This is a genomic window from Halobacillus sp. GSS1, from assembly GCF_017307035.1.
GTDB classification, from domain to species: domain Bacteria; phylum Bacillota; class Bacilli; order Bacillales; family Halobacillaceae; genus Halobacillus; species Halobacillus litoralis.
In genome coordinates, this window is record NZ_JAFLHE010000012.1 from 1 (window position 1) to 57,671 (window position 57,671).

The 57,671-nt window shown below is 44.6% G+C and carries 55 protein-coding genes (1 of these 55 running past the window's edge); 2 read left to right on the top strand and 53 right to left on the bottom strand.

The window, feature by feature from the left end; genetic code table 11:
- Nucleotides 1-47: 47 nt before the first annotated feature.
- The 17 genes from J0K78_RS16440 to J0K78_RS16520 form a co-directional block, all read right to left on the bottom strand.
- Complete coding sequence (locus tag J0K78_RS16440) at nucleotides 48-866, bottom strand: hypothetical protein (protein ID WP_206948005.1); 819 nt, start codon at nucleotides 864-866, stop codon at nucleotides 48-50.
- Between the two features lie 109 nt (nucleotides 867-975).
- Nucleotides 976-2,643 (bottom strand): glycerol-3-phosphate dehydrogenase/oxidase, encoded by a 1,668-nt coding sequence (locus J0K78_RS16445; RefSeq protein WP_206948006.1) that lies wholly within the window; start codon nucleotides 2,641-2,643, stop codon nucleotides 976-978.
- Between the two features lie 233 nt (nucleotides 2,644-2,876).
- Complete coding sequence (gene glpK / locus J0K78_RS16450) at nucleotides 2,877-4,376, bottom strand: glycerol kinase GlpK (RefSeq protein ID WP_206948007.1); 1,500 nt, start codon at nucleotides 4,374-4,376, stop codon at nucleotides 2,877-2,879.
- Complete coding sequence (locus J0K78_RS16455) at nucleotides 4,373-5,191, bottom strand: MIP/aquaporin family protein (RefSeq protein ID WP_206948008.1); 819 nt, start codon at nucleotides 5,189-5,191, stop codon at nucleotides 4,373-4,375. The genes glpK and J0K78_RS16455 overlap by 4 nt, the downstream gene beginning before the upstream one ends.
- Before the next feature lie 103 nt (nucleotides 5,192-5,294).
- Nucleotides 5,295-5,855 carry a glycerol-3-phosphate responsive antiterminator gene (locus tag J0K78_RS16460; protein WP_206948009.1) on the bottom strand — a complete coding sequence of 187 codons (561 nt, stop codon included), beginning with the start codon at nucleotides 5,853-5,855 and terminating at the stop codon, nucleotides 5,295-5,297.
- Entirely contained in the window at nucleotides 5,852-6,373 is a 522-nt protein-coding gene (locus J0K78_RS16465; protein ID WP_206948010.1) for an acyltransferase, read from the bottom strand. Before J0K78_RS16465 ends, J0K78_RS16460 begins: the two co-directional genes overlap by 4 nt.
- Nucleotides 6,374-6,377: 4 nt before the next feature.
- A complete protein-coding gene (gene ppaX, locus J0K78_RS16470) occupies nucleotides 6,378-7,016 on the bottom strand; it encodes a pyrophosphatase PpaX (protein WP_206948011.1) in 639 nt (212 codons plus the stop codon).
- The gene (locus J0K78_RS16475; RefSeq protein ID WP_206948012.1) at nucleotides 6,991-7,947 is read right to left on the bottom strand and encodes a nucleoside recognition domain-containing protein; all 957 of its coding nucleotides are present in this window, start codon (nucleotides 7,945-7,947) and stop codon (nucleotides 6,991-6,993) included. Before J0K78_RS16475 ends, ppaX begins: the two co-directional genes overlap by 26 nt.
- A 13-nt stretch (nucleotides 7,948-7,960) precedes the next feature.
- The gene (lgt, locus tag J0K78_RS16480; protein ID WP_160911493.1) at nucleotides 7,961-8,794 is read right to left on the bottom strand and encodes a prolipoprotein diacylglyceryl transferase; all 834 of its coding nucleotides are present in this window, start codon (nucleotides 8,792-8,794) and stop codon (nucleotides 7,961-7,963) included.
- 15 nt (nucleotides 8,795-8,809) lie between these two features.
- Nucleotides 8,810-9,742, bottom strand: a complete 933-nt coding sequence (gene hprK / locus J0K78_RS16485; RefSeq protein ID WP_160911491.1) for an HPr(Ser) kinase/phosphatase — start codon at nucleotides 9,740-9,742, stop codon at nucleotides 8,810-8,812.
- Nucleotides 9,743-10,438: 696 nt separating this feature from the next.
- Nucleotides 10,439-10,792: a phage holin family protein gene (locus J0K78_RS16490; protein WP_206948013.1), complete on the bottom strand. Its 354-nt coding sequence runs from the start codon at nucleotides 10,790-10,792 to the stop codon at nucleotides 10,439-10,441.
- Nucleotides 10,793-10,827: 35 nt separating this feature from the next.
- The gene (locus J0K78_RS16495) at nucleotides 10,828-11,862 is read right to left on the bottom strand and encodes a DUF4097 family beta strand repeat-containing protein (RefSeq protein ID WP_206948014.1); all 1,035 of its coding nucleotides are present in this window, start codon (nucleotides 11,860-11,862) and stop codon (nucleotides 10,828-10,830) included.
- Nucleotides 11,863-11,963: 101 nt separating this feature from the next.
- Nucleotides 11,964-12,620 carry a bacillithiol biosynthesis deacetylase BshB2 gene (bshB2, locus tag J0K78_RS16500; protein ID WP_206948015.1) on the bottom strand — a complete coding sequence of 219 codons (657 nt, stop codon included), beginning with the start codon at nucleotides 12,618-12,620 and terminating at the stop codon, nucleotides 11,964-11,966.
- A complete protein-coding gene (locus J0K78_RS16505) occupies nucleotides 12,613-12,984 on the bottom strand; it encodes a YojF family protein (protein ID WP_160911483.1) in 372 nt (123 codons plus the stop codon). Before J0K78_RS16505 ends, bshB2 begins: the two co-directional genes overlap by 8 nt.
- A 66-nt stretch (nucleotides 12,985-13,050) precedes the next feature.
- Nucleotides 13,051-15,927: an excinuclease ABC subunit UvrA gene (uvrA, locus tag J0K78_RS16510; protein WP_206948016.1), complete on the bottom strand. Its 2,877-nt coding sequence runs from the start codon at nucleotides 15,925-15,927 to the stop codon at nucleotides 13,051-13,053.
- 7 nt (nucleotides 15,928-15,934) lie between these two features.
- Nucleotides 15,935-17,914: an excinuclease ABC subunit UvrB gene (gene uvrB, locus J0K78_RS16515; protein ID WP_206948017.1), complete on the bottom strand. Its 1,980-nt coding sequence runs from the start codon at nucleotides 17,912-17,914 to the stop codon at nucleotides 15,935-15,937.
- Nucleotides 17,915-18,139: 225 nt separating this feature from the next.
- A complete protein-coding gene (locus J0K78_RS16520; RefSeq protein ID WP_206948018.1) occupies nucleotides 18,140-19,729 on the bottom strand; it encodes a peptide chain release factor 3 in 1,590 nt (529 codons plus the stop codon).
- Between the two features lie 316 nt (nucleotides 19,730-20,045).
- Between J0K78_RS16520 and J0K78_RS16525 the strand changes: the two genes are divergently transcribed.
- On the top strand, nucleotides 20,046-23,249 hold the full coding sequence (locus tag J0K78_RS16525) for a DEAD/DEAH box helicase (protein WP_206948019.1): 3,204 nt from the start codon (nucleotides 20,046-20,048) through the stop codon (nucleotides 23,247-23,249).
- Nucleotides 23,250-23,397: 148 nt separating this feature from the next.
- Here the strand turns inward: J0K78_RS16525 and J0K78_RS16530 are convergent, their stop codons facing one another.
- Together J0K78_RS16530 and J0K78_RS16535 are read right to left on the bottom strand one after the other, a co-directional pair.
- A complete protein-coding gene (locus tag J0K78_RS16530) occupies nucleotides 23,398-24,285 on the bottom strand; it encodes a COX15/CtaA family protein (RefSeq protein ID WP_206948020.1) in 888 nt (295 codons plus the stop codon).
- 103 nt (nucleotides 24,286-24,388) lie between these two features.
- Entirely contained in the window at nucleotides 24,389-24,949 is a 561-nt protein-coding gene (locus tag J0K78_RS16535) for a metal-dependent hydrolase (RefSeq protein WP_206948021.1), read from the bottom strand.
- A 76-nt stretch (nucleotides 24,950-25,025) separates the two neighbouring features.
- Between J0K78_RS16535 and J0K78_RS16540 the strand changes: the two genes are divergently transcribed.
- A complete protein-coding gene (locus J0K78_RS16540; RefSeq protein WP_206948022.1) occupies nucleotides 25,026-25,676 on the top strand; it encodes a haloacid dehalogenase type II in 651 nt (216 codons plus the stop codon).
- Between the two features lie 30 nt (nucleotides 25,677-25,706).
- Here J0K78_RS16540 and J0K78_RS16545 read toward each other — a convergent pair whose 3' ends face one another.
- The 34 genes from J0K78_RS16545 to J0K78_RS16710 all read right to left on the bottom strand — a co-directional run.
- The gene (locus J0K78_RS16545; RefSeq protein WP_206948023.1) at nucleotides 25,707-27,779 is read right to left on the bottom strand and encodes a sensor domain-containing diguanylate cyclase; all 2,073 of its coding nucleotides are present in this window, start codon (nucleotides 27,777-27,779) and stop codon (nucleotides 25,707-25,709) included.
- Between the two features lie 154 nt (nucleotides 27,780-27,933).
- A complete protein-coding gene (locus tag J0K78_RS16550; RefSeq protein WP_146816949.1) occupies nucleotides 27,934-28,773 on the bottom strand; it encodes an ABC transporter ATP-binding protein in 840 nt (279 codons plus the stop codon).
- A 211-nt stretch (nucleotides 28,774-28,984) separates the two neighbouring features.
- A complete protein-coding gene (locus J0K78_RS16555; protein ID WP_206948024.1) occupies nucleotides 28,985-29,641 on the bottom strand; it encodes a hypothetical protein in 657 nt (218 codons plus the stop codon).
- 79 nt (nucleotides 29,642-29,720) lie between these two features.
- Nucleotides 29,721-30,908, bottom strand: coding sequence for a PDZ domain-containing protein (locus J0K78_RS16560; RefSeq protein WP_206948025.1), 1,188 nt, complete (start codon nucleotides 30,906-30,908; stop codon nucleotides 29,721-29,723).
- A 109-nt stretch (nucleotides 30,909-31,017) separates the two neighbouring features.
- On the bottom strand, nucleotides 31,018-32,517 hold the full coding sequence (locus J0K78_RS16565; protein WP_242517929.1) for a S41 family peptidase: 1,500 nt from the start codon (nucleotides 32,515-32,517) through the stop codon (nucleotides 31,018-31,020).
- Nucleotides 32,518-32,899: 382 nt separating this feature from the next.
- Nucleotides 32,900-33,586, bottom strand: coding sequence for a cell division ATP-binding protein FtsE (ftsE, locus tag J0K78_RS16570; protein ID WP_206948026.1), 687 nt, complete (start codon nucleotides 33,584-33,586; stop codon nucleotides 32,900-32,902).
- Nucleotides 33,587-33,827: 241 nt separating this feature from the next.
- Nucleotides 33,828-34,238 carry a c-type cytochrome gene (locus J0K78_RS16575; protein WP_206948027.1) on the bottom strand — a complete coding sequence of 137 codons (411 nt, stop codon included), beginning with the start codon at nucleotides 34,236-34,238 and terminating at the stop codon, nucleotides 33,828-33,830.
- Between the two features lie 51 nt (nucleotides 34,239-34,289).
- Nucleotides 34,290-35,129 carry a YitT family protein gene (locus tag J0K78_RS16580; RefSeq protein WP_370551165.1) on the bottom strand — a complete coding sequence of 280 codons (840 nt, stop codon included), beginning with the start codon at nucleotides 35,127-35,129 and terminating at the stop codon, nucleotides 34,290-34,292.
- Nucleotides 35,130-35,356: 227 nt separating this feature from the next.
- Complete coding sequence (galU, locus tag J0K78_RS16585; protein ID WP_206948028.1) at nucleotides 35,357-36,238, bottom strand: UTP--glucose-1-phosphate uridylyltransferase GalU; 882 nt, start codon at nucleotides 36,236-36,238, stop codon at nucleotides 35,357-35,359.
- A gap of 100 nt (nucleotides 36,239-36,338) precedes the next feature.
- Nucleotides 36,339-37,443, bottom strand: a protein-coding gene (gene prfB / locus J0K78_RS16590) for a peptide chain release factor 2 (protein ID WP_206948029.1) whose coding sequence is annotated in 2 segments (ribosomal slippage) — nucleotides 36,339-37,370 and nucleotides 37,372-37,443 — 1,104 coding nt in all. Because the reading frame shifts where the segments join, the coding sequence is not laid out codon by codon here.
- A 68-nt stretch (nucleotides 37,444-37,511) separates the two neighbouring features.
- Nucleotides 37,512-40,025 carry a preprotein translocase subunit SecA gene (gene secA / locus J0K78_RS16595; RefSeq protein WP_206948030.1) on the bottom strand — a complete coding sequence of 838 codons (2,514 nt, stop codon included), beginning with the start codon at nucleotides 40,023-40,025 and terminating at the stop codon, nucleotides 37,512-37,514.
- A 121-nt stretch (nucleotides 40,026-40,146) separates the two neighbouring features.
- Complete coding sequence (locus J0K78_RS16600; protein ID WP_206948031.1) at nucleotides 40,147-40,329, bottom strand: hypothetical protein; 183 nt, start codon at nucleotides 40,327-40,329, stop codon at nucleotides 40,147-40,149.
- A gap of 192 nt (nucleotides 40,330-40,521) precedes the next feature.
- Nucleotides 40,522-41,082, bottom strand: coding sequence for a ribosome hibernation-promoting factor, HPF/YfiA family (hpf, locus tag J0K78_RS16605; RefSeq protein ID WP_146816972.1), 561 nt, complete (start codon nucleotides 41,080-41,082; stop codon nucleotides 40,522-40,524).
- 208 nt (nucleotides 41,083-41,290) lie between these two features.
- The gene (locus tag J0K78_RS16610) at nucleotides 41,291-42,697 is read right to left on the bottom strand and encodes a cell wall-binding repeat-containing protein (RefSeq protein WP_206948032.1); all 1,407 of its coding nucleotides are present in this window, start codon (nucleotides 42,695-42,697) and stop codon (nucleotides 41,291-41,293) included.
- Nucleotides 42,698-42,833: 136 nt separating this feature from the next.
- On the bottom strand, nucleotides 42,834-43,217 hold the full coding sequence (locus tag J0K78_RS16615) for a DUF8042 domain-containing protein (protein ID WP_206948033.1): 384 nt from the start codon (nucleotides 43,215-43,217) through the stop codon (nucleotides 42,834-42,836).
- A gap of 13 nt (nucleotides 43,218-43,230) precedes the next feature.
- Entirely contained in the window at nucleotides 43,231-43,581 is a 351-nt protein-coding gene (fliT, locus tag J0K78_RS16620; protein WP_206948034.1) for a flagellar protein FliT, read from the bottom strand.
- On the bottom strand, nucleotides 43,581-43,970 hold the full coding sequence (fliS, locus tag J0K78_RS16625; protein WP_206948035.1) for a flagellar export chaperone FliS: 390 nt from the start codon (nucleotides 43,968-43,970) through the stop codon (nucleotides 43,581-43,583). The genes fliT and fliS overlap by 1 nt, the downstream gene beginning before the upstream one ends.
- Before the next feature lie 23 nt (nucleotides 43,971-43,993).
- The gene (locus tag J0K78_RS16630; RefSeq protein ID WP_206948036.1) at nucleotides 43,994-45,535 is read right to left on the bottom strand and encodes a flagellar hook-associated protein 2; all 1,542 of its coding nucleotides are present in this window, start codon (nucleotides 45,533-45,535) and stop codon (nucleotides 43,994-43,996) included.
- 12 nt (nucleotides 45,536-45,547) lie between these two features.
- Nucleotides 45,548-45,898, bottom strand: a complete 351-nt coding sequence (gene flaG, locus J0K78_RS16635) for a flagellar protein FlaG (RefSeq protein WP_206948118.1) — start codon at nucleotides 45,896-45,898, stop codon at nucleotides 45,548-45,550.
- Nucleotides 45,899-46,097: 199 nt separating this feature from the next.
- The gene (locus J0K78_RS16640; protein WP_075035335.1) at nucleotides 46,098-46,232 is read right to left on the bottom strand and encodes a flagellin; all 135 of its coding nucleotides are present in this window, start codon (nucleotides 46,230-46,232) and stop codon (nucleotides 46,098-46,100) included.
- Nucleotides 46,233-46,535: 303 nt separating this feature from the next.
- Nucleotides 46,536-47,852, bottom strand: a complete 1,317-nt coding sequence (locus J0K78_RS20190; protein WP_206948037.1) for a flagellin N-terminal helical domain-containing protein — start codon at nucleotides 47,850-47,852, stop codon at nucleotides 46,536-46,538.
- A 125-nt stretch (nucleotides 47,853-47,977) separates the two neighbouring features.
- The gene (gene csrA / locus J0K78_RS16650) at nucleotides 47,978-48,205 is read right to left on the bottom strand and encodes a carbon storage regulator CsrA (RefSeq protein WP_206948038.1); all 228 of its coding nucleotides are present in this window, start codon (nucleotides 48,203-48,205) and stop codon (nucleotides 47,978-47,980) included.
- Entirely contained in the window at nucleotides 48,192-48,635 is a 444-nt protein-coding gene (gene fliW, locus J0K78_RS16655) for a flagellar assembly protein FliW (protein ID WP_242517930.1), read from the bottom strand. The genes csrA and fliW overlap by 14 nt, the downstream gene beginning before the upstream one ends.
- 5 nt (nucleotides 48,636-48,640) lie before the next feature.
- Nucleotides 48,641-49,192, bottom strand: a complete 552-nt coding sequence (locus J0K78_RS16660; RefSeq protein WP_206948042.1) for a DUF6470 family protein — start codon at nucleotides 49,190-49,192, stop codon at nucleotides 48,641-48,643.
- Between the two features lie 77 nt (nucleotides 49,193-49,269).
- Nucleotides 49,270-50,151: a flagellar hook-associated protein FlgL gene (gene flgL / locus J0K78_RS16665; RefSeq protein ID WP_206948043.1), complete on the bottom strand. Its 882-nt coding sequence runs from the start codon at nucleotides 50,149-50,151 to the stop codon at nucleotides 49,270-49,272.
- Nucleotides 50,152-50,162: 11 nt separating this feature from the next.
- Nucleotides 50,163-51,704 (bottom strand): flagellar hook-associated protein FlgK, encoded by a 1,542-nt coding sequence (flgK, locus tag J0K78_RS16670; RefSeq protein ID WP_206948045.1) that lies wholly within the window; start codon nucleotides 51,702-51,704, stop codon nucleotides 50,163-50,165.
- 18 nt (nucleotides 51,705-51,722) lie between these two features.
- Entirely contained in the window at nucleotides 51,723-52,214 is a 492-nt protein-coding gene (locus J0K78_RS16675; RefSeq protein ID WP_206948053.1) for a flagellar protein FlgN, read from the bottom strand.
- 18 nt (nucleotides 52,215-52,232) lie between these two features.
- Nucleotides 52,233-52,565 (bottom strand): flagellar biosynthesis anti-sigma factor FlgM, encoded by a 333-nt coding sequence (gene flgM / locus J0K78_RS16680; protein ID WP_242517931.1) that lies wholly within the window; start codon nucleotides 52,563-52,565, stop codon nucleotides 52,233-52,235.
- Between the two features lie 14 nt (nucleotides 52,566-52,579).
- On the bottom strand, nucleotides 52,580-52,993 hold the full coding sequence (locus tag J0K78_RS16685; protein ID WP_206948060.1) for a TIGR03826 family flagellar region protein: 414 nt from the start codon (nucleotides 52,991-52,993) through the stop codon (nucleotides 52,580-52,582).
- 76 nt (nucleotides 52,994-53,069) lie between these two features.
- Complete coding sequence (locus J0K78_RS16690) at nucleotides 53,070-53,630, bottom strand: ComF family protein (protein WP_242517932.1); 561 nt, start codon at nucleotides 53,628-53,630, stop codon at nucleotides 53,070-53,072.
- Nucleotides 53,631-53,731: 101 nt separating this feature from the next.
- Entirely contained in the window at nucleotides 53,732-55,147 is a 1,416-nt protein-coding gene (locus J0K78_RS16695; protein WP_206948063.1) for an ATP-dependent helicase ComFA, read from the bottom strand.
- A gap of 59 nt (nucleotides 55,148-55,206) precedes the next feature.
- Nucleotides 55,207-56,052 carry a DegV family protein gene (locus J0K78_RS16700; RefSeq protein WP_206948065.1) on the bottom strand — a complete coding sequence of 282 codons (846 nt, stop codon included), beginning with the start codon at nucleotides 56,050-56,052 and terminating at the stop codon, nucleotides 55,207-55,209.
- 314 nt (nucleotides 56,053-56,366) lie between these two features.
- Nucleotides 56,367-57,044 carry a response regulator gene (locus J0K78_RS16705; RefSeq protein ID WP_160911420.1) on the bottom strand — a complete coding sequence of 226 codons (678 nt, stop codon included), beginning with the start codon at nucleotides 57,042-57,044 and terminating at the stop codon, nucleotides 56,367-56,369.
- Between the two features lie 169 nt (nucleotides 57,045-57,213).
- Nucleotides 57,214-57,671: the 3' end of a sensor histidine kinase gene (locus J0K78_RS16710; RefSeq protein ID WP_206948066.1), read on the bottom strand. The gene runs 682 nt beyond the window's last position; only the last 458 of its 1,140 coding nucleotides appear in the window; its start codon lies beyond the right edge, outside the window; its stop codon occupies nucleotides 57,214-57,216.

The window sequence follows — 57,671 nt, forward strand, 5'->3', positions numbered from 1 at the left end:
AACTGAGTCTTCAAGAAACCTGCCATATTCTTTAATAAGGCAGATGACTATCTTTCTTTAGATTGGAGGAGGAACAGGAAGGCGAGGAGAGAAGCTGGGATGTTGTCTCGGATGTTCCATTCGACCAAGTAACCAGGCATTTTTTCGAAACGCTCGGCCGCTTCGCGGGGGATGGCCCCTCTTTTAATGACAGCCCATATCCTTCCTTCATGATCCTTGATTTTATAATGTCCAATGAAGTCATCGCCTTCTGCACTCCAGCGGCATTGGTCCAGTTCTATATAACGAGTGATACGCTGGCCTGTCCCTTTATTTTTTGTTTGTTTCGTATAAGCGACATACACTCCGTCTTTGCGTTGGATATATCCTCTCCACTGAAAACCACCCTTCTTTTCTATCTGGTAGAGCAATTGACCACGCTGATTTTTAAATGTGTACACAGCTGGTCTTAACTGATCATAGGAAAACAAGGCTGTAAACATCGCCAAAATTTTATGTTTCCACTGGATTTTTTCTTGGATTTCTCCGTAACTTTCACCTTCCATATCAAATAATCTAGCTTGGAAGGATTTGAGTGCTTTTTGCCCCATATACATACGCGCGGGTACTCTTTTTAATAAGTCCTGTGTACGATCCGATTCAAAATCCAATACGGTTTTGGATTTTTGAAGATCGGCATAACCGCCTTTTAAAAGCGCAGCTCCCGTGATCGCAAAAATCGCTGCATAAACCACAGAAATAATAAAACTACTCGGATTAACGGTGACCATCCCAAGGATAAAAACAATGGATATGATTGAAAGAAAGGTTCCGGTCCATAGTTGCCTTCTCGCATCTTGGTAAATCATGTTCTGAACAAGCGACATCTTAGATCCTCCTAAAAAAGAAGCTTTACTATAAGTACGGATGAGAACGAAGGAAGTTACAAAAATATGTAAAAAAAAGACTTCCCCGTGAAGGAGAAGTCTTTATGATTTATACGTATTCAATTGGTGTGACAGCTTCTTCTAGTAATTGATCAAGCTCTTCCGTGTATTCTTGCTTTTGCTGCTCACTGTAATTCAAGGCTTTCGCCATATAATTGATGACGGATGTTTTATGATCACGTACCCACTGAATGTTAAAGAACAAGGCTGCCGTTCTGCGAATAAAGAAATCCACAGGCTTGTATGTCATTTCTTCTTCCAATGCATACACGAGCTGGGCAAAGACCACTGGGTCCACCCCTTCTTGTGCTGCTTCTTCTTTACGGTCCTTGAAGTTGTTAAAGACTTTGTCAACATTTGAACCATAGAGCTGGATCAATTTTTCTGCGTCTGCTTTCGTCAATCCTAGGGATTCACCGATTTGAACGCGCTCTTCTTTATATTTCTTGAACCCTTTGGAACCTCCGACATCGCCACCAGAGATCGGCATGTTTTTCGTTTCGGAGTCTGAATAACGAATGCCGTGCTCTTCCATCAACTGATCACGAACAAGATCGACGGCCGTTTGTGCCATTTTACGATATCCTGTAAGTTTTCCACCCGCCATGGAAATCAATCCAGAGTCTGAAACGAAGATTTCGTCTTTGCGAGAAATCTCAGACGGATCTTTTCCTTCTTCGTGGACCAGTGGACGCAGTCCTGCCCAGCTTGATTCTACATCGTCTGCTGTGACATCAACCGTTGGGAACATCGTCTTCATGGCATCAAGAATATAATCACGATCATCTTCCGTCATTGTGGGATGAGCAATTTCCTGATCATAAGTCGTATCCGTCGTACCGACATAAGTCTTGCCGTCACGTGGAATAGCGAATATCATACGACCGTCCGGACTGTCGAAATAGATTGCCTGTCTTAAAGGAAAGACCGATTGATCGAAAACGAGGTGGACGCCTTTCGTGAGCTGCAGGGTTTTCCCTTTTTTAGAGCCATCGATTTCACGCAATTCATCGACCCATGGCCCACCTGCATTGATGATTTTTTTCGCTTTGACATGATACTGCTCGCCTGAAACGGTATCTTCTACTTTTGCTCCAACCATAGATCCATTGTCATCGTAAATGAAGTCTACGACCCTTGCGTAATTCGTAGAACATGCACCGAACTCTACGGCTTTTTTCATCACTTCAAGTGTGAGACGCGCGTCATCTGTTTTATATTCCACATAGTACCCTGCGCCTTTCAAACCTTCTTTTTTCACAAGTGGTTCACGTTCAAGGGCTTCTTCTGCGCTCATCATCGTTCGACGCTCCGATTTTTTCACGCCTGCAAGGTAGTCATATACGCGAAGTCCGACATTTGTAGAAAAAGGTCCAAAGTTTCCGCCTTCATGGAATGGGAGCATCATCCATTCAGGTGTCGTCACATGGGGACCATTTTCATAAACGATCTCTCTTTCTTTCCCTACTTCAGCGACCATTTTCACTTCGAACTGTTTCAAGTATCTTAAACCGCCGTGCACCAATTTTGTGGAACGACTGGACGTACCTGCTGCATAATCCTGCATTTCGACAACCGCTGTTTTCATGCCACGGCTCGCAGCATCGAGAGCGATTCCAGAACCCGTGATTCCTCCACCTATAACGAGGACATCCCATTCTTCCTGAGTTAAACGGTTAAACTGATCTTGTCTTTCGTAACTAGAAAATGATTGCATACTATCTCTCCTTCTTCCGTTGTCTTCAAATTCATGGTCTGATACGGGTATTCCCTTTTTCAGCAAAGAATATGTGTCGGATTGCTCATTGAGTGCCCATTCAAAACATAAAAAAAAGAGACCACGAAAACAATTATGCGGATTGCATAAAGCTTCGTGGTCTCTCCGTATCTCCGACCGTTGTCATTAACTTATAGCTTCATTATATCAGAGAGGGAGAAGTTTTCAAGGAATTATTCTTCTTGTTTGAAGACCCTTGTTGCTTCCACAGCTTTTTGCCAGCCTTTGTATAGTTTCTTACTTTTCTCTTCATTCATACTCGGCTCGAACTCTCTTTCGACTTTCCATTGGTTGGCAATATCTTTGCGGTCCTCCCAGAATCCTACAGCAAGACCGGCAAGGTAAGCCGCACCAAGAGCTGTCGTTTCATTGACCTCCGGACGCTCGACCGTCACATCAAGCAGATCACTTTGGAACTGCATTAACAAGTTATTTTTAACTGCCCCTCCGTCAACACGAAGTTTTTTCACTTCAATGCCTGAATCTTCGACCATCGCATCCACGACATCCTTCGTCTGATACGCAAGAGATTCAAGCGTAGCTCGTACAAAGTGTGCTTTCGTCGTGCCACGCGTAATACCAAAGACAGCCCCTCGTGCTTCGCTATCCCAATAAGGCGTACCAAGACCAACAAAGGCAGGAACAACGTAAACGCCGTCCGTGGATTTCACCTGACCGGCAATCTCTTCACTCTGCGGGGAGGATTCTACCATTTTCAAGCCGTCACGAAGCCATTGAATGGCTGAACCGGACACGAAAATGCTTCCTTCCAGCGCGTATTCTACTTTTCCATCTAGCCCCCAGGCAATCGTTGTTAACAGACCATTTTCGGATTTGACTGCTTCTTCTCCAGTATTCAACAACATGAAGCCACCAGTTCCGTAGGTGTTCTTGCCCATCCCTTTTTCGAAACATGCTTGTCCGAACAGAGCCGCCTGTTGATCTCCGGCAATCCCGGCAATTGGGACTTCTTTTCCATAAAAATGATAATCTACAGTATTCGCATAGACCTCTGAGGAAGGTTTCACTTCCGGCAGCATGCTCTTCGGTACACCTAAGATGTCAAGGAGTTCATCATCCCATTTCAAGTCGTGGATGTTGTACATCAATGTACGCGAAGCATTGGAATAGTCTGTCACATGCGTTTTCTGTCCAGAAAGCTTGTAAACAAGCCACGTATCAATCGTTCCAAACATTAGGTCACCGTTTTCGGCTTTTTCTCTCGCTCCGTCAACATTGTCTAAAATCCATTTCACCTTCGTTCCGGCAAAATATGGATCAAGCAGGAGACCTGTTTTGTCCCGGAATGTTTCTTCCAATCCTTGTTTTTTCAACTCATTACATATGCTTTGCGTTTGACGAGACTGCCAGACAATCGCTTTATAAATCGGTTTGCCCGTGTTTTTGTCCCAAACGACTGTAGTTTCACGTTGGTTTGTAATACCTATACCGGCAACCTGACTCGCTTCGATATCGGATTTTCTTAGAACATCCGCAATACAAGCTAGGACAGAGGTCCAAATTTCGTTTGCATCATGCTCTACCCAGCCTGGCTTTGGAAAATGCTGTTCGAATTCTTTTTGAGCGGTTTCTACGATCTGTCCTTCGTGATTGAACAAAATCGCTCTTGAACTTGTTGTACCCTGATCGATTGATAAAATGTACTGTTTCATGATTCCACTCCTTTTTCAGATTGATGCACTTTTTTCAGCTCCACACGCATGGAGGAAAGCAAAATAAGTAAAATGATAATGGTGCCAACCCAGAACCAGCCGTTCGCATTTGCTTGGAATATGGCCTGGTAAAACAATCCACCATATACACCACCGATGATTGGACCAAGAACAGGGATCCAGGAATATCCCCAATCCGATCCTCCTTTTCCTGGAATCGGTAAGATAGCATGAGCCAGTCGAGGACCCAAATCACGGGCTGGGTTGATTGCATACCCTGTTGTCGCACCGAGAGACATCCCGATGGCTACAATCAGCAAACCAACAATAAGAGGATTTAACCCCTGTGTGAAATCATTGGCTCCAATAAACAAGATGCCCATCACTAATACGAATGTTCCAATGATCTCACTGACAAGGTTTGAAATCGGGCTGCGAATGGCAGGGTCTGTACAAAAAATCGACTTGATCGCCAACTGATCTTCTGTATCCTTCCAGTGAGGAAGGTAGTGAAAGAAGACAATGACAGCTCCCATAAATGCACCCGCCATCTGGGCGGTAATATACATCGGGACTTTGCTCCAAGGGAAATCTCCGACCGTTGCCAGTCCAAGTGTAACGGCAGGGTTGATGTGAGCCCCTGTTACTCTCCCTACAGCGTAAACACCCATGGCTACAGCAAGTCCCCAGGCGATGGTAATCAGCACCCAGTTTCCTTCTGCTTTTGTTGCTTTTAAATTTGCACCTGCGATGACGCCTCCCCCGAAAATGATGAGGATCATGGTGCCTATCAGCTCACCCATGAATTCAGTCATGCTGTGATCTCCTTTCTGTGTACCACGATTGACGTACAAAAAACCACACAACATTAGTATGCTCTAATTATTGTGTGGATCGTCAGCCTCTTCACGAAAGGTGTTATGTATTCTCGCTGTTAAAACGCCATAATTCAGAACGTGAAGTAGAGACTGCAGAAGCACCCGAAGCAAGCGCTTGATCCACTTCTTCCTTAGAACGAATCAAGCCTCCTGCAATGACAGGAATGCCGATATGCTCCTTGATCTCTTTTATCATTCCCGGTAAGACCCCCGGTAAAACTTCAACAAAATCGGGAGACGTTTTACGGATGATCTTCACATTATGTTCAATCGCCTGGCTGTCTATTAAAAACAACCGCTGCACAGAAACAAGATGATACTTTTTTGCCTGCTGAATGACATGAGCTCTCGTAGAAATGACACCATCCGGCTTCACTTCCTGCCCTATGTATTCCATGCCATAATCATCCGCTTTCAAACCTTGAATCAAGTCTACATGCACAAAAACTTTTTTACCAGCTTTCTGCCCGATTTTGACAAGTTTTCGTAAAAGACCCAATCGGCTTTCCAAAAGGATGATATAATCTGTTTCACTCTCCAACAAAGCTTCAAATTCTTTTATTTTCTTTACTGCAGGCAGAACCGATTGTGTCAACGTCATTCTTCTCCCCCGTTCTGTGTCCGTTCTTCCATCTGTTCTTTCGTATAGATGAGCTGCATCGGGTTCCCTCCGACGAAAGCACCTGCGGGCACATCTTTATGCACCAGCGTACCGGCAGAAACAACAGCGCGGTCGCCTATGGTGACACCAGGAAGGATCGTCGTATTCGCTCCAATCAAAACTTCATCGCCGATCACAACATTACCGAGGCGGTACTCTTCAATCAAATATTCATGAGCAAGAATCGTTGTGTTGTAACCAATGACCGAATTCCGCCCGACCATAATTTTTTCAGGAAACATAATATCGACCATGACCATCAAGGCAAAAGCCGTTTGATCCCCGACCTTCATATGGAGAAAAGTCCGGTACAACCAATTTTTCATAGAAAGAAAAGGGGTGTACCGGGCCATTTGTATAATGATGAAGTTTTTGACCACTTTGAAAAACGGGACCGTCTTATAAATATGCCAAAGTGAATTGGCTCCTTTGACTGGGTAGCGTTCCGTTTTCCTCATACAGTCATCCTCCTGTGATTTTTAATAGATCGCGCATATTATCAAGCATGTAATCAGGGTTCAAATCATCGAGTACTTTTCTACCTTTAACCGTCCAGGCGACCCCGGCCGTTTTCGTTCCGGCATTCTGCCCTGCTTCGATATCATGCGTGTTGTCTCCAACCATCATCGCTTCCGATGCCTGCGAATCCAATTGGTTCAAAGCCTTCACAATCGGCTCCGGGTGAGGTTTCGCATTCGTCACATCATCCAGTGTAACGACCGTTTCGAATAATCCGTCCAAATTTGTCAGTTCAAGTCCCATATGAACGGTATTCCTCATTTTCGTTGTTACAATACCTAATTTGTAACCTTGTTCCTTCAGCGTCTCAATCGTTTCCACGACGCCCTCGTAGGCTTTCACGTAACGATTATGGTTTTCAATGTTATGTTTGCGATAGGTCTCGACCATTTCTTCCACTTTGTCAGGGTTCACTTTGTGCAGGCTCTCCCGTAAAGGTGGGCCGATAAAGTCGAGAATTTCTTCACGTTCATAAGAGCGATCAGAATATTGTTCAATCGTATGGGTAAAGGAAGCGATGATCAATTCGTTGGTATCGATCAATGTTCCATCTAAATCAAAGAGAATGGTACGTATGCTCATTGGATGGGTCCTTTCTTTTCTGTTGTAGTCTGTTCCAAACGAAGCCGACGGCAGCGGTTAACACAATCGCCGTCAATAGACGGATCAAAAGCAGCGGCCATACAGGAATACCGAGCGGAATGAAGATCAGTGTATCCTCAACGACCGCGTGACAGGAAACAAGAAAGAGAATGGCTAAGTACATATCTTTTCTGGAAACGCCGTCCTCTTCCACAGCCTGAATCATCAAGCCGGCACCGTAAGCGAGCCCGATCGTCAGCCCTGCAACCAGTGTCATCGATGTGTTGCGTTCCATCCCAAGAAATCTAGTCGCAGGGGCGACCCAGCCTGAAAAGCGGTCAAGCCACCCTCTTTCCCGTAGATACTGCATGAAAACCATTAAAGGAATGACAATCAACGCCAGCTGCACAATTCCCATGAAGGCGGTCTGTACGCCTTGGAAAATAATCTCTGACCATCCATTCGGATCGACTGTCTTCTCGGGAGCAAATCCATATTTCGCCGTTTCTCCTCCGCCTTTCCAAAAAACATTGATGATGGCAGCGGAAACCAAAGCGAGACTTAACCGGACGCCAGCTACAAACCACCAGCTTACGCCTACTCTTTTAGCCACCGTCGATTCAATCAATAAGTTATGGGAAAAGGAAAGCATCACGGCAAGAATGAACACTTCTTTTACCGTAAACTCAAAAGAGATGATGGCCGCAATGCCCGCATAAAGATTTAGAAAGTTACCTAAAACAAGAGGAACAGCAGCTTCACCGGATAGTCCAAGCCACCCCATTAAAGGTTCCAATTTTTCCATAACCCAAGGGAGAACCGGCGTATACTGAAGGATTGTGACAATTAACGTTACGGGAAAAATGACTTTTCCGAGCGTCCACGTCAACTCCAATCCCTTTTTACTTCCACGTTTTAGAATCCCTTTCATGCTACCTGCTCCCTTATTTTACTTTCTTTCCGTTATAATATTTATTCGCCATGCCATTCTTTCTCCGGTAAATGATCGCAATAACCGCTCCAATGACAAGCACGATGGAGATAAATTGCGCTGTACGAATCTCACCGAATAGATAAAGGCTGTCTGTTCTCATGCCCTCAACAAAGAAACGTCCAACAGAATACCAGATGACATAACTTAAGAACACTTCTCCACGACGTGGATTAAATTTGTGACGCAACACTAACAGTAAAACAAATCCGATGATGTTCCACACAGATTCATATAAGAATGTCGGATGATAGACTGTACCATCGATGCACATTTGCTGGTTGATGAACCCGGGCAAATACTGCATAAAGTTATTATAAAATGATTCGGATACCGGGCCGCCGTGGGCTTCCTGGTTCATAAAGTTTCCCCAGCGTCCAATCGCCTGTCCGAGAATAATACTCGGCGCAGCAATATCCGCCATCATCCAGAAGGACAATCCTTTAATTTTCGTATAAATATAGGCGGTCAGCACGGAACCAATCAGTGCCCCGTGAATGGCAATTCCGCCTTCCCACACGGCAAAAACTTTCCACCATGGTCCACCAACGTAACGATCCCATTCGAAAATGACATAATAAATCCTGGCACACACGATGGCTGCCGGAATTGCAAATACAACGATATCGACCATATAGTCTTTTTTCAAACCGAGACGTTCTGTCTCACGTGTAGCAATCCAAAGCCCCAGAAAAGCTCCTGTGGCAATAATCAAGCCATACCAGTAAATCGAAAGCGGACCTAATTGGAGGAAGACCGGGTTTAACGGTTCAGGTGTACATGTCATCAGCGGTTCCCTCCTTTATTCTTGCGTTTGGTCTTGATCGATGACTTTTGTCAGACGCTCTGAAAATTCTTCAGCAGCATTGACGCCCATGCGTTTCAAACGGAAGTTCATCGCAGCAACTTCAATAATGACGGCAAGGTTACGACCAGGACGAACAGGAATCGTTGCTTTCGGAACTTGAACATCCATGATCTTCATCGTTTCTTCTTCCAAACCAAGACGGTCGTATTGTTTGTTCTTTTCCCACAATTCAAGGTTGATGACGAGTGTGATCCGTTTATAGCTTCGAACAGCTCCTGCACCGAACAAAGTCATCACATTGATAATGCCCAGTCCACGAATTTCCAAAAGGTGCTCAATCAGTGGAGGGCTGTTTCCGATTAATGTATCATAATCCTCTTGTCGAATCTCCACACTATCATCAGCCACAAGACGATGCCCGCGCTTCACCAGCTCAAGAGCTGTCTCACTTTTACCGACACCACTTTGACCGGTGATCAACACACCAATCCCGTAAATGTCGACAAGCACCCCATGGATGGCCGTAAACGGAGCAAACTTGGATTCCAAATAATTCGTCAGGCGACTAATCACTCTCGTCGTTTTATATGGTGACAACATGAGTGGAACGCCCGCCTCATTGGCTGCTTCACTAAGTTCATCAGGAATATCCATTCCCCGGGTAATAACAATTCCAGGTGTCACATCTGTACAAAGCTTTTCCGCTCGTTCTCTTCTTTGTTCTTTTGCAAGTTCATTAAAGTAAGAGAGTTCTGTCTTACCGAGCAGCTGTAGGCGATCTTTCGGATAAAACTTGAAATACCCTGTCATTTCTACGCCAGGACGAGAAATATCACTCATATGTATTTCACGGTGGACGCCGTCAGCACCGGCAACGAGTTCAAGTGCAAATTGTTCTAACAAATCTTGTGTACGGACCTTGCTCATTGTCCATCAACCTCCTCTTTCATCAATCACTGTCCTCTATTGTAGCATGTTTTCAATAAATCTTGGATAGGGAGGTTTTTTAGCAGTATTTCCCTTGATCCAATCACTCTACCAGAGTTTGCATATTATCCTACCTGGCAGGATTGTGGAAGACTCAGTTTCGAGATATTTTCGGTGTTCGTTATGCTATTGAGCGTCAGGGGTGGCTGGGAAGCTATTCGCTTTCCTGTGGGGGGAGTGACGAGCTTCCTCCCATGGGAGTCTCGCAGCTTCCCAACCACCCCTTTCGATGTAAGGGAGAAACGAACCCCTGTACAAAGTTGTATGGTCTTCCATCGTCCAACTGTTAGAGGTATAAAGCGCTCTGGATCAAGCTTTTAAGTGCTATAGGATGTTCTATAAGTCACTTCCCACATTCATCCGAGCTGACTTTTTAATAGTGGTTTTGAGGATTTTTGATGGCAAAGGGTCGGAGGGGAATGGCGAGACTCCTGCGGGATAAAAGTGCTTGGTGAGACCCCACAGCACGTAGTCCGAGGAGGCTCACCGCGCTCCCGCGGAAAGCGAGTCATTCCCCGCAGCCCCACACACTCAACAGAGATCTCGAAACTGAGTCTTCAAGAATAGGGAGCGTTAGTGAGGTAAGGGATGCAATAAAAATACCGTATGAGAAAACTCATACGGTAAAGGGGGGGGTTATTTTTTCATATCCTTGATTAAGCTGTTCAACACAAGGTTGATCAGAGATATAATTATAGCGGCGATGATGGTCATGCCGAAGCTATCAATTTCAAAAGTACTGCCCAGGAATGCATCGGTCAGCCACAAGGTAATGGCGTTGATGATGAACAGGAATAGACCGAGCGATAAAATCGTAATCGGTAAAGTGAGGATCACTAAGACCGGCCTCACGATGGCATTGAGTATCGATAAAATAAGTGCCGCCAGCAATGCGCCTCCCACCCCGTCAATGATTACGGAATCAAAGAGTGCTCCAACCGCAATAATGGCGATGGCGTTGACGACGATATGGATTAACCAATTCTTCATAGTTTCATCCTGCCTTTCATGTGTCGTTCATTTCTTCAAAGTTTCACAGGAGATTGTACAGTAACTGCCCCTGTCTTCGTCTCTGCTTCTATATGATATGCTTCTTCGAATTGTTCGTACGCTTCGAATTCCAACATTTTGTTGGCGACATCATTTCGGTCTTTCAAAATCTTATAATTATCCAATTCACATTTAATTTGACCGAATTTGGTTCTCAGGACACCATCCACTTTCTTTTCTGTTGGAAGAGATACTTGTATTCTGCCTGTCGTTGTTTTGTAAAAGCCTGTGTGCGCTTTCGTACCTTTGTGATCGACCGTTATAGCGCTGCTGACTGAAGAAGCATCCGCTTTTCCAATATCTCCTGAAAGTGTAATGGCTCCATTGATCGTATCTGTTTCGCACTCATCAAAAGTGCCTTCCTGCAGGTGGACCGCTCCGTTGCCGGTCTGTATTTTACATGTCATTCCAGAGAGCTGCTTCGCTTGCACGGCTCCATTTGACGTTTTCATTTGGAAGTGATCACTCCTGATATTCTCAAAATCCATATTCCCATTCGTTAATTGTGATTTGATAAATTCGTATTTTTTATTCGGAATGTATAAATCTACATTCATTTTTATCTTTTTCGAAGGGCTGGCTATGCGAAGGAGACCATTTTTAATCTCCACTTGGGTTTCATCATGAAATCTTTTCCGCGCCTCTTCTTCTGTTTCCACTTGATAGACTTTGACTTGATAAGAAGCTTTCACATCTTCCTGATCCCAGGTATGGACTTTTAAAGAGCCATTGGATATGGAAAGGTCAGCATCATGAAACGTCTCGTTAGGAAGAACCGTATCATCACTGAATTCAACGTATTCTCCAAAAGTTAAATCGAAGTCTGCATTTTTAATTTTCTCCATAGCGTCATCCAGGAAATTTCTTATTCCGTACTTCGAAGACTTCTCGCGCTGCTCTGATTCCTTCGACGAAGGTTCTTCTACAGCTTCTAATAGTTTCGCGCCTTCTTCTGCGGAAATGGTGCCTTTTTCGATCATTTGTAGAATTTTCATACGTTCTTCATTCATAAGATCAGCTCCTTTTCATCTCTTACGTTTTTCCCTATTGAAAGGGTTCAAAAACTAAAAAACACCTGAGAAAACTTGGTTCGTTTCTCAGGTGTCCGGTATCATTGGGAGTTATACTTATAAAATCGTTCTGTTTTCAACCGCTCTAATTGCTCAGCCGTCTGATCATTATTTTCAATCAAGCTCATCATCCCATCAGCCTGAGAGAGGTGGGCTTTGATAGCGGCCAATTTCCTTTCCCAGTAAGGGCGTACATCTGTGATGATCTCCGGCTTTCCTAAATCTTGTTCGGAATCATTGGAAATCGCATGCATCCACACTTGCGGACGCTTCTCCTCCGGAATGTTTGTAACAGCCTCAATCACTGCTGCTCCGAGAGCATCATGATCCGGATGAACAGCATACCCAGGATAATGCGTAATAATAATGGTAGCTCCTAATGATTCGATACGTTCCTGCAAATGCTCAGCCACTTGCTGCCTAGGCTCAAATTCCAATGTTTTATCCCTATAGCCAAGCATTTCGACGTCTATATCCAACTGTTTCGCTGCTTCAGCCAGCTCCTTTTCTCGAAAAGAAGAGAGCGTCTCACGATTAGCGAATACAGGATTACCCATGTTTCGGCCCATCTCCCCAAGCGTACCGCACAGGTAAGTTACCGGTACGCCTTCGTCACGGAACTTAGATATCGTTCCAGACGCTCCGAACGATTCATCATCCGGATGTGGGAAGATGACAACCACTTTTTCATTACTCATCAGGATCCGCCTCATGTGAAAAAGGAGTCTCGCTGATTTCAAGAGCAACCATTAAACGGCCTTCACGGTCATGACCGGCCATGAGCAGTCGATCCTTCTCATCCACTTCGAAATCTGTCAAACCTTCGGCATAAACCCAGCCCAGGTCAAGTTTCAGACCTACGCGGTAGGATCCTCCCGTACTGACAATTTTTCCGTGTTGGTAAGTGACTTGAGCGTTTCGGATGAAAGCTCCTACGTTGTAGGCATTTTCATCGAAGTGACTTGCATAAGCCCCGTTTGTAGTTTCTAAGTGTACATAAACTTCTTTATTCGCTAGTTGGTCAATTTTTTCTTGAACAACTTTTTGTTGAATGGCATCCACTCGTATTCCTCCCGTCAAACGATTCTTGTTTAACGATACTCAATTTAGAGACAAGCGTCAAAACATCTACTTGTTCCCTACGGTTTCACGCGCGTTCATTTTCTTATCCATCCGCGCTCTGTCGCGTTCCAGAACTGGCTTTAAATAGCGTCCCGTGTAAGAGATCTCCTGCTCTGATACATGTTCTGGAGTACCGCTTGCAATAATGCGCCCTCCGTTTTCTCCACCTTCTGGTCCGAGGTCAATAATATGATCGGCTTCTTTAATGACATCAAGATTATGCTCAATGATCAAGACCGAATCCCCGTTATCTACAAGTCGTTGCAACACCTTCAATAACCTTGATATGTCATCGACATGCAGGCCGGTTGTCGGCTCGTCCAAAATGTAAAAGGACTTACCATTCGAGCGGCGGTGAAGTTCACTTGCGAGCTTCACCCGTTGGGCCTCTCCTCCCGACAGAGTAGTGGCAGGTTGACCGAGTTTGATATATTCCAGACCTACATCAGCGACCGTTTGCAGCTTGCGTTTAATCTTAGGAATGTTTGCAAAGAAATCAAGCGCTTCTTCAATCGTCATTCCAAGTACATCAGCGATACTCTTCCCTTTATACTTCACTTCCAGTGTTTCACGGTTATACCTTTTCCCATCACAGACTTCACAAGGGACATAAACGTCTGGGAGGAAGTGCATTTCAATCTTGATGATTCCATCCCCGCGGCAGGCTTCACATCGCCCACCTTTTACGTTGAAGCTGAACCGGCCTTTTTTATATCCTCTGATTTTCGCTTCGTTCGTCTGCGCGAATACGTCACGGATATCATCAAACACCCCCGTATAAGTAGCCGGGTTGGAACGTGGAGTACGGCCGATCGGAGATTGATCGATATCAATCACTTTATCAAGATGTTCCATACCTTCAATCGTCTGATGCTTTCCTGGCTTCTGCTTGCCATTGTGAAGCTTCATAGAAAGGGACTTGTACAAGATCTCGTTAATAAGTGTACTTTTACCGGAACCGGAAACTCCTGTTACGGCTGTGAACACTCCGAGCGGGATTTCTGCATCCACTTTTTTAAGGTTGTTCTCTTCGGCTCCTTTAATTCTCAGGAAGCGGTCATCGGCCTTCCGACGTTCCGCTGGAAGAGGGATGAACTTTTTGCCTGAAAGATATTGACCCGTCAAGGATTTACGACTTTTCATCACCTGTTTCGGGGTTCCCTGAGTGACAATATCTCCCCCGTGAGCCCCGGCTCCCGGGCCGATGTCAATCAGATAATCCGCTGCCAGCATCGTATCTTCATCATGCTCTACGACAATCAAGGTATTATCAAGATCACGCATCCGCTTCAGGGTATTGATCAATCGGTCATTGTCGCGCTGGTGAAGACCGATGGAAGGCTCATCGAGCACATATAAAACGCCGGTAAGGGCTGATCCGATTTGGGTGGCCAGTCGAATACGCTGGGCTTCGCCACCGGACAGGGTCCCTGCCGAACGAGAAAGGGTTAAATAATCCAGCCCCACATTCGCGAGGAAGCTGAGGCGTTCACAGATTTCTTTCAGGATCATCCGGGCAATCGTTTCTTCTTTCTCCGTCAACTCAAGAGCTTCGAAGAACTCTTTCGCTTCAGTCACAGAATAATCAGTCGTGATCCCGATGTGCTTTCCATCGATTAAGACTGCGAGCGCTTCTTCATTCAAACGATTTCCTTTACATTTCGGACATGGCTTTTGAGCCATGTATTTCTCCATCTGTTCACGGATATAATCCGAGCTCGTTTCACGGTAACGACGAGCAATGTTCGGAATGACACCCTCGAAGAAAATATCGTTCTCACGTACTTTTCCGAAATCATTTTCATAGCGGAAGTAGATTTTGTCTTCCCCACTGCCATAGAGCACTTTTTCTTTATGTTCTTCCGGCAGGTCACGGAATGGTTTATCCATATCAATCCCGTAGTGATCGGAAACACTTTTCAGAAGCTGCGGATAGTATTGAGAACTTTGTGGTTCCCATGCAGCAATCGCGTGCTCATTCAAAGAACGGCCCCAATCCGGGATGACCAGGTCAATGTCCACTTCAAGCTGTGTGCCTAAACCGTCACAACGGTTACAAGCTCCATAAGGGCTGTTGAATGAAAACATTCTTGGCTCTAATTCACTGACTGAGAACCCACAGATTGGACATGCATGGTGTTCACTGAACATCAGCTCTTCTTCTCCGATGACATCCACAATCGTATGACCGCCGCCAAGTTTAAGCGCTGTTTCGATAGAGTCAGAAAGTCGGCCTTCCACTCCATCTTTCACGACGATCCGATCGATAACGACCTCAATCGAGTGCTTTTTATTTTTTTCGAGATTTATTTCCTCGGAAATTTCGCGCATTTCCCCGTCGACACGAAGGCGGATATAACCTTCCTTCTGGAGCTGCTCAAAGACTTTGGCGTGTTCACCTTTCCTACCAGAAACAACAGGGGCAAGGATTTGGAGTTTCGTCCTTTCTGGATACTCCATCACCCGGTCAACCATCTGCTGAACCGTTTGTGAACTGATTTCCACCCCATGCTTCGGACAAGTCGGACGACCGATACGGGCGAACAACAAACGCAGGTAGTCATAGATTTCTGTTACCGTACCTACGGTTGAACGGGGGTTTCGACTCGTTGTTTTTTGATCGATCGAAATTGCCGGGGACAAGCCTTCGATGGAATCCACATCGGGCTTGTCCATCTGGCCTAAAAACTGTCGGGCATAGGCACTTAGTGATTCAACGTACCGTCTTTGCCCTTCCGCATAAATCGTATCGAAGGCCAAAGAAGACTTACCCGAACCGGACAAACCGGTCATGACGACCAGTTTGTTTTTCGGGATGTCGATATCGATATTTTTCAAATTGTGAGCACGTGCTCCTCTAATACTGATATGTTTGCTGACCATACTCTTCTCATCCCTCCGCTTTTAATTCCAACAGCACATCACGCAGTTCGGCTGCCCGTTCGAAATCGAGGTCGCGTGCGGCTTGTTTCATTTCGGTTTCCAAATTGTCGATCATTTCCAGACGTTCTTTCTTGGTCATTTCTGAAGGCTTCTTACCTGTATCATATCCTGCTTCGTCTTCGGCAACGTTCGTCGCTTTAATGACGTCACGCACTTCCTTCTTGATCGTTTTCGGTGTGACGCCATGCTCTTCGTTATAAGCGATTTGTTTTTCACGTCGGCGGTAAGTTTCATCGATCGCAAACTGCATGGATTTTGTCATCTTATCCGCATACATAATCACTCGACCGTTTTCATTACGTGCCGCTCGACCTATCGTCTGGATCAGGGAGCGGTCGGAACGCAGGAATCCTTCTTTGTCCGCATCCAGGATGGTGACGAGGGAAACTTCCGGAATGTCCAGTCCTTCACGAAGCAGGTTAATTCCGACAATGACATCGTATTTACCGACCCTGAGGTCACGTATGATTTCAATGCGTTCCAGTGTCTTGATTTCCGAGTGTAAATAAGCAACCTTAATCCCTAAGTCTTTGAGGTAATCGGTCAGATCCTCAGACATTTTCTTCGTTAATGTCGTCACGAGCACGCGTTCATTCTGATCTTTTCGTTTATTGATTTCCCCGACAAGGTCATCGATCTGTCCATGAATCGGGCGGACGTCAATTTCAGGATCCAGCAGTCCGGTCGGTCGAATGATCTGTTCAATCATTTTCGGTGTATGCTCGATTTCATAAGGGCCCGGGGTCGCAGAAACATAAGCGATCTGATTGATATGTTTTTCGAATTCAGGGAACATGAGCGGCCGGTTATCCATGGCTGAAGGCAGGCGGAAACCATGGTCCACCAGTACTTGTTTCCGTGCTCGGTCCCCGTTGTACATCCCCCTTACCTGAGGAAGAGTAACGTGTGACTCATCTACCATCATGAGGAAATCATCAGGAAAATAATCAAGCAGGGTATAAGGTGTGGCCCCTTCTTCTCTGAATGTCAGGTGCCTGGAATAGTTTTCGATTCCGGAACAGAAACCCATTTCATTCATCATTTCAAGATCATAATTCGTCCGTTGTTCAAGACGCTGGGCTTCCAGTAACTTATCTTGGTCACGCAATTCCTTTAGACGTACTTCCAATTCTTTTTCTATATTTTTAATCGCTTTTTTCAACTTTTCTTCGCGGGTGACGAAGTGTGATGCAGGGAATATCGCGACGTGATCCCGGTCACCAATCACTTCTCCAGTCAAAACATCGACTTCGCGGATGCGGTCGATTTCATCTCCAAAAAATTCCACACGCATAGCATGTTCCTCTCTTGAGGCGGGGATGATTTCAACCGAATCCCCACGAACCCGGAACGTACCACGCTGAAAGTCGATATCATTTCTTGCATACTGGATATCTACAAGATTTCTTAATAACTCGTCACGGTCTTTTTCCATTCCCGATCTTATAGATAGCACCTGACTGCGGTATTCGTCGGGAGAACCGAGACCATAGATACAAGAAACACTAGCAACGATGATGACATCGTTCCGCTCAAAAAGAGCAGAGGTCGCTGAGTGACGTAATTTATCAATCTCATCATTTATGCTCGCATCTTTTTCGATAAATGTATCTGACGAAGGCACATAAGCTTCTGGTTGATAATAGTCATAGTAACTGACGAAATACTCGACAGCATTGTTCGGAAAAAACTCTTTGAACTCACTATATAACTGTCCAGCAAGCGTTTTGTTATGGGCAATGATCAGTGTCGGTTTATTCACCCGCTCAATGACATTGGACATCGTAAATGTCTTTCCTGTACCTGTGGCCCCGAGCAATGTCTGATGCTTATCTCCTCGTTCAATTCCTTGAACAAGTTCTTCAATCGCTCGCGGTTGATCCCCTTGAGGTGAATACTGTGAAACTAATTCAAACTTCTCCTCCACGACGAAAACCTCCGTTCATTGTCTATACTCGTACTTTTTAGTTTACCACAACAGTTTACCATTCTAACATCGAACGAACAAACATTCGCATTCAGGTTTGCGCTGTCAATTACTGGATGACCTGGTGTGGAATTATATTCCATATATTCCACACCAGGTCATCCAGTTTATCCCATCTTAACAATAAAAAGAAGCACTTTGCTTTTACGCAAAGTGCTTCGCTTATTAGGAATTCAACGTTTGGTTGTATTCGTTCACTTCAAACAAGTCGATCAGTTCGATGTCTGGATTTTTATCTTTGAACCAACGTAGAGAGAAGTCGTTTTTAAAGAGGACAAGCGGATTGCCTTCTCGATCTTCTGCAAGCATGTTTCGTTCATCAAACAGCGATTCATCAACCTGGTCTTCCTGTAGCCAGCGAGGGATACGTTCGCCGAGAGGAGTCAATTCAATGTCTACGTTGTACTCGTTCTTCATACGGTATTCAAACACTTCATATTGAAGCTCACCAACCGCTCCGATGATATAGTCTTCAAATCTATAACGCTTGAACAACTGAATGGCACCTTCCTGAACCAGCTGTTCCAATCCTTTTCGGAACTGCTTGGATTTCATGACGTTCTTCGCCGTTACTTTCTTAAATAATTCAGGAGGGAATTGTGGAAGCTCATCGTATTCGAAATTGGATTTACCGGTTACAATCGTATCTCCGATTCGGTAGACGTTCGGATCATAGATTCCGATAATATCACCGGCATACCCTTCCTCCACGGTTCCTCGGGATGAAGCTACAAATTGCTGGGATTGAGCAAGCTTGAACGTTTTTCCTGTACGGGAGAGCGTCACGTTCATCCCACGCTCGAACTTCCCGGAGCATATTCTGACAAAAGCGATTCGGTCTCGGTGCTGAGGATTCATGTTCGCCTGAATCTTAAAGATGAAACCAGAGAATTCTTCATGATCCGGAGAAACAATACCTTCTGTCGATTTTCTCGGTGCCGGTTCAGGAGCCATATCAATGAATGAATTGAAGAAAGTTTCCACTCCAAATGGAGCGAGAGCACTTCCGAAGAAGACAGGCGTCTGATCACCGCGCAACACTTTTTCCATATCGAAGGTATCCCCAGCTTCAGCCACCATTTCCATTTCCTCTTCCGATTCCTGGAACGTGGCATTCTCCGTCAACTCGGGGTGCTGGTCAAGTTCGCTGTAAGGAATATATTCTTCTGCCTCGTTCCCTGTGTAATGAACAAATTGTTCATTTTCACGGTCGAAAACGCCTAAGAAGCGCTTACCCATACCTGCCGGCCAGGTCATTGGATACGTTTCGATGTTCAGGGTTTCTTCAATTTCCTCCATCAATTCCAACGGCTCACGGCCTTCACGGTCCATTTTGTTGATAAAAGTGAAGATCGGGATGCCGCGCATTTTACAAACTTTAAAGAGCTTGAGCGTCTGCGCCTCAATCCCTTTTGTCCCATCAATAACCATGACAACACTGTCGACAGCCGTCAATGTACGGTACGTGTCTTCACTGAAGTCTTCGTGTCCGGGTGTATCCAAAATATTTACTTGATAATCTTTGTAAGGGAAGTTCATCACACTGGACGTGACAGAAATTCCACGCTGTTTCTCAATTTCCATCCAGTCGGATGTAGCAAACTTACCAGACTTTTTCCCTTTGACCGTACCTGCAGATCGGATCAAGTTTCCGAATAATAGCATTTTCTCCGTCATCGTTGTTTTACCGGCGTCCGGGTGGGAGATAATAGCAAACGTACGGCGCTTTTTCATTTCATCTTGTATTTGACTCATCGTGATATCCTCCGTTTATTAAGAATTTCAATACATTAGGCTGGGTAGGATATACGTTTTACATTGGCAGATTCACTCCATAAAAAAAGCGCTCACACACTCAAGCGCCTTCGTCGAATTTTTTGATTATACTTTGAAAGTTAGCATAACCAACCTGTAAAATCAATCACAAATACGAACCCATTCCAAATATTGGTGTACCAGGTCATCCAGATTATGGATGACCTGGTCTTCCACTTCTTCCTAAACCCTCTCATTCTCTTTGGGTGTTGAAACCTGTTATAATAGGAAAAAAACGATAGTAAGGATGCCAGTTATGCAGAGTTACTTATTACAACCGAACGATATAAAGAAAATCACTGGTCAGACTTTTTACACACGTGGGAAGCAATATTTCGACCGGGGGAAAGTGTACGGCCTTTCTCATAATAGCGCAATTCGTTCATGGCGGGCGGTCGTTGCAGGTACACACGACTATGAAGTCCGTGTCTTCTTTTTTGAGGACGAAGATGTAGAAGCGACGTGCGAATGTGCCGCTTATTCCACCTATTATACCTGTAAACATATTGCTGCCGTCCTGATCGCCATCCGGGAAAAGACATTAGAAGATCTGGCACCGAAACTAGCAGAAAAGGGGCGGAAATCCCAGTCCGGTTTGACGAACCAGGACCGGATGTTTGCGGTCAGCTTGTTCGAAGCGTTCAGACAGCGTCAGGAAAATCGTGGCGGGGAGGATTTGAAGAAACCTCTTCAAATCCAATATTACCTTCACCTTCAATCCATTCTCGGTTCTAAGAGCCTCGGCTTGGAAATGAAGCTCGGGGAAAACTATCCCTATGTGATTAAAAACATTCGCGAGCTGCTTGATCATATCCGCAAAAATCAAGCGTACCGCATTACTAAGAAGTTCACGTACGACCCGGCAGAACACTCCTTTTCTGCTGATGACAAAGAAATTTTTAGGCTTTTACAGCTTGCCTACGAACAAGAGCAATTTTATGAGCAACAGTGGAATTCGGCCGAACCAAAAGTATTAAAAATTTCTCCCACACTTGCTGACCAACTGCTCCCTCTTTTAGAAAAGCAGCAGACAGAGGTCATGGAACGCGGGGAAAACGTAGGACTCATCCGTTTCAAAGAGGAGTTCCCGGACCTTTCTTTTTATGTTTCTGAAGAACGAGGCCACTTTCATATGCACATGAACCATTTGAAAGATTACGATTACCTGTCGGATTACCACCTTCTTTATAAACAAGGAGCTTTTTATCCCGTCGATGCTAAGCAGGAGGAAGTTATTCAAACGCTTTACACCATCCTTCCTTATAATTCAAATGGCAGCCACACCGTAAGCCATCATGATATGGAAGGGATTGTGTCGTATGTCCTACCTGAACTTGAAACCATTGCAGATGTCCAGCTTGATCGCTCCGCTCAAGAAAAAATTGTGCAGGAGTCGCTCGTTGCTAAAACCTACTTGGATTTTCAACAGTGGACACTTACGCTTGATGTGAACTTTCAATATGGTGACTTGACGATCGACCCCTTCAATGAGCAGCCATTGAGCAATCAAACCATTGTCAGACGGGATCGACAGACAGAGCAGGAAATCATGCAGATCATTGAACTTGCAGAATTCAAGTTTGATGGAGAGATGGTCTATATAGAGGACGAAGACAAACTCGATCAATTCCTTTATCACTACTTACCAAAGCTGAAAGAACATAGTGATGTTTACTTGTCGTCTTCGGTCCGTTCTCTTGTAGAAGATCGCCCCCTCGAACTGCAGACGTCGGTTGAACTGGAGAGCGACGGCAATTGGCTCGATATCAATTTTACTATCGAGGGCATTAGTGACGACGATGTTACAGAAGCACTTAAAGCCGTCATTGAACGGAAAAAGTATTACCGCCTGTCTGATGGTGCGCTCATGGCTTTAACGAGTGAATCCTTCGATCGTTTTCAAAAACTCGTCGATGATCTTGACTTAAGCACGAAAGATTTAGAAGACAACCATTTCCAAGTCTCAACAGCACGAAGCTTGCAGGTGGAAGATGCCCTGAATCCAAGTGAAGCAGAAAGAAATCAGCTTTTCCAAGAGCTTGTCGATCGGCTGAAATCACCTCAATCCTTTGAGATTGATCCACCGGAAGGTCTGCAGGCAGACTTACGCCCCTACCAATTGACCGGCTTCCGCTGGATGAAGATGCTCAGCCATTACGGCTTAGGCGGAGTACTCGCGGATGATATGGGCTTAGGGAAAACCATTCAAACGATCACTTTTCTGTTGGATGAAAAGTTGAAAGGGAAGATGACTGATCCAGCCATCATCATCGCTCCTGCCTCTCTTGTGTACAACTGGAAAAAGGAACTCGAGAAATTTGCCCCGCAATTGTCAGTGCAGATTTTGACCGGGGATCCTTCAGCGAGGCAGGAAGCGCTGAACGAAGCGGCAGATAGGGATGTTTGGATTACCTCTTATCCATTGCTCAGGCAGGACATCACTTCCTATGAAGAGCAAAAGTTTCACGCGATGGTGCTTGATGAATCTCAGGCGATCAAAAATGAAACGACGAAAACAGCTGTAGCCGTTCGATCAATTAAATCGAGACACCGTTTCGCCTTAAGTGGCACACCCATTGAGAATTCCCTGCAGGAACTCTGGTCACTGTTCCGTACCATCATGCCAGGATTTTTCACCAGCAAGAAAAAGTTTTTGCAATTAAAGCCGGAAAAAATCTCTCTGATGACGCGACCTTTCATCTTACGCCGGATGAAAACAGAAGTGCTCGATGAGCTGCCGGATAAGATTGATACGGTCCAATATTCAGAGCTGACACGGGAACAGAAAGAAGTGTACCTCGCCTACTTGGAGCGGATTCAAAACGACATCCAGGAGACGATTGCAACGAAGGGGATCCAGCGAGGCAAGCTTGAAATCCTTGCTGGGCTTACGAGACTGCGTCAAATTTGCTGTCACCCCGGTCTGTTCCTTGAAAACTACGAAGGACAGTCAGGGAAGCTTGAACAGTTGAAAGAACTGACGCGTGAGCTGAAAGAAAGTGGGCACCGACTGCTGATCTTTTCTCAGTTTTCAAGCATGCTGACCAAGATGCATGATGAACTGGCCAAAGATGGCTTACAGGCCTTCTACTTAGATGGCAGCACCAAATCAGAAAAACGCATGGAAATGGTCGAAGCTTTCAATGAAGGGGAAAAAGATGCGTTCTTTATCTCCCTGAAAGCGGGAGGAACCGGTCTGAACCTCACCGGCGCAGACACTGTCATTCTATACGACCTCTGGTGGAACCCGGCCATTGAAGAACAGGCAGCCGGCCGAGCACACCGTATCGGTCAGGAAAAAGTCGTGCAGGTTATCCGGATGATATCCGAAGGGACGATCGAAGAACGCATTTACCAGCTCCAACAAAAGAAACGCGACCTCGTCGACCAAATCATCCAACCAGGAGAATCCATGCTGACTTCCCTGAGCGAAGAAGAAATCCAACAACTGTTCCAATAAAGAGCCGTTCCCAAACGGCTCTTTTTCTTTTGCTCATTATTTGGTATTTTCTGTATGACCTGGTCTGGAACTTTGTTCCAGACCAGGTCATACAGAAATTTCCATACAAACTCAAAAAAGGAAGCTGCCTTTGTCAGCAGCTTCCTTTTTATGCTTTCATTGTTTTCTTTTGCAGTTTAAACCAGTATCCTCCGAGGATGCACGCTCCGATGACCATTGTCACTGTGGAAATGAGCATGTGCATGGATGAAGCGAGGACGACGTTCCCCGTCACGACAATAATAAATCCTACCACTGCATTCAGCAGAAGTGAGATCAAATAGGCCCAGGATAACGCGATATGGTATTTGAACCTTGATGCATAAATGACGAACCAAATCGCTGCGACAATGACCACAAAGGTAGCCACCCAGTGTAAGGAATACACGGCATTCGCCACAGATTCGCTTGTGATCAAGTACTCCATCGCTGGAATATCCATCATGACATTACTTGCACGGCTGTGTTTAAAGAATGCTCCGAGAATGACTTGAGCAATATAGGCGATATAGCCGATCAAAAAAGCGCGGTAGCTCATGGATACCGATGCCCAGCTCGTCCGGTTCAGCTCAATCTTCTTTTCATGCAGACTGTAACTCAACAACACTAGAACAATTAACAGCAGCTGACTGAAAGTAACATCGAACGTCGTAAACCCAGGTGGTGTGCCAAGAAGGACGTTTAAACCACCTACAATAGACTGAAATACAAGCAGTGCCAAACTTAGAATAGCTAAAATAAATACAGATTTGTTTTTGCGGTATTTATAGATCGCACCAACAGCGTTGAGTCCAGTTAGCATGATAAGCAATGGGACCATCAAACGGTGTGAATACTCTATAATGACGTGATAGTCCGTAATATCAGGAAAGATCTTTCCATTACAGACCGGCCACGTCGTCCCACACGCGTCCCCTGAATCTGTCGCAACGACCAGGTTTCCGAGAATCAACGCGAGAAACGTAACGAATGTTGTTAGAATTGAAAATTTCTTCATCGTCTTACCCTTTCTCTATCTATGATCATGGTGTCATGAATATTGTTTGTTTCCTAAGTAAATCATATCATGAAATTTAGATGATAGAGAAAGGAAAGCGCCGTCATGAGTCATGAACTTTTTGTGAACGGCGTTTCTTCCTGATTTTCCTAATGAGCAGATAGAGGAGAGAAACCGCAATCAGCAGGGTATTGACCATAGAAAAAACGTTCGCATAATGATCATCATCCCAGTAGGAAACAGGGCTTTTAAACGTATAGCTGCTAATCGGATAAAACATAGGAACCGCATCATCATGGTGGGTAAGAATATCAAGGATTACATGCCCAAGCCACCCATAAGAAAAAGCGGTCCACAAAGAGAGACTTCTTCCTTTCCAAATTAAAACAAGTACAAAAATGATCCCCCATATAAACAAAGAATGCCCAGCATGACGCAAAATAAAAACGACCGGATGCTCAAACAAATCATGGACTAAACCAAATAATGACCGCATCGGATCGGCGTCGTCCATCACCTGCCAGGCCTGTCTTCTTACACTTAAATAAATGAACATGACATAATACACGATATCCGGTGATAGGCTCCCGAATATAAACCAACCGGTGTACTTTTGTTTTCTTGTTGCAAAAAATGTCCAGTAGCCATGGTGCAGTGTATTCATTCTTCTCCCTCCCCTAACTTCTTGTTTACCCTGATTCACCAGGGGGAATCTAATCCATGGAAAGGAGTCTGAACCTATGACTTATAAAGCCTATGTTTTTGATGCGTATGGAACGTTGTTTGACGTTCATAGCGTTATGAAAAAGATCCATCAATTTTTCCCTGATCAAAGTCCCAAGGTAAGCGAAGAGTGGCGCAGCCGTCAGGTGCACTATTTTCTCGTCCGGCAGTTGATCCAAGGATACAAGCCATTCACCGACATTACCAGGTGGGCGCTTCTAGATGCCCTCGCTTACAGTAATGTGGATGTGAAACCCGATGTTGTGGAAGACCTGATGCACGAATATGAACAACTTCAGCCTTATGATGAGGTCCCTTCTTTGAAACAAAATCATCAAGAGAAAACCTTTACTATTTTCTCAAACGGGACGCGTTCGATGTTAGAGCCCCTCTTAGAAAACAATCAGTTGAAAGACGACTTTGATTTACTCAGCGCTGACGATATTGAAGTGTTCAAGCCTCACCCGGATGCTTACAGCTACGCCCATGAACAGCTGGGATTTGAAAAAGAAGAGATCCTTTTCTTTTCAAGTAATCCATGGGACATTACGGGGGCAGCTTCCTACGGCTTCCATACGACCTGGGTGAACCGAAAGCAGCAAAAATGGCCGGAACTTGGAATCAACCCAACGCACACCATCAACAACCTCAATGAAATTCCAGAATAAAAAAGACGGAGCCCTCAGGGGCTCCGCTTTTTATCGAGTATGCTCATATAAACGCACCTGATTTTTTCCGTCCCGCTTCCCTTTATAAAGAGCCTTGTCTGCTGACCGGAAAAGGTCATCCAAGGTCCGTCCGCCTTCTGGATAACAGGCAACACCGATGGAGAAAGAGGAACGGATTTCTTCTCCTTTAACTATATACGGTTCTCTCAATTTCTCGAGCGCTCTTATAGAGACTTCATAAATTTGATCACGATCCGCAATGTCTTCCAATAGAATCGCAAATTCATCCCCGCCGATCCGCCCGACCGAATCTCCCGACCGGATGCATTCTTTCATCCGCTGGCCGACACGGCACAAAAATTCGTCTCCGATTTCATGGCCATATTCATCATTGATGCACTTGAACCCATCCCCATCTAAATAAAGGAGGGCGAATGACTCCCCTGATCGTTCTGCTTTCGCAATGGCCTGCTCGACCCGGTCTTCAAAAAGCCTCCGATTCGGCAAATCTGTTAAATAGTCGTAAAAAGCAAAACGCTCAAGTTTCTCTTCATAATTTTTCTGCTCGGAAATATCCCGGGCCACAATGACGAAATGGCTGACATGATTCTGTTCACTGACTACCGGCGTCCCCCTGCATTCAAACCAGACAGGCTCCCCATTCTGACTTTTCAATGTCAGGGAGATCGTGAACGCTTCTTTGCTCTTCTCGCTCCATTTAAAGGCATCAGTAAGGTCAGTTAAATCATCAGGCTCGAGCTGCTGCAGCAGTTCTGATGAAGTCATCTCATGCGGGGCCCGGCCTAAGAATTTCTCTTGTGATGGAGACGCATAAACCAGTTCTCCCATCGGTGAGAAAACCGAGATCAAATCATTGGAATGATCCGCAATCAGACGGAACTTCTCCTCACTCTGCCTTAAAGCCTCATCAGCCCTCTCTTGTTCCGTCCGATCCTCAAGAATGGCGTAAATCCCTTCTTTCTGCCCCTCATTAATAATCGGAACGAGAGAGACTCTTAAAATACGTTCTTCTCCATCCATCCAAAAACTCGTTTCAAACCGGGTTCCTTTTTGAAAAAAGGATTCTAACAACTGCTTTCTCAACCAACTTCGCTGCTCTTCCGGCACCCATTCGATAATAGACGTCTGCGCAAGAGTCTCTTCCTCTGTTTTCAGAAGGCTCAATGTCGCACGGTTCGCTTTCTTAATCAGCCCCTGAAAAGTAAGCGTCATAATAGGCTGCGGGTTATGTTTGAACAACGATCGATAGCGGGATCTGCTCGCTTCCAGTTTCCGCTGAGCGGCCTTATCTTTGGAAATGTCTCTTACAATGGAACTGAGTCCGATCGCTTCCCCGTCCTCGTTCTGAATCGGAGAAATGCTGATGGAAACATCCACGAGCGTCCCGTCTTTTCTTTGACGGACCGTTTCGTACCGGGCGATCGCTCTTTCCTTCCCTTTACGAACAAGTTCCTGCGCTTCTTCTCTCCTGTTCGAGGGTATAAAAGGAAAAGAAGAGGTTTGCATCTCCTCTTTCGTATATCCGTACAGTTCTTCTAATGCATGGTTCGCTTCCAAAATGTTGCCCGCCGTATCGATAATTAAAATCGCATCCGTCGTATCTTTCATTAAGGAACGATACATGGCATTGATTCGGCTGAGGTCGCGCTCTTTTTCAATCACATCTGTAATGTTTCTCGTGATCGACACAATGTGCGTCACTTCTCCCGACTCGTCCATGGTCGGAGTCAGCACAGAATGCCCTCTGAACAGTTTTCCATTGATAAGAATTTCATCTTCGTACGTAAGCGGCTCTTTTTTTCTGACGACCGCTTCATAGGCCTCAATTAAATCTTCGGCTTGTTCCTCACCTAGGAGGTCTTCTATGTATTTACCTTCCCATCCCGCTCCTTTAATCGGGGAATGGTTTTTCGCAGAATCATTCATATATACATATTTAAACCGTCTCTCACCGACGACTTCCATAAAAAAGATATAGTCGGATATTCCATCCATAAGCATATGCAACAAATGTTCATGGGGAATGCGGTCAGCAATCCCTGCTATGATCCCCTGATCCATCCATTCTTTCACCCGTTCCATGGATTATCCCCTCAATCATAAAATCGTATTTACACATGTATACCATGTTATCATGTTTGGTTCCTGCTTCTCTATGTATCTTTCTACCAAAAAAGTCAGAAATCCTTTCCAGATAAGAAAAAAAGCAATGTGCAGCGCACATTGCTTTTAATAGTTATACTGTTTGTTTTTGTTGAGCCTGAGCTTCCGCCTGCGCTTGTTTGATCAAACAGCGCCCTTTTCCATGAGGAATGCACATCGGTGTACCGAAAAGAGGATCCTCTCTCACGTCACAAAGCATTTCGAATACATGCTGCATCATGTCACAAGTCACAACATCCTCAGGCTTCCCTTGTGCGAATACCGTTTTATCTTTTACGGCGATGATATGATCGGCATAACGACAGGCCAGGTTAATATCATGAAGCACCATGACTACCGTACGTCCATTGTCCTGATTCAAATCGAAGAGCAAATCAAGAATATCAATCTGGTGCGTCATATCTAAATAAGTCGTCGGTTCATCTAATAGAAGAATATCTGTATCCTGAGCAAGAGTCATCGCGATCCACGCACGTTGACGCTGACCGCCGGATAGAGAATCAACTGTTCTATCTTTCAACTCCATCAAGTTCGTATCTTCAAGCGCACGCGTGACAGCTTTCTCATCTTCGTCCGACCAGCGTTTGGCGAACCCTTGATAAGGATAACGGCCTTGCTTTACAAGCTGATAGACGCTGAGACCTTCAGGAGTTGTCGGACTTTGCGGAAGAATGGCCATCTTTTTCGCCACATCTTTCGTACGCATTTTGGAAATATCCGCGCTATCCAGTACGACTTCACCTGATTTTGGACGCAATAAACGAGCCATCGAACGAAGCAACGTGGACTTGCCGCAACCGTTTCCACCGATGAGTACAGTGACTTTGCCTTTCGGGATCGTAATATCTAATGAATCTATGATGATGGAATCTCCATAGCCTAAAGTTAAATTATTCGCCAACAGGGTATCCATAATCTGACCTCTCCTTTATGTCTCACGAAATCTATCGCTGTTGGAGCTACACGAAAAATCACGAATTCTATATTTTCTCTACTATCTAGTTTATGGGCTCGTTTCCACTCTGTCAATGAATTTGAGAATCATTTTCATCACTGAACTGTGAAAAGTGTATGCACGTCACCAGTAAATGAGAACATCTTCCTTCAATCAAAAAGAGCCTCCTTCACCTCTCAGAAGCTCTTACATTCCTGATCAACTGCATGTACTGAACGTCTCCCAGTCCATATTCCTGAAAAGTTTCAATCATCCGCTCTACAAGCTTATCCTCGGATAAATCAGGCTGATGTTCGATGAACCTCACAAGTTCATTATCTCTGCCCTTGTATTTCAAATACAATTCAATGCCCTTGCTAAGCGGGGGAAGAGAAACTTCAGATGGAATCGACCGATTTATAAGGACCTGTTTATACATCGATAGATATCCATCTACATGTAGAGTATAGGAGGCGAGAGGATCGAACTGCTGTGTAACTATACGAAGTTCAATTTTTCCTTCATAACCGATTTGATCGAGCCAGGCCAGGAGAGTAAGAAGATTGATCTGGCAGAACATATCTTCATCAAACCATAACTGAAGATGTTTTCGTCCTTCATGGAAGACAGCCTCCATTTTTTCTACAGTAATCCGTCTGTAGTCACTTTCAGAAACGCCATGGGTCAAAGCCCTTGTTTTTATGAATTGGTTTGAGAATATGGTTTCACAGGTCTCACCCGCACACATCGCTTCATTGAAAGGAATCATTGGATCCCCTACGACAAGTCCCTTGCGTTGAAAAGCCTTTTCCATTTCTTCTCCATTCAAAATATGTAACGTCTGCACCGAAACTCCCCCTTTAAAAAGTAGAACGGTTATCTTCCAGTTCCTTAAAGGAGAAGATAACCGTCCCGAATCCAATCATTTAGAAAATGCCCAACGATGCTTCATGGGTGGCTGGTTCCACAAACACGAGTCCAAGTTCATAGTGTTCACCTTCATACATCGCCCGCTGCACGTAGCGGTTTTCTCCCCATTCATCACGTACTTCCATTTTCGTAAACGCCCCTGAATTTTGCAGGGCTTCATAAAATTGATTTTCTGTCCGTACAGGGATTGCATTCACCCGTTCGATGACTTCCCCAGGTGTGAGCCCCATTTGATCAGCAGGACTCCTCGGTATGACCCCCAGAATACGAATGCCTTTTTTCGTAGAAGAAAAGAATGGCGTTTTCTCTTCACGCATCCGGTGCAGCACGAATATGAATTCACGCCCAATCAGTCCGATCATCACAGCAGCAAGGGACAGCACACCTATGAAAAAGCTTCCAGCAGCTAGTCCAAGGACGAGGAGCGAGAGGAGAAAAACATGCCGCCCCATCGTTTTTGCCGCGACGACAGGAGACTGACCACGGGCTTTCCATTCCCATCCCATAACAAAAGGAATAAGAATCAACCCATACGTTTCTCCACCAAACGAAACAAGCGGCCACCACGGGGCAAAAGGTTCAATCATGCCTCCCGGAAACAACGCGAGAAACGGAACGATCGTCATCCTTCTTGACCTGTGCTGGCCAATCCACATTCCACGTGTCCCTTTCAACCGTTCAGGATACGTAAGAGAGGCCGTTGTACGCAGCATCAGGATCGATTCGGTTAATAAAAGAACGGCCATTACACCCGCCAATGTGTGAAGAGGCGTTTCCTGTAGAACACCTATCCATTCGTAACCACGTACAGATTCAGGTAGATAGGGGAGGACAAGCAAGACCAGGTAACTTAACCCCAGCGTATAAGCAGACGAGTACCAGCTCAATCGTCCAGTTAAACTGACAAGGAGCAGAATCCCGGCTATGAGAAGAAGCAACGGATAACTGAATACCACACCTCCACCAACCGCCAACACGGATAAAATCAAGCCGCTTATGACGGCCGTTCCCCACGTTCCTTTCCATTCGGTAAAGCGGTCAAAGATTCGTGTGCCAAAAGCCGCTCGTTCCTCTTTCACTCGTTTTCCGGATACTATGAAAATCATCGCAAGTGCTATGTATAAAAATGGGAGAGTGACCATCATCCCCATCCCTTTTGCAACTTCCATCAACCAAACGTCCAACATGATTCTCCTTTCAGTCGTGCCGCACTCTGTTGTCTCTACCCAATAACGAAAAAATCCGCAGTCACAGACTACGGATATAATTCGTCATCCAGCGGCAAATTCCTGCCTATTGAAACAAGACCTCGACCGCTCTCTGCATTTGTTTGTCGTTTTTCTCGTCCCGCACTTCTTTTATAATCGCTTCTTCAAGCTTGCCGCCGGTCTTCTCATCAACAACACCGGTCGCTTCAAGCCCTGCTTCTTCCTGGAATGCCTGGACAGCAGCTTCTGTTTCCTTGCTGTAGTACCCGTCTGTACGGCCAGGATCATGCCCTAGACCTTTCAGCATAATTTGGATGTTTTTCACTTTTTCATCATTGTCATTGTATTGAAGCGACTTTTCCACTTCTACCGGATTTGTGTAAAAGTATTCCGGTTGCTTCACTTTCACTGTCGGTTCGATTCCTTTTTCATGAATCCAGTTGCCATCAGGCGTCAACCACTTAAACAAGGTCAGTTTGATGGTACTGCCATCGCCCATCGGTAACGCCTGCTGAACGGTACCCTTACCGAAACTCTTCGTTCCGACGAGATCATAACCGCCCGCTTCCTGCATCGTCGCAGCTAAAATCTCCGAAGCAGAAGCACTGCCTTCGTCCATTAAGACGGTAATGGGGTACGGCTTTTTCTCCTCGTTTTCAGAGAAATAACGCGTTTTCTCACCTTTACGGTCTTCCACCTGAACAATCGGCTTATCTTTCGGAATGAACTCTTTCAAAATTTCCTGAACGTCCGTGAACAATCCTCCAGGATTCCCACGCACATCAATGACCAGCCCGTCCATGCCATCCTTTTCAAGCTTCTCTAAAGCTTCGTGGAATTCATCAGAAGTCTTCTCAGAGAAAGAAGTGATTTCAATAATACCGGCTTTTTTGCCATTGATCTCCTTCGTATCGGTATACACCGTTTCTAATGGAATATCATCACGGGTGATGTCGATGTTCAATGGTTCACTGACTCCTGGACGGTCAATTTGCAGCGTCACTTCTGACCCTTTTTCCCCACGGATCTTCAGAACCGCTTCATAAAGGTCAAGGCCTTCCACACTGTCGCCATCCACTTTCAAGATCTGATCGTTCGGCTTCAAGCCGGCCTCTTCAGCGGGTGACCCTTTGATAGGTGCGACAATTGTCACCTTATCATTGACCATGCTCACTTCTGCACCAATCCCCTGGAAAGAGGATTCGATCGTTTGGTTGAACTGCTCCATCGTTTCTGGATCCATATACACACTGTATGGATCCTCGAGCGTATCGAGCATCCCCTGAATCGCCCCTTCAACAAGGGTGTTTTTATCTACTTCTTCTACATAATTTTCCTGGATTGTACTAAATGCCTGTTCCACCTTTTTCAAATCGGCGTTCCCGGACATATTCTGTATGAATGCCTTTTGTTCCTCTTTGGACAGACTCCCAAAGTTCTCCGCATCTTTATCTGCATACTGTTCAGATTGTGCCTGTTCGTTCGTGCCGTCAGCGAAGTATTCTATTCCTATGTACGAGCCTGCCGCTCCAAATAGGACCGCTAGCGCCATCAACAGCGCAACGTAGCGCGGTTTTATATTCATCGCATTCACCCTTCTATTGTGGATTTCATGTTCCCTCTATACTAGCAAAAAAGCGCCTTCAACGTAAATCAAGGATTGTTCTCTGAGTTAACATATGCCAAAAATAACAATAGCATGTCCATTTCATTATAGGACATCCCCACCTATCTATCTACCTGTAATTAAACCAGAAACGAGAATCGTAGAAATTCATGTGTGTTTCCAGCTACAGAATTAAAAAAGTGGGGTACCTGGTATCGGTGAATCATCGTTCGGTCCCCGGCATCTTCTACCTCTTTTTTCAGCTTTCTAGTGCCAGACGCCAAAAAGAAGGAAGCAGGTGCCACATTTCCAAAAAACAAAAGAAAAAGACCGTCTCCAAACTGAGACAGTCTCTATACCATTACATTTCGTAGCCGTATTCTCCGTTGCTCTGGTCACGGACGACCATGCCGTCTTCAATGGCAATGACACGCTTACGGATTGTATTCACAATTTCCTGGCTGTGGGTCGCCATCAATACGGTTGTCCCTGCTTCATTGATTTCTTCAAGGATGTGCATGATCTCCCAGGATGTCTCTGGATCCAGGTTACCGGTCGGCTCATCAGCGATCAGCACTTTCGGGTGGTTCACGATTGCACGGGCGATGGATACACGCTGCTGCTCTCCTCCAGAAAGTTCATCAGGAAGGAAGCGTGCTTTGTTTTTCAAACGAACCTGATCGAGCACGTCCATGACACGGCGACGGATGTTTTGTGGATTTTCTTCAATCACTTCAAGGGCAAAAGCGACGTTCTCATAAACCGTAAGTGTCGGCAACAGACGGAAATCCTGATAAACGACACCAATTTGACGGCGCAGCGCCGGAATGCGGCGCTGTTTCATTGTGGAGGTGTCCATGTCGTTCACAAGAACTGTCCCAGTGGTCGGCTTTTCTTCCCTGTAGATCAGCTTCGTAAATGTTGATTTACCAGCACCACTTGGTCCTACGACATAGACGAATTCTCCCTGGTCGATTTGGATATCCAATCCATTCAAAGCCGTGACACCATTCGGATATGTTTTATATACTCCTTGCATTTTAATCATGTAAAATCACCTGTATCTCTCATAATGTTAAGTCAGTTGTCTTCTCTCTTGTCTACAAACACATTTATTATAACATTAATTTTCGATTTATTTAGACATGAAATTATTACATTTATTTTTCATAAGTCAGTGATTCGCCTTTAGAGCTAATTCTTTATAGTAAAAAACTTTGGCTGCAGCAGAATTAGTTAAAAGCGTACAAAAAAAGTCTGGTGCATGACCAGACTTTTTCAACAGAATCTTATTTCATTGTAGCAAGCCAGCTTGCTACAAGCTGCGCATCGTCATCAGATACTTGCCCTTGAGCAGGCATGCCGCCTTTACCATTTTTAATGATGTCTACGATTTCATCCGCTGAATACTTGGTACCTACTTCAGTCAAAGCCGGTCCCATTCCACCGCCAAGTTCGCCGCCGTGGCAGTTGGCACAGTTGTTTTGGAATACTTTTTCTGCAGCCGCTGTGTCCACAGTCTCACCGTCACCACTGTCTGCCGTTCCTTCATCTGTACCTTCGCCGGACTCTTCACCAGTTTGTTCTTCTGTCGTTTCATCGTTCGTACTTTCATCTGTCGTTCCTTCGTCTCCGCCGCCCCCACAGGCACTTAAGACGAGGATCAGCCCTAAAATTAAGGCAGATAATAGTTTTTTCATTCCAGTATCCCCTCTCGTATTTTGATGAGATATAGAGATATTATAACCGAGTCAGGAGGTTTTGAAACCCTCCCCAAGTACTTCAGTGGCATTCATTGCGACGACAAATGCCCCCGGGTCAACCGTTTTTACGGTTTGTGTCAATTTGATGAATTCATTCTGCTGGACCACACACATGACGACCCGGCGTTCCCGGTCTGTGTAGCCGCCAGCTCCACTTAGTACAGTAACCCCGCGATCAATTTGTTCAAAAATTGCCGAACGCACTTCATCGACATCCTCCGTAATGATCATCACGTTCTTCGAAGTGTTCAGTCCCACTTGGACAAAGTCAATCGTCCGACTGGTCGCGAATAACCCGATAAGTGCATACAAACCTTCTTCCAGTGAGAAGACAATCGCCGATGTCAGGACAATCATTCCGTCCAGTAAAGCGACACTAATGCCCAGCGGTAAATGCGTGAATTTGTGCAGCACTTGAGCGGCTAAGTCGATGCCGCCTGTCGATGCTCGTCCTCTAAAAACGATGCCAAGTCCGAGTCCAACACCCATTCCACCGAAAATGGCACCGAGCAACGGATTCGGTGTTGCAGGCGCCATGTCACTCGTCATCAAGACGAAGAGCGGCAGGGTAACAGTCCCGACGAACGACTTCAGACCAAAGTTCTTTCCTAATATGACAACGCCCATAATGAAAAGTGGGATATTCAACACCCACTGGACGACACCCGGTTCCCAGCCGAATACACCTTTCGTAATCGTACTGACACCCGCTACTCCTCCAGAGGCGATGTTGTTCGGTAACAAAAATAAATTGAAGGCTAACGCTACAAAAAATGATCCAAGAATAACTAACCCGTAATCGAGTGCTTGTCTAAGTGCCGGCGGCATCGGCTCCCGACGATATTTTTTTGCCATCATCATCATGCTGTTCGACTCTCCCTATGTATCGTTCTCCATAAACCGTAAGGAGTATAACACTAGGGCATTCTCCTGTAAATGAGATTAGAATAACGTGTTAACACGGTAAAGGAGCAAGATGTCGTATTCCTGTTAGTTTTTGCTTCCTCTCCCCTTCTATACAAAAAGCGGCGGGCCTCAAGACCCGCCGCCTGCTTTTATGAATTCATAGATTCCTGTTTTTCCATAATCTCTGCTAGTAAGGCAAGAACATCGTCGCGCATGTTCTCCCTTTCCATCGCAATGGCGAGGGTCGTTTTAATAAAGCCAAGCTGATCGCCGACATCATAGCGCTCACCTTCAAACTCATACCCGTACACAGGCTGGTCAAGGTTCAATCGCTCGATGGCATCGGTCAACTGGATCTCTCCACCTCTTCCCTCTTCCTGTGTGGCAAGCAGATCCATGATTTCAGGCGCGAACACATAACGGCCGATGATCGCCAAGTTCGACGGCGCTTCTCCCACGGCCGGCTTTTCTACAAAATGCTTCACTTGATAGCGTCGCCCCTCTTGTTTTTCAGGCGCAATGATTCCGTAGCGATCGGTTTCATCTTCCGGCACTTGTTTGACACCGATAACGGACGATTGCGTTTCTTCATACTGGTCGATCAACTGCTTCAGGCAAGGTTCATCCGACCGGACGATGTCATCTCCAAGTAGTACGGCAAAAGGTTCGTCTCCGATAAACTTGCGGGCACACCAGACGGCATGTCCCAGCCCTTTCGGTTCTTTCTGGCGAATATAATGAATGTCAACTTCAGCCGATTGCTGAACTTCCTCAAGGAGATCAAGCTTTCCTTTTTTATAAAGATTATCCTCAAGTTCAAACGCATGATCAAAGTGATCCTCAATCGCACGCTTCCCTTTTCCTGTTACGATGATAATATCCTCAATCCCTGACTGGATCGCTTCTTCCACGATATATTGAATCGTTGGTTTATCGACGACCGGAAGCATCTCTTTCGGCATCGCCTTTGTTGCGGGTAAAAAACGTGTGCCGAGTCCAGCTGCAGGAATAATCGCTTTTTTCACCTTCATTCTTTATTCGCTCCTTCGTATGTAAGATAACTTCATAGTAGCAAAAATAGTCATAGGTGAACAGAAAAAAAGACCCTCACCATAGTGAGAGTCTTCCATATTAAGCATCCATTTTAGAGCGGAGGTAAGAGTTGATGAATTTATCAAGGTCACCATCCATGACGCCTTGCGTGTTTCCGACCTCTTCATTCGTACGATGGTCTTTGACCATGGAATACGGGTGGAACACGTAAGAACGGATTTGGCTTCCCCACCCGATTTCTTTTTGCTCACCGCGGATATCATCTAGCTGCTGTTGTTGGCGTTCGATCTCAAGCTGATAAAGCTTCGCCTTCAACATTTTCATCGCTTGGTCACGGTTTTTGATTTGAGAACGTTCCGACTGACACGTCACGACTGTATTTGTTGGCAGGTGCGTGATACGAACGGCAGAGTCTGTCGTGTTGACGTGCTGTCCACCGGCACCACTGGAACGGTACGTATCGATCTTCAAATCCTCTGTGCGGACATCAATTTCGATCTCATCGTTGAACTCAGGCATCACTTCACACGACACGAAGGAAGTGTGACGACGGCCGGAGGAATCGAAAGGAGAAATTCGGACAAGACGGTGTACGCCTTTTTCCGCTTTCAAATAGCCGTAGGCATTGTGCCCTTTAATGAGAAGGGTCACACTCTTCACGCCTGCTTCATCCCCTGGAAGATAGTCCATCGTTGAAACAGAAAAACCTTTCTTCTCTGCCCAGCGTGTGTACATACGAAGAAGCATGCTTGCCCAGTCCTGGGACTCCGTACCACCCGCACCCGGGTGAAGCTCAAGAATCGCGTTGTTCTTGTCGTATGGCTCACTCAAAAGAATGTTCAGTTCGAATTGGTCAAGGTCTTTCTTCAGCTGCTGTACATCCTGTTCGAGGTCCTCACGCAATTCTTCATCATCTTCTTCTTTAACGAGCTCATAAGAAACTTCTAAATTCTCATGCGTCTCTTCATGCTCTTCAAGTGTATGAACGAGACCCTTCAGTCCGTTCACTTCATCAATGACTTTCTGCGCCGTGTTTTGGTCGTCCCAAAAGCCTGGCTCTGTCATTTGTTCTTCTAGTTCTGCAATTCGGGTTTTTCTTTGATCGACGTCAAAGAGACCCCCTGAAGTCCGCTAATCGCTTAGCTGTATTATCCAATGCATGGCGGATTTCTGCCATATCCATATCCATCACTCCTATATGATTCTTAAAACAAGGGAAGACACCCTCTAGAAAGAGAGTGCCTCAACCTCTTATTTTCCGTGACAATTTTTATATTTCTTCCCGCTTCCGCAAGGACATGGGTCGTTACGACGGATATGATCCTTCTTCACGACCGGGGATTTTTTCTTCGGCTCTTTACTTTCACTGCCGCCGGAGACGGCCTGTGCCCCTTGAGCGACTTCCTGACGCTGCAGGTTGTTGCGGATCTGAGCCTTCATGACATAGCGGGAAACTTCTTCATCAATATTGGCAACCATCTGTTCAAACATACGGAAGCCTTCGAAATTATATTCACGAAGCGGATCGTTTTGACCGTAGGCACGCAGGTGGATTCCCTGACGCAGCTGGTCCATCTGATCGATGTGATCCATCCACTTCTGGTCGACCGTACGAAGCAGGATGACTTTTTCAAACTCACGCATCTGTTCTGGTGTCAATTCTTCTTCTTTCTCGTCATAACGCTGTTTCACTTTTTCAAGAATAAGCTCCTCCATCTCTTGAGGATCTTTTCCTTTCAAGTCATCCACCGTTACATCACCTTCATGCAGCAAGTTCGCACGCAGGTATTCTACGAGGCTTTCAAGCTCCCAGTTTTCCTCTTCTTCCTCACTCGTGTGAGTCGCCACCGTTTGAGAAACAGTACGCTGAATCATTTGTTCAATGATATCACGTAAGTTTTCGGAAGTGAGTACATCATAACGCTGCTTGTAGATGACTTCACGCTGCTGACGAAGGACATCATCATAAGAAAGAATCGTCTTACGCGCATCGAAGTTGTTTCCTTCCACACGTTTCTGCGCGGATTCGACTGCACGGGAGATCATCTTACTTTCAATCGGCTGAGAATCGTCCATTCCAAGGCGATCCATCATGCTGCGAATGTTGTCAGAAGCGAAACGGCGCATCAGTTCGTCATCTGTCGCCAGGTAGAACTGAGACATTCCCGGGTCACCTTGACGACCAGATCGACCACGAAGCTGGTTATCGATTCGGCGGGATTCGTGACGCTCTGTACCGATAACCGCCAGTCCTCCAGCTTCTCTGACACCTTCACCGAGTTTGATGTCGGTACCACGACCGGCCATGTTCGTCGCGATCGTTACGGCGCCCTTCTGACCAGCGTTTTCGATGATTTCCGCTTCACGGAAGTGGTTTTTCGCGTTCAAGACGTTATGCGGAACTCCTGCTTTCGTCAAGTAACGGGAAATGATTTCGGACGTTTCGACAGCTACCGTACCGACAAGCACCGGCTGACCATTTTCATGGCGCTCCTTAATATCCTCGACCACCGCTTTGAACTTCCCGTCCATCGTCTTGTAAACAAGATCTGCTTTATCATCACGAATGATGTCACGGTTCGTCGGAATCACGATAACACGCATGTTGTAGATGTTCAGGAATTCCTCTTCCTCGGTCTTCGCTGTACCGGTCATACCGGAAAGCTTTTCATACATACGGAAAAGGTTCTGGAACGTAATCGAAGCAAGCGTCTGGCTCTCGTTCTGAATCTCGAGTCCTTCTTTCGCTTCAATGGCCTGGTGCAACCCGTCACTGTAACGGCGACCTTTCATCAAACGCCCGGTGAACTGGTCGACGATGACCACTTCGCCCTCATCGACAACGTAGTCGGTATCCTTCTGCATCGACGTATGCGCTTTGAGCGCCTGGTTAATGTGGTGGATCAAGGATACGTTAGAAAGGTCGAACAAGTTTTCAATTTTGAAAAAGCGCTCGGCTTTGTTAATTCCTTCTTCAGTCAGCTGAACGTTCTTTGTTTTTTCGTCATAGGTATAATCTTCTTCATTCGCAAGCAAACGAACAAAAGAGTTTGCTCCCTGATAAAGATCTGCGGATTTGGAAGCAGAACCACTAATGATCAATGGTGTACGTGCTTCGTCAATCAAAATCGAGTCAACCTCATCAATGATAGCGAAGTGAAGTGGACGCTGAACCATCTGTTCTTTGTAAAGGACCATGTTGTCACGCAGGTAATCAAATCCAAATTCGTTGTTCGTACCGTACGTAATATCCGCAAGATACGCTTCACGTTTTTCATCCTTCGACATGCCGTTGGAGTTCAACCCGACGGTCAAACCTAAGAATTGGAAAAGTTCGCCCATCTCTGTCGCATCACGGCTCGCCAAATAATCGTTGACCGTGATGATGTGCACGCCTTTACCAGTAATCGCGTTCAAGTATGCTGGCATCGTAGACGCCAGTGTTTTACCTTCACCGGTTTTCATCTCTGCAATGTTGCCTTCGTGAAGGGCAATCGCACCCAAGAGCTGTACGCGGAACGGGCGCATTTCAAGCACACGTTTAGAAGCTTCACGTACAACCGCGAAAGCTTCGACCAGCATATTATCTAGATCTTCGCCATTTTGATAGCGTTCTTTAAATTCTTCTGTCTTATTTTTTAACTCATCATCAGACATTTTTTCGATTTGCGATTCCATCGCTTCGATGTCATCGGCGATTTTCTCCAATCGCTTCAATTGACGTGTATTCCCATCGCCAAAGATCTTCTTTAAAGTACCAAGCATCGCAACCGCTCCTCTGTTGATTTCCGAACTTCGGTTGAATAGTTTAATCCTCTATTATCATAACACTAAGAGAAGCGGCCTGACAATCAACTACATAGGACGAGAGACACCGATGAAAGATTTATGTAGAGGGAGTAAAAGAGAGGGGACGTTCGCGGATGATCTGATGTTCAACGCCGAGCTGTCTGCGGTCCAAATCCGTAATGCGGCGATTGGTCGCTCCAATGATTTCCACAAGCTGAGCGACCGTTTCTTCCTGCTGGTTCAAGCGCTTATAAATGTACTCAAACTCCTTGCCATTCATACTTTCACCTCCTGTCCTATCCTTTATACTACTTATTCTAAAAATGAGCGAACGCATAAAATTCCATTTTACTATCTATTGAATGATGAAAAATTGATTTTTCCCTGGCGAATGATCATTTTTCAACCCCACATACAAGGAAAAACAAAAAAACGCCCCTGCCGAAGCAGAGGCGTTTACTCTATGAAGCTATCAAGTTTCGATCAAACCATAACGGCCGTCACGACGTTTATAAACAATGTTCGTTTCATCTGTATTTGCGTTTGTAAATACGAAGAAGTTGTGACCAAGCATATCCATCTGCAATGCCGCTTCTTCACTATCCATCGGTTTCAAATCAAAACGCTTCGTTTTCACGATTTCAACATCAAATTCATCATCAATCGTTTGTGTTTGGTATTGCTGCGCCTCGCGTTCAAGCTCGGCAAAGACGTGTTTCGGAGCACCCTCTTGTCGGAACTTACGATTCACTTTCGTTTTATGCTTGCGAATTTGTCGTTCCAATTTATCTACCACAAGGTCGATGGCAGCGTATAGATCTGTGTTGTGTTCCTCAGCACGAAGAAGTAGATTCTTCATCGGAATTGTGACCTCGATTGTCTGCTCATCATTATAGACACTTAAATTAACGTGTACCTCGGAAGACGGCGGAGTATCAAAGTAGCGTTCAAGCTTGCTCACCTTTTTCTCCACATATTCTTTAATAGAATCCGTCACTTCCAAGTTCTCACCACGAATGTTGTATTGTAGCATTAGAAGTGTCCTCCTTTCATCCTTATGTGATATATATTCTATCATACCCACACCCTTTCCTGCATAAACTTTCGAAATATTTTGTCTAATTTGTGTCGGTAATTGTTGGAAGATGTACCTTTGAATAAGAATACAGCCTTTTTCTGGATGATATTTTGTCATTTTACTAGATAAAAAAGGAGCCTTTGTAGAAAAGGCTCCTTAACATTTATTCGTATATGGACAAAATATCTTCCTCTACACCTTCACCAACAGCAGCTTCTCCACCAAAGATTTGGAAGTATGTCGTTTGATGATCAACAAAATACTGCTTCACTTCTTCATCAAGCTTACCTTTCGGTGTCAGCAGCAATGGCTCTTTCACTGCATGTACAGACCCAGCTAAGGCATCTGCGAAGTTGGAGCCGGTGGCAAGACTTACGGACTGCGTCTCCATATCAAAATACTTCGCAACGGCTAAGGAAGTCGCATAGCGATCTTTCCCTGATATACGATCCGCATTCGGAAGCTGACGGTACACTTGATCACTAACGACACCGGTGCCACCAACGACATACGTCTGATTGTAATTACTGAGGACGTTCTCTGTCGCAGCTGGTATGCTCTCTTTTTTCGTTAAAAGAATCGGCATGGCTTTTCCGGCCGCTGCAGGAGCAATGGATAGAGCATCTGGAAAATTCCCCCCATAAGCAACCACCGCCTCATCGGATGGAGGGAGTTGTTCAGCAATCGCTACCGACGTTTCGTAACGGTTCTTTCCAGAAATCCGTTCAACATCGAGGCTTAGTTCATTCTTGATATAATCTTCTACGTCTCCGGAAATCGCGCCTGTGCCTCCAAGGATGGTGACATGTTCAGCATCCAATGTCGATAAAACCTGTTCTGTAATATCCGGCAATCTTTCTTTCCTCGTTAACAAAATAGGAGCATCCAGGTGTTCCGCAAGTGGAGCACCTGCAAGAGCATCAGGGAAGTCCTGTCCGGTTGCCAGAACGACATTTTCAGAAGGGACCCGACTGCTATCCTGTCTCGCAATATTAGCAGCCGTCCAATAGCGGTCTACACCCCAATAACGATTGATTCTCGGATATTTATCAGGCACATCGGAAGCTAACGTATAGGGAATCCCATTATCCACATTGGCTTCGTCCATAACTTTCACATAATAGATTCCTGGATCTAAAAAGAATCCACCATTATATCCATATTCACTGTTATATTCTGTGTAGCCAGTGACTACCTTTCCATTGGCATCATACAATTCCGCGTCTAAATCCATCTCTGTGTTATAAGTACCATCCACCATAGAATATAACACTAACTGGAATTCTATTCGATGATCCCCTTCTATTTCGAATGTGAAATAGTCTACATCATCATCTGTCAAATACCCTTGCGCCCACCTATTCTGTGATAATGAATTTGCTGCATCGATAGAGTCATTTGGCTCTTCCTCCTCAAGATCTTCCATGGTATTCGCCTGTAAAGATACACGATCATTATGTATAGAACGCTTAGAATCATCGTCCACCTCTGCCGAAATTTCTCCTACAGGATTAATAAGTACACCAGCCGATAACAATAAGGTCGCGGCCATCCCTGTCCCTTTCCACATCTATTCGTACCCCTTTCTTATGTAAAGACGGAGGGTAAACCTATCATAGATTCATCACCCATCCCCTGTGGGATTATATAGGAGATTTGTCTCAAAATCTACCATAAAAAAGAAGCATCCGTCATGGATACTTCTTTTAATGAGCCGTATAGGGTTTCACGAATGTTTCCATACGCGTCCGCCAACTTTCAAATGCAGGGACCACATGCTCCACCAACAAATGATGTTTTTCTTGGGCGGTGTCATGCTCGAACCACCCTTGCAGATGATTGACGATTCCGTGAAAATCAATAACTAAAGCCTGAAGCTCTTCGTTCCCTTTAAAAAGGATCTCCATTTGATCATGTGAACGGCTAATTTGTTCCAAGCTAAGGAGCACGTCCTGAAACACTTGCTGTGCCATTGGAGTCTCTTCTGTTTTCATATGGTCTTCTAAATATTTGAGCCCTTCACTGATGGTACTTAACAGCTCATCATACCGCTCCAGCATTTCATGTTGTTCTACTGTTAGTTCTGACAAAAAATCACCTATCCTACTTTTTATGGTCCAAATACATGCCGTCATAGCCGGAAACACTTTGATAGGGATTGACGTAGCGCTGTTTGCTAGACTTTTGTTTTTTAGCATCACGCATGTCCCGCTTCAATCCAGCAAAAAGAAACTCAAGCTTCTGATTCACCTTCAAATCATGTTGAATAACTTCTTGAACCAGCTCTTTTTCCTCATAGGAAGGCTGTGGCAAATTCTTCAGCATTGCTTCCCTCGTACCAAGAAGATCATCTACCTGCTCTACGATGGAAGCGCGATTCTTTTCGTGTATGGGACGATGAACGAGCTCATCCAATTCCTTCGTGATTGACAAAAAGTCAGTCCAACCACCCATCAAGCATTGCCACCTTGTCCATACTGTGATTTGCGTGCTTCCACCATGACCTGCTTCCACGTATCCCTGAATTCCTCAACAAGCCCCTGAACTTCATCCAATATCTCGACGTCATTTGCCGTATTCGCTTCCATCAACCGGCGGTTCATATAATCATACAGCGGCATAATCTCTTTGGTGATGGCATACTGCTGATCCATGGTCACCATCAATTCTTGAATGATTTTCTGAGCCTTTTGTATGTTGGTGTTCTTTTTCTCGATTTCTCTGTTTTCCATAGACTTCCGTGCCACTTTTATGAACTTGATGCACCCATTATACAGCATCAGCGTCAATTCTCCAGGCGAAGCCGTTTCTACTGAATTATTTTGATAGGCTTGAATAGACATCTAGCCGCACACTCCCTTTTCCATTAACCGAAGTTCTGCATAATATAAGCAGATTGCTGGTTCATTCTCTGAATCGCTTTTTCCATCGCACCGAACTCACGCCAATACCTGTCTTCAATCTGAATCAACCGGTCTTCAAAATCATCCATTTCTTTATTCAGATCTTCTATTCGACGCCCAAGTAAAAAGCTGTTATCTACCGTGGTAGATTTCCCCGCTTTCTTTTCTATCGACTGGACCGTGTTATCAATGGTCTGTTCTAACCTCCGAGCTATACCAGGGTTCTCATCCGTTCCTGAAAATAACTTGTGTACAGACTCCGGATCCTTACTTAAGGCTGTCCTCAAATCATCTTCGTCAATGAAAAGTTTGCCCCCATCTCGATAGTTGGAGGAAGTTGTAATTCCAATCTCCGACATCATCTGGAAGGCTCCATCATTTTCTATCGGCGCGTACCAGTTCGTACGCATCTGATTCAATCCGCCTTCAATGACAGCGTCATTCTTCAGCATGCCACTTTTAGCTTTTTCTTCCCAAAGTTCAATCTCCCGCTCTTCCATGTCCTCTTTCTGTTTTTCAGTTAAAGGAGGAAAATCACGGTATCTCTTCTCGTCTGTCTTTTCATTTAGACCTTCGATAACCTTGTTGTATTTATCAACGAACTCTACGATTTTATCGACAGCATCATTGACGTTGTTGGAGACATTGACTTTGATATTTCCGTCTGTGACATCATTGAACTGAAAGTTGACCCCATTCAAAGTATATTGATTGGAATGAGAGGTGATTTTTAAACCATTATTATACGTGAACTTGGCATCTTCTCCACCTTTTTCATTCAACTTCCATGTTCCAGAAGAGTTATCCCCGTTCTTAATATCTAAGGTGGTCGATAAGAACTCCGCATTCCCATCAAAACCAATTTCGGCTCCCAGGAACTCATTCTCATTTTGGTTAAAGTTACCCGTTACTGTTCGTTCAATCATCACTTGATCTGCGCTTTTATCGTAAAAAGCTCGTACACCTAAATCAGAATCGCTGATTTCTGAAAGGATTTCGTTCAGCGATTTATCTCCAGTGACATCAAAAGACTGGGTATTCTTTGAACCGTCTTCGTTGTATGTAGTTATAGAGAACGTTTCACCGAGCGTTAGCCCGTGTTTAAAGTTCCCTGTCTGAGTACTTAGGTTGGCGTTAGGATCCAATGTTTTTCCATCTGATGTTATTGGGTTTCTGCTGTAATTATAAGCCGAAGTCGCCACCTGTTCCACGCTTAGCGTATAGTCACCATTTCCCGAGGCAGCAGTAGCTGTCGCTGAAACAGCGGAATCAGAGGAAGTCACACTTTTCGAATTGAACGTTCGCTCCAACTTCATATCAAATGCGAGCGTATCCAGTTCACTCAACTGCTTATTCACATCACGATACGCATCTCGCTGCCAGGTCAGCCATTCACGGTCCTGCTCCATTTTATTCAGTGGCTGTCTTTCCGCACGCATCAAATCATTGACAAGCTTATCTATATCCATGCCGGAAGCTAAGCCTCCGATTCGCATATCACTCATCTTTTCACCTACTTATATTTTATCATCCACCATAATTCCAATAGATTCTATAATCGAAGCATACATATCCAGCATCTTTCTCGGCGGTATTTCTTTTATAACCTGCTCCGTTTGGTTGTCTACGATAGTTACATAATATTCTTCAAGCTTTTCATGAAATTGGAAGCGGAGGGATGTCTCCAGCTTTCTCAATATTTCATTCATACTATCTGTTGCTTTCATTAGCTTCTCTTTTTGATCTGAGTTTGGAAGCTCATGTTTTGATACATCATTCTTATTTGTTTTCTCCTGAACTGATGAACGGACACCAAGTTGTTCTTGATTTCTCTGCAGGAGCTGTGAGTGGGATGAAATACTTCTCATATTCACCTTCAACAACTCCCTTGTTTTATGTAGTTTCTTTTTATATCGGATGGAAGATATTTTTGTTGAGGAGATTAAACTATTTATGGAGAGGGTTTTTTATGTACCTTAATTCACTAGAAGTTTATATTGATTAATCAGAAAATACAATGCTGTAAAGAAAAGGACCCCAATACTGAGGCCCTTTTTGTATTTATTATTAACGTAGAAGTTGAAGAACTCCTTGTGGCTGTTGATTTGCTTTTGCAAGCATTGCTTGAGATGCTTGAGAAAGAATACTTTGTTTCGTTTGATTCATCATTTCTTTCGCCATCGTGCGAACATTTACTTTCATAAATGACCAGACTATATCTTCACCCTTTTATGTAAAGGGGTCGGGCACTTCGGATTCACAATGCTGATGACCATTGTTTCACCTACGGATTTCATCACCTCAGACAGTGGTTTATCCTAGTCGTTGAACCTTCTCCACTTTTTCAAGACAGGAGCTTGGCTGCTGATTGCCCAATCTCTTCTTTTTTTAACCTTCACGCTTGTCGTTTCCAACTTCGTTGTGGTAAGAAAAGTTCTCAGGGGTTTCCAGCAATTCACCCGATTATAATCCTAGCCGTTACCAGCTTGGACGACTGTGCTTAGCTTATGCAGCTAAAGCATAATCTACGTCACGGATACGAGATTCCGCAGCAGTTAGGTTTTCAGATGATGTACCTAGGTTATTAATTGTGTGATCTAAACGGTTTTGGAAAGCACCGAGTTTAGAACGTTCAGAAGATACTTCTTTAATAGCTTCGTTAACTTTAGTTATAGCAGACTCTGCTCCTAATGAACTAGTTACATCAATATCTTCAATACCTAAAGAAGTAGTATCCATTTTATTGATGTCAACTTTCATTGTTTGACTTTCATTAGCTCCAATATGCATAGATAATGCATTATTAGTTGTTTGAACAGCTGATGTCCCCGCAGCAGCTAAGGCAGAATCAACAGATAAATCAAACTCCATTCCACCCGCTTCAAAATTGTTGTCAGTTATTTTTAGCCCTGCTTCACTAGAATACTCTGTACCCGAAGCACTATTTGTTATAGCTAATTCACCTGCTGCACTGTAAGATGCATTTAGATTCAGTTCCATTTTCCCCTCTGTAACAGTCCCTGCCGGAGCGTTTATTGTGAATTTAGTACTAGTACCATCAGGCAATGTTCCTGTTAATGTTCCTACCCCTGTAGTATCCCAACTGTTAAGATTAGCAACCTCTACTCCATTATCATCTTTCATACTAATATCAAACGTACCTGCTGTACCAGTAGAAGTAGTTTCTATTGTATAATTACCTAATTTCAACCCATCTATATTAGCATCAGTATTTAAATCAAAGTCGGTAGTAGCTAGTCCTGTTGTATTGCTAGATACATCTGCCCCAACTGTTGCAGCTGCTGTAGTTGTAACAGAATAAGTATCTGCAGCTAACTCAGAGTCCACAACTTCTACTGATCCTAAAACATGACTGTCTGTAGTTACTGTACCACTATTACCTACGCTACCATTTAATAGTTTCTTATTGTTAAATTCTGTATCATTTGAAATACGATCTATTTCATCTTTAAGCTGTGTGATCTCCTTTTGGATTTCTCCTCTATCAGCATCAGTTGCAGTGTCATTTGATGATTGAACCGCAAGCTCTCTCATCCGTTGCAAAATAGAATGTGTTTCATTCATAGCTCCCTCAGCTGTTTGAATCAAAGAAATACCATCTTGAGCGTTTGTTTGAGCTTGCTCTAAGCCACGGATTTGTCCACGCATTTTTTCAGAAATTGCTAATCCAGCTGCGTCATCTGAAGCACCGTTTATACGAAGACCTGAAGATAACTTCTCCATTGAATTGGAGTTAGCTTGGTTTGCAGAACCAAGTTGACGATAAGTATTCAACGCCGCAATATTATGATTAATTCTCATTTAAAAAATTCCTCCTTGAAATAAGTGACCCCACATCCCTGTGTGATCCATTAGTTACAAAACAAAAAGTCGGCCGACTTATGTAATGTTTTACATTACTTATATCGACCGACTTCCCAATCTTTTTAATCTTTTTTTGCATTTTTTAATAGATTCAACAAATCACCAGAAACATTAGCCGCTTCCGCATTCTCTTTCTCAATCGCCTCATACACTTCCTGACGATGAATCCCCACACTTTTCGGTGCTTCTATGCCCAATTTCACCTGTCCACCTTCGACACCAAGCACGGTAATGGTGATATCATCTCCAACTCTAACAGTCTCTCCTTCTCTGCGATTAAGAACGAGCATGAGATTCACCACCTTTCGCGGTAAGAATCAACGGATGTTTTGTTTTGTATTCTGGTTGATTTAGAATCAACTGTTTTGCTGTCCTTTTGACCGTATTCATAACAATAGGCGCCTGCAAATTCAATGTAGAGTTTTCAAAAGGATCTCGCAGTGTCACCACATTAAAAACGGCAACATTTTCTGGATGCTCAATTCCTAAGTCCTTCTCACTAATGTCAAACTCATAGTCTTTATAAAAATGATAAGGGTTTGTGACGATGAGCGACAAACCTGCTTCTTCCACAGACTGTAACGCAAAATATGTACCTAACTCCTCCACAGGTAAAAGAACAAAAGTATGATAGCTTTCAAACCCTGGTAGACCCTCAGGGAATTCAATACAATCCTTCTTTTCGATCTCGATTTCACCAAAGTATTTCGTTTCAATCATCATGATTACACCTTCCAATCTATCTTCAAGTCTGGCATTTGTTCCATGCTTACATCAACATTACCAGGACGGTAGTGATGTTCAGGGTCACGCTTCTTATTTTTAATTATCGGTTCACGCCGTTGGATATCAATTTGTGCTTCTCCTGGTTGATAGCTCACCTGAACGAGCTCATATGTCGGACGTCCCCCAGGTTGAAAGGTAAAATCATACCCTGTATTCCTTTTCGCCTGCTCAGCAATGGGATTCCCACCATTTTCAATGCGCATGAGCTCATCTCCTTCACGAGAGACACGAGCAAGACCTTCCATCCAAAAATTCTTCGCAATGCCGACAAGCTCTTCGGTTCGCGCCATTACACTTTTCAAGTCAAGGTTATGCCAGGCATTTGTCTGGTCTATCGTTATCTTCCCAGGCTTTTGTTCAATTTTCATATCAGCTTTTGGTTGTTGAATCGACTGTTCTACTTGATGCTGCTTGATCGTTTGCTCTGGCTTATTAATCCTCAGCCCAATCCGTCCTGGAGTGGACTGCATCTGAAGCTTAGGAATATTCATCCTTGTCCCTCCTCATGAAGGTGCCTTTCAATGAAAGGCTTATTCAAAAAACAAGACTGTCTCAAATCGAGACAGCCTTATCTTAGAAAATCCATCAACGTGGGCTGGATGATTCGGGCCCCGACGCCCATCGCCGCTCTATGGACACTTTCCTGTGTTTTTAAATCCGTGATTACTTTTTCAATATCTGCATCTTCGTTGTCGGACATCATTCTTGTCGCACTTACTTTTTGTGATTCCAAACGATCCTCAATCAACTCCACACGGTTCATTCGGGCCCCCAAATCGGCGCGTTCGTTAACGATATTTCCGATATGACCGTCGAATGATTCAATAAAACCCCCGAGTTCTCCCTGGGTTGTATCCCCTTCAAGTGCAGATGCGAAATTCTCGAGGTCTTCAAAAAGTTTCTGATTGAACACATTCCCAGGCGTAATATTCGTCTGAAGCTTAACTCCAGATGAAACCTCGATATTGACCGGATCATTCCCAGGTGGTACGGAACCTTCTAAATCTTCCATATCAAAAGGAGCTTCCGTTGTATTCGATCCATTGAAAATATATTTATCATTCACTTTCGTATTAGCGATTGATCCGATATGTTCCTTCAGCTGACGAATTTCCTTAGCAATATTCTCACGTTGGCCTTCATCGTATGTATCATTGCTCGCCTGAACGGTCAGTTCACGAACTCGCTGCATTGCCTGTGTAGCTTTATCAAGGGCTGCATCACTATTATCCATCCAATTATGGACTTCACCGATATTACGCTGGAATTGCTCCACTTCGGTTACTTGCTGGCGATAGTTGATTCCTTTCATAGCTACCACGGGATCCTGGGAAGGACGGGAGATTTTCTTCCCTGTCGATAATTGCTCCTGATAATTCCCCATGTTCCTATAACTATCGCTCAAGTTTCGCAGCATATTATTCGAAAGCATACTTTGAGTTACACGCATCAGTCATTCACCTACCTTCCTACTCGTCCCATTTGATTGATGACCCGATCTAGCATTTCATCGACGACAGTAATGTTTCTCGCCGCTGCATTATACGCATGTTGGAACTTGATCATGTTCGACATTTCTTCATCCAATGACACAGAACTGACGGACTGCCTTTGTTCATCTACAGAGCTTTTAAGTGTACCTGCGTTTTTTGACATCCGTTCTGCTTCCTGTGTCTCAACAGCCATCGTACCAATCATCGATTCATAAAAGCTGTCCATAGAAGTTTCTTCACCAAATACTGCATTCGGTTCACTTTGGACATCCGCTAAATTCGAAGCATTTTCTCCGTCCCCGGCTTTATCTGATACAGCTGCGGCAATATTATCTCCATCCGCTTTAATTGCATCAGTCAAACCAATAGTACCCGCTACACCTTCAATGACTCCTTCTGCTTCCATATCAATATTGAAAAAGTTAGGAATCTCATCCCCGTTTTCGATACTATTTAAAGATTCCCCTTGAGTATGGATAGTGTTAAACTCTCGCGCAAAACCTGTCGCCATTCTATCCAAGTCCGAAAGCATTTGCGAATAGCTCCCTTTTTCCTCGTTGCCTTGCATGTAGCCTCCGGAATCAAGCAGGGCTTTCAATTTACCTTGGGATGAGAAGTCTTCTATAGTATAGGAAGCACTACCACCGACCTGGATACTGCCAGCATGAACTTCTCCTTCGGCATAATTGACTTTTAGAGTGTTCACTTCATTCGCCGCTCCATCTACAAGTTTGGCCGGTGGACTTAGAGGCTGTCCATTGTTACCAACAATTGAAATACTCGCCTTCCCCATAGCCAGTGGTTCAGCGGAAGAAGGTGTATCTTCGTATTTCACTTCGATATTCACATGTTGGGATAATTGATCAATCAATCGATCACGTTCATCATACAAATCGTTCGGAACCATGCCATGTGGTTCTACTTCAGCGATTTGCTGATTAATGTTATTGATTTGATTCGCTAATGAATTAATTTCTTTTTCCGTGACACCAACCTCTGTTTTAACATCTTTCTGCATCGACTGGATGGTGTTTGAAAGGTAGTTGAACGTTTCCGCTACAGCTTGCCCACGTTGACGCACGACAGAGCGCGCACCAGAGTCTTCTGGATTAACAGACAAGTCCTGGAGAGATTGCCAAAAACGGTCCATCGTCTTCGCGAGGCCATCTTCAGAAGGTTCATTCATTACATTTTCCAACCTTCCTAATGCGCCAGAGCGAGTATCATAATAGCCGGACTTGCTGCTTTCACCACGATACTGCTGATCAAGAAAGCCGACTCTTACACGTTCAATTGATCCTGCTTCTACACCACTTCCGACCTGACCAGGAATCTCCGGGCGATTTCGTGAAGCCGGTGGAAAAGGTCCTGTCTGCTCGAAATTGACGCGCTGCCTCGTATATCCTTCTGTATTCGCATTAGCAATATTATGTCCTGTCGTATATAAAGCGGATTGTTGAGTGAAAAGCCCGCGCTTCGCTACTTCCAATCCGTGAAACGTTGATCCCATGATGGTTACTCCTCTGCTTTATGCTTTTGAATCAAAGATGGAACGTTTAGCTGTGCTCCCATCTTTTATTTCTTTTCCTCCATAATTCACAGACTGAAGGGAGGGTTGGAGAAGGTCGAGCGACATGTTGATGAACTGCAGGGATTGCTGTGTCAGTTCTGTGTTCAACTTTTCCTGTTGCTTCAAATCAGCTAAAACGAGGATGAGAGCTTCGTAAACGTTCTGAAGTCTCTCTCTTTCTTCTCCATCAATAATTTCAATAAGTTCGGATACGGTCTTTCCATGTGTAGAAAGCCCCTCTTCCGTAGCCCACTGAGCTACTGACCGTTCTCTTTGTTTTTCGACTTTTTCAATCGCCTGCACATGCTTCTTTTCTTGAATCAGCAGCTGTTGAATACCAGTGACATCGTTCGTTTTCAGTGCCTCTGTTTTCTTTTGCGACAAAGATAAAAGGCTTTCATGCAACTGCTGAAGCTGTTTCATATGATTGATGACCGGATCGATCGTCATGATGATTCTCCTCTATTATTACTTCGACCAAAAATCAAGCATCTTTTTAGCGGTCGCCTTGGCGTCCACCTGGTAATTTCCCTGCTGTACATCTGATTTCACTTGGTCAACCAGTTTTTCACGTACAGAATCGTTCTTCCCGGATTCTTGCATCTGCTTAGCCGTCTCAGAAATTTCGATTTTGTCGGTCGCTTGCTTCTTCTGTCCGATTTCTGCCTGCTTGTTCATCTGCTTTTGATATGGATTTATATTCGTATGATTCGGGCCATTAATTTTCAATTCTGTCACCTCATTTCCATCCGACTGTCTATTACTCATTATATCGACAACAGTCATGAAGATATAAATCATGCTTATGATTCATTTCACCATGAATAATAAGTCCTGTTTGCTTTTTCCCGTTCCTTCTCTTCTTTTCTAGCTTCCAAAGATTCATTACGTTCTTGTACATCGAGTCCTTTTTGGATCGATTCTTTACAGGCAGCACATAAACGGTCTTCTCGAATGGACGCTCCGCACTTTTCACAAGGATAGCTTACATTTGGAAAATGAGCGGGATGAAGCCGCTTCTCTTTGACAAACTTACGGATCTGCCGTTCAGAAACCCCTGTCCCTGCCTCAATTTCATCTACCGTTGCTGTCCGGTTTTGTTTTCTTCTCAGAAAAGCGTATACGGTTTGAAAGTCCTTTTCTTCCTGCTTCTTACACTCAGGACAAACGGTGCTCGATCCTTTCAAAAAAAGTCCATTACAACGTGAGCAATTCGCTAATTCCCCCATCTTCATCGTCCTCCATGTTCTCTATTTATCTATTATATCGGCACAGATGGAGAGATTCAAAAGTCCTATAGCCCATTCAGCGAAAAATTGTAAAAGATGATACAGATGGACATCCTTGTTTTTTCAATAACGAAGCCATATGCCGGACCGTTCTCCCTGTCGTGTAAATATCATCAACAATAACTGCAGGGTCTGTAATTGGATGCAGAAGCCGGAAGGGGTTTTCGGCTTGCATGCGGTCCCTCCGGCCTCTTTTGGACTGCTTCTCACTGTGCGACCGTTCAAATATAGAGAGAGGCTCTTGCTCCAACGACTGGATAACCGCTTCTGATTGATTGAAACCACGCTCATCGAGACGCTTGCGACTGAGGGGCACATTCAATACCTGCCTCCCTTTAAATCCAGAAGCTAACCACGCGTTTTGCAGATCTTCCTTAAAAGCATCCAAAACCGCATAGTCACCCCTGTATTTCCAGCGTGCCACAAGATCTTTATTGAAATCATTGTATGGAAAAGCTGCAACATTTCGTTCTAATAAACCAGTGTTTGTTTTCTCCCATTTTTCACAGTCGTGACACACCCCCTCATGCCCTGGACGATGACAACCAGGGCAGAAAGGAGCTGTTATTTTATCCATTTGTGCCTCACAATCCTGGCATATCTTTGTCTGAACAGGGGGCTTCCAGAACGTGCCCCACGTAACAGCAGGAATGGTTTCAACATGACAGATGAGACACCTCATAGCTTCCGCCCCAGTTTATTCATATAACGAATCGACTCCACAGCATCCAGCATTTCATCCGTTTTCCCAATATGATAAAAAATCACATCTCCCGCAGGATCATCTGGACTTCTTCCAGCTCTTCCTCCGATCTGAACGAGCGCCGCCTCATCGAAAACCACGTGCCCTGCGTCAATGACAAAAACATCGACAGACGGAAACGTCACTCCCCGCTCCAAAATCGTCGTTGTAATGAGTACACGGTATTCTTTTTTCCGGAACGCCTGGATCTTCTCTGCCCTTTGACTGTCTTCCGCATGAACCGATTGCACCTCACAGTTCCGTTCTTTTAAGTACTCAGCGATTTGTTCAGCCATTTTGATCGAAGGAAGAAAAAGAAGCAGTTGTCTTGGTGTCTCTTGCTGATGGGCAATTTGCTGGAGAACCTTTGGTGGAAGCTCACCTTTTTGTAAATAACGGTGAAGAGTAGGAGTAAGTTTGAGTTGAGGCACGGGAAGAGGATGTCCGTGGAAACGTTGGGGGATGAATACAGCAGGAAGGTCTTTGGAACGAATCCTTCGCTTCTGCCTCTTTCTTGGTGTGGCCGTTAAGTAGATGATAGAAGCATGCGGTTTGGACGCTCGTTCACTGGCATAATGGAGAGATGGGTCATTATGAAAAGGGAAAGCATCGACTTCATCGATGATCATGACATCAAACGCTTGAGCAAAGCGCAGCAACTGATGTGTAGTAGCGATAATAAAAGGGGCATCGCCAGCTTTATCCGGACTATCCCCGTATAGAGCCTGGATGTTCACATCAGGAAATGACGTTTGTAATCGAGGGAGCAGCTCTCTGACAACATCTGTTCTAGGTGTAGCCAGACAAATACGTTTCCCATTTTTCAGCGCTTCCGTCAGGGCAGGAAAAAGAATTTCTGTCTTTCCGGCTCCACATACCGCCCACACTAGTTTTTCTCCGATTCCTGTTCGGACAAGTGCCACCAGTTCATCTGCCGCTTTTTGTTGATGTCGCGTCAATTCCCCATCCCATTGGCAGGGGTGTTCATGGACGAACCATTCAAAACCAGAACTTCCATAGTATAAAGGTTCACATTCTATCACTCTTCCCATTTGAATACAGGAGCGGCAGTACACACAGGTTTGCCCACATGTCGCGTGGGGCATTTTCGCAAAAAGGTAGGACTTTGTGTTTCCGCAACGCCTGCAGCGATAACCCCAAGGATAAGTCTCAATGCTTGTTACTTTTGTAAGGATCGATTGCGCTACTAAGTAATCTACTTTTTCATCTTCATAAGGGATTTCGTGACGAAGAAGGAGTTTTCCGGAGAGAGAAGAGAAGCTGTGGGTGGGATTTTCAGGAGGAATCCAGGAGAAGTCTTTTTGAAGGTATTTCTTAACCGTTTTGAACATTTAACCACCATCCTATAGAAAATAGAGCCTGTTTGAGTCTCACAAACAGGCTCTTTCTATTAGGATTGACGGTACCATCCAAGGCCCATCGCGCCTTCACCAAGGTGCGTGCCGATGACGGGACCGAAATAACTGAGGACGACCTCGACGTTATCATGTTTTTCTTCCAATTCTTTTTTCAGCTCCGCCGCTTCTTCAGGACGGTTCGCATGAATCAAGCAGGCTTTGTACATTCCGCCTTCTTCTACCTTTTCTTCAAAAAGGGAAACAATCTTCTTAATCGCTTTTTTCCGTGTCCGGATTTTTTCAAACGGTACGATTTTAGTATCCACAAAGTGAAGAACAGGCTTCACTTGTAAAAGACTGCCGACGAAGGCCTGGGCACCATTGAGACGGCCGCCTCTCTGCAAGTGACTGAGATCATCGACCATGAAGTAAGCGCTCATTGATTGCTTCATTTCATTTAATCGATGGATAATTTGATCAGGCGTTGCCCCGTTGTCCGCCAATTCAGCAGCTTCAAGCGCATAAAAGCCCTGCATGTGACAGCTGATCTCTGAATCAAACACGTGAACATCGATCTCTTCAACCATTTCACCTGCCGTAACCATCGCTTGGTAAGTTCCACTGATGCCACTGGATAAATGGATAGAAATGACCGCATCATAGTCCTGCGAGAGTTCCTCGAGCTTTTGAGTCATGATGCCGATCGAAGGCTGAGACGTTTTCGGAAGTTCTCCGCCTTCTTTCACCATATCGTAAAAGTCATCTGCGTTAATATCTACTTCTTCCTGATAGGATTCATGACCAAAAATCACGTTCAACGGAACCATATGTATGTGGTTGGCTTTACGTACATCTCTCGGAAGGTAAGCTGTGCTGTCTGTAATTACGGCTGTTTTCATCCGATCCAACTCCTTGTATGCTTAGTCTTTTCTATGAATATATGTAAAATAATTTCCGATATTCTCTCTACCTATTTTACATGAACCCCACCCACAATGCACCAACTAATGCGAAAACAGTTGTCCATATGTCTATATTTGGTGTACCAGGTCATCCAGAATCTGGATGACCTGGTACACCAAATAATCCCAAACAACCTCTGATCATCCTACAATCAATCTCCAAATCCACACATCAAAAAGGGCTGTTTTTTCAGGTATACATTTCTGTACCTTAAAAAAACAGCCCTAATACTTTTTGTATATTCTTTTATTTAGATAACTTCGACCCAGCCGTTTTTGATAGCTGTGACGACAGCCTGCGTACGGTCGTTGACGTTCATTTTCTGTAGAATGTTACTTACGTGGTTTTTTACGGTTTTCTCGCTGATATAGAGTGCTTCCGCTACGCCACGGTTGCTGTTTCCGTCCGCCAACAGTTGCAGCACTTCACATTCACGGCGTGTGAGAAGATGCAATGGCTTACGATATTCAATCGTTCGATAAGCACTGCCGCCTTTGCTATCTGCCAGACGACGATATTCAGCAACTAAGTTGTGTGTGACTTTCGGATGCAGGTAAGAACCTCCAGCACCTACAACTTTGATAGCATCGATCAATGCATCAGAATCCATCTCTTTGAGAAGGTAACCTTGCGCCCCTGTCTTCAGGGCGTGTGTCACATAGTTCTCATCATCGTGAATCGACAGAATGATCACTTTCATTTCGGGATAGCGTTTCGTAATTTCAGCTGTCGCTTCAACCCCGTTCATGCTCGGCATGTTGATATCCATCAGGACAACATCAGGCATGTGCTCTTCAATAAGGTTCACCGCTGTATCCCCGTCATCACCTTCAGCTACAACTTCGAAGCTCGTTTCAAAATCTAAAATTCTTTTTACGCCTTCACGGAATAATTTATGATCATCAATTAGGACTATTCTGGTCGTCATGGTCATTTCCTCCTGTTTCTCACACATAGAATGGTTTTTGGTTCCCCTAACCTATTCTTTATCTCTCTCTATCTTTGTTTTTGTCTATTTTTAGAAGATTGAATCTACCCTAATCCTATTCCCTATTATAAACGATTCACGTCCATTTACATAGTTTTTCGAAAAAATATCAATTTATTGGTAAATGAATCGTGACAATCGTCCCTTCTCCAATACTTGAATCGATATTGAGCTCGCCATCGAGCATGTCGACGCGTTCCCTCATGCCGACCAAGCCGAAAGATTTCTCTTTTTTCTTCTTGGTGTCAAAACCTTTCCCATCATCCTTCACGATGATCAGAGCTGAGTTTGACTTCATCTCAACTTTCACTTTGATTTCAGATGGCTCTGCATGCTTCAATGCATTTTGCACGGCTTCTTGAACTAGGCGGAAGAGAGCTACTTCATACTTGGTCTCCAGACGTTTTTCTTCTCCAAAGGAGGCAAATGAAAATTGGACATTTTTGTTGTAGTCCTCAATGGTGGCCAAATACTTCTTCAATGTAGGGATTAGTCCGAGATCATCCAACGCCATCGGTCGAAGATCATAGATGATTCTCCGGACCTCATATAGCGCGGATCGTACTA

Bases quoted from the DNA above. Each gene is read 5' to 3' on its own strand.
- J0K78_RS16520 (WP_206948018.1), bottom strand. From the start codon at position 19,729: ATGAGTCAAATACAAGATGAAATGAAAAAGCGCCGTACGTTTGCTATT.
- J0K78_RS16495 (WP_206948014.1), bottom strand. From the start codon at position 11,862: ATGAATGAAGAACGTATGAAAATTCTACAAATGATCGAAAAAGGCACC.
- J0K78_RS16465 (WP_206948010.1), bottom strand. From the start codon at position 6,373: ATGAGGAAAACGGAACGCTACCCAGTCAAAGGAGCCAATTCACTTTGG.
- ppaX (WP_206948011.1), bottom strand. From the start codon at position 7,016: ATGAGCATACGTACCATTCTCTTTGATTTAGATGGAACATTGATCGAT.
- J0K78_RS16445 (WP_206948006.1), bottom strand. From the start codon at position 2,643: ATGCAATCATTTTCTAGTTACGAAAGACAAGATCAGTTTAACCGTTTA.
- J0K78_RS16535 (WP_206948021.1), bottom strand. From the start codon at position 24,949: ATGAATACACTGCACCATGGCTACTGGACATTTTTTGCAACAAGAAAA.
- uvrA (WP_206948016.1), bottom strand. From the start codon at position 15,927: ATGGTCAGCAAACATATCAGTATTAGAGGAGCACGTGCTCACAATTTG.
- J0K78_RS16695 (WP_206948063.1), bottom strand. From the start codon at position 55,147: ATGTTCAAAACGGTTAAGAAATACCTTCAAAAAGACTTCTCCTGGATT.
- J0K78_RS16545 (WP_206948023.1), bottom strand. From the start codon at position 27,779: ATGGAACGGGTGAAAGAATGGATGGATCAGGGGATCATAGCAGGGATT.
- fliS (WP_206948035.1), bottom strand. From the start codon at position 43,970: ATGTCTATTCAAGCCTATCAAAATAATTCAGTAGAAACGGCTTCGCCT.
- glpK (WP_206948007.1), bottom strand. From the start codon at position 4,376: ATGAAACAGTACATTTTATCAATCGATCAGGGTACAACAAGTTCAAGA.
- bshB2 (WP_206948015.1), bottom strand. From the start codon at position 12,620: ATGAGTAATGAAAAAGTGGTTGTCATCTTCCCACATCCGGATGATGAA.
- J0K78_RS16550 (WP_146816949.1), bottom strand. From the start codon at position 28,773: ATGGATACCCTGTTGGCGAATAATTTAACTTTAGGCTATGGAGATTCC.
- ftsE (WP_206948026.1), bottom strand. From the start codon at position 33,586: ATGATTAAAATGCAAGGAGTATATAAAACATATCCGAATGGTGTCACG.
- J0K78_RS16700 (WP_206948065.1), bottom strand. From the start codon at position 56,052: ATGAAAACAGCCGTAATTACAGACAGCACAGCTTACCTTCCGAGAGAT.
- J0K78_RS20190 (WP_206948037.1), bottom strand. From the start codon at position 47,852: ATGAGAATTAATCATAATATTGCGGCGTTGAATACTTATCGTCAACTT.
- flaG (WP_206948118.1), bottom strand. From the start codon at position 45,898: ATGAGAAGTATTTCATCCCACTCACAGCTCCTGCAGAGAAATCAAGAA.
- fliT (WP_206948034.1), bottom strand. From the start codon at position 43,581: ATGGGTGGTTGGACTGACTTTTTGTCAATCACGAAGGAATTGGATGAG.
- flgM (WP_242517931.1), bottom strand. From the start codon at position 52,565: ATGATTTATATCTTCATGACTGTTGTCGATATAATGAGTAATAGACAG.
- J0K78_RS16565 (WP_242517929.1), bottom strand. From the start codon at position 32,517: ATGAATATAAAACCGCGCTACGTTGCGCTGTTGATGGCGCTAGCGGTC.
- J0K78_RS16685 (WP_206948060.1), bottom strand. From the start codon at position 52,993: ATGGGGGAATTAGCGAATTGCTCACGTTGTAATGGACTTTTTTTGAAA.
- J0K78_RS16610 (WP_206948032.1), bottom strand. From the start codon at position 42,697: ATGTGGAAAGGGACAGGGATGGCCGCGACCTTATTGTTATCGGCTGGT.
- flgK (WP_206948045.1), bottom strand. From the start codon at position 51,704: ATGGGATCAACGTTTCACGGATTGGAAGTAGCGAAGCGCGGGCTTTTC.
- J0K78_RS16660 (WP_206948042.1), bottom strand. From the start codon at position 49,192: ATGAATATTCCTAAGCTTCAGATGCAGTCCACTCCAGGACGGATTGGG.
- J0K78_RS16575 (WP_206948027.1), bottom strand. From the start codon at position 34,238: ATGAAAAAACTATTATCTGCCTTAATTTTAGGGCTGATCCTCGTCTTA.
- csrA (WP_206948038.1), bottom strand. From the start codon at position 48,205: ATGCTCGTTCTTAATCGCAGAGAAGGAGAGACTGTTAGAGTTGGAGAT.
- hpf (WP_146816972.1), bottom strand. From the start codon at position 41,082: ATGCTACAATACAACATTCGTGGTGAGAACTTGGAAGTGACGGATTCT.
- J0K78_RS16600 (WP_206948031.1), bottom strand. From the start codon at position 40,329: ATGAATGGCAAGGAGTTTGAGTACATTTATAAGCGCTTGAACCAGCAG.
- J0K78_RS16675 (WP_206948053.1), bottom strand. From the start codon at position 52,214: ATGACGATCGATCCGGTCATCAATCATATGAAACAGCTTCAGCAGTTG.
- flgL (WP_206948043.1), bottom strand. From the start codon at position 50,151: ATGCGTGTAACTCAAAGTATGCTTTCGAATAATATGCTGCGAAACTTG.
- hprK (WP_160911491.1), bottom strand. From the start codon at position 9,742: ATGAGCAAGGTCCGTACACAAGATTTGTTAGAACAATTTGCACTTGAA.
- J0K78_RS16475 (WP_206948012.1), bottom strand. From the start codon at position 7,947: ATGAAAGGGATTCTAAAACGTGGAAGTAAAAAGGGATTGGAGTTGACG.
- J0K78_RS16455 (WP_206948008.1), bottom strand. From the start codon at position 5,191: ATGACTGAATTCATGGGTGAGCTGATAGGCACCATGATCCTCATCATT.
- J0K78_RS16705 (WP_160911420.1), bottom strand. From the start codon at position 57,044: ATGACGACCAGAATAGTCCTAATTGATGATCATAAATTATTCCGTGAA.
- J0K78_RS16460 (WP_206948009.1), bottom strand. From the start codon at position 5,855: ATGACGTTGACACAATCGGTTCTGCCTGCAGTAAAGAAAATAAAAGAA.
- J0K78_RS16690 (WP_242517932.1), bottom strand. From the start codon at position 53,630: ATGGATAAAATAACAGCTCCTTTCTGCCCTGGTTGTCATCGTCCAGGG.
- J0K78_RS16640 (WP_075035335.1), bottom strand. From the start codon at position 46,232: ATGAAAGTAAATGTTCGCACGATGGCGAAAGAAATGATGAATCAAACG.
- J0K78_RS16580 (WP_370551165.1), bottom strand. From the start codon at position 35,129: ATGCCGCCGGCACTTAGACAAGCACTCGATTACGGGTTAGTTATTCTT.
- J0K78_RS16525 (WP_206948019.1), top strand. From the start codon at position 20,046: ATGCAGAGTTACTTATTACAACCGAACGATATAAAGAAAATCACTGGT.
- J0K78_RS16630 (WP_206948036.1), bottom strand. From the start codon at position 45,535: ATGAGTGATATGCGAATCGGAGGCTTAGCTTCCGGCATGGATATAGAT.
- fliW (WP_242517930.1), bottom strand. From the start codon at position 48,635: ATGATTGAAACGAAATACTTTGGTGAAATCGAGATCGAAAAGAAGGAT.
- secA (WP_206948030.1), bottom strand. From the start codon at position 40,025: ATGCTTGGTACTTTAAAGAAGATCTTTGGCGATGGGAATACACGTCAA.
- J0K78_RS16540 (WP_206948022.1), top strand. From the start codon at position 25,026: ATGACTTATAAAGCCTATGTTTTTGATGCGTATGGAACGTTGTTTGAC.
- J0K78_RS16440 (WP_206948005.1), bottom strand. From the start codon at position 866: ATGTCGCTTGTTCAGAACATGATTTACCAAGATGCGAGAAGGCAACTA.
- lgt (WP_160911493.1), bottom strand. From the start codon at position 8,794: ATGACATGTACACCTGAACCGTTAAACCCGGTCTTCCTCCAATTAGGT.
- galU (WP_206948028.1), bottom strand. From the start codon at position 36,238: ATGAAGGTGAAAAAAGCGATTATTCCTGCAGCTGGACTCGGCACACGT.
- J0K78_RS16490 (WP_206948013.1), bottom strand. From the start codon at position 10,792: ATGAAGAATTGGTTAATCCATATCGTCGTCAACGCCATCGCCATTATT.
- J0K78_RS16530 (WP_206948020.1), bottom strand. From the start codon at position 24,285: ATGAAGAAATTTTCAATTCTAACAACATTCGTTACGTTTCTCGCGTTG.